Source organism: Pantoea allii (assembly GCF_046529425.1).
GTDB classification, from domain to species: Bacteria; Pseudomonadota; Gammaproteobacteria; order Enterobacterales; family Enterobacteriaceae; genus Pantoea; species Pantoea allii.
Genome location: NZ_CP125958.1, coordinates 3388604 through 3446002, shown reverse-complemented (window position 1 = coordinate 3446002; position 57399 = coordinate 3388604). Strand labels below are relative to the sequence as shown.

56 protein-coding genes, 1 tRNA gene and 4 pseudogenes (2 of these 61 only partly in view) are annotated in these 57399 nt (G+C 48.7%); 32 read left to right on the top strand and 29 right to left on the bottom strand.

Annotated features, from left to right (window positions below; genetic code table 11):
* From QNH99_RS16380 to tesA, 3 genes are all read right to left on the bottom strand, one after another.
* A protein-coding gene (locus tag QNH99_RS16380; protein WP_063878690.1) for a thioredoxin family protein crosses the window boundary here: on the bottom strand, positions 1 to 562 show its 5' portion. 296 nt of this gene lie to the left of the window's left edge; 562 of the gene's 858 nt are visible here — the first part of the coding sequence; its start codon is at positions 560 to 562; its stop codon lies off the left edge, out of view.
* 79 nt (positions 563 to 641) lie between these two features.
* Complete coding sequence (locus QNH99_RS16375) at positions 642 to 1415, bottom strand: SDR family oxidoreductase (RefSeq protein ID WP_063878691.1); 774 nt, start codon at positions 1413 to 1415, stop codon at positions 642 to 644.
* Positions 1416 to 1435: 20 nt separating this feature from the next.
* On the bottom strand, positions 1436 to 2059 hold the full coding sequence (tesA, locus tag QNH99_RS16370; RefSeq protein ID WP_172823889.1) for a multifunctional acyl-CoA thioesterase I/protease I/lysophospholipase L1: 624 nt from the start codon (positions 2057 to 2059) through the stop codon (positions 1436 to 1438).
* Between tesA and ybbA the strand changes: the two genes are divergently transcribed.
* Together ybbA and ybbP are read left to right on the top strand one after the other, a co-directional pair.
* Entirely contained in the window at positions 2027 to 2713 is a 687-nt protein-coding gene (gene ybbA / locus QNH99_RS16365; protein WP_063878692.1) for a putative ABC transporter ATP-binding protein YbbA, read from the top strand. The two genes, tesA and ybbA, sit on opposite strands and share 33 nt — an antisense overlap.
* Positions 2710 to 5127: a putative ABC transporter permease subunit YbbP gene (ybbP, locus tag QNH99_RS16360; RefSeq protein WP_410516929.1), complete on the top strand. Its 2418-nt coding sequence runs from the start codon at positions 2710 to 2712 to the stop codon at positions 5125 to 5127. Before ybbA ends, ybbP begins: the two co-directional genes overlap by 4 nt.
* A gap of 42 nt (positions 5128 to 5169) precedes the next feature.
* On the opposite strand, the gene purK is transcribed toward ybbP, so the two are convergent.
* The 4 genes from purK to ppiB all read right to left on the bottom strand — a co-directional run bounded on the left by purK (position 5170) and on the right by ppiB (position 8276).
* Positions 5170 to 6234: a 5-(carboxyamino)imidazole ribonucleotide synthase gene (purK, locus tag QNH99_RS16355; RefSeq protein ID WP_109717125.1), complete on the bottom strand. Its 1065-nt coding sequence runs from the start codon at positions 6232 to 6234 to the stop codon at positions 5170 to 5172.
* Positions 6231 to 6740, bottom strand: coding sequence for a 5-(carboxyamino)imidazole ribonucleotide mutase (gene purE, locus QNH99_RS16350; protein WP_063878695.1), 510 nt, complete (start codon positions 6738 to 6740; stop codon positions 6231 to 6233). The genes purK and purE overlap by 4 nt, the downstream gene beginning before the upstream one ends.
* Positions 6741 to 7065: 325 nt before the next feature.
* A complete protein-coding gene (gene lpxH / locus QNH99_RS16345; RefSeq protein WP_410516928.1) occupies positions 7066 to 7782 on the bottom strand; it encodes a UDP-2,3-diacylglucosamine diphosphatase in 717 nt (238 codons plus the stop codon).
* Positions 7782 to 8276 (bottom strand): peptidylprolyl isomerase B, encoded by a 495-nt coding sequence (gene ppiB, locus QNH99_RS16340; protein ID WP_063878698.1) that lies wholly within the window; start codon positions 8274 to 8276, stop codon positions 7782 to 7784. Before ppiB ends, lpxH begins: the two co-directional genes overlap by 1 nt.
* Positions 8277 to 8490: 214 nt before the next feature.
* Between ppiB and cysS the strand changes: the two genes are divergently transcribed.
* On the top strand, positions 8491 to 9876 hold the full coding sequence (cysS, locus tag QNH99_RS16335) for a cysteine--tRNA ligase (protein WP_096011971.1): 1386 nt from the start codon (positions 8491 to 8493) through the stop codon (positions 9874 to 9876).
* Positions 9877 to 9918: 42 nt separating this feature from the next.
* Positions 9919 to 11025 carry an AAA family ATPase gene (locus QNH99_RS16330; RefSeq protein WP_410517678.1) on the top strand — a complete coding sequence of 369 codons (1107 nt, stop codon included), beginning with the start codon at positions 9919 to 9921 and terminating at the stop codon, positions 11023 to 11025.
* Positions 11026 to 11051: 26 nt separating this feature from the next.
* Here the strand turns inward: QNH99_RS16330 and ybcJ are convergent, their stop codons facing one another.
* Both ybcJ and folD read right to left on the bottom strand, forming a co-directional pair.
* The gene (gene ybcJ / locus QNH99_RS16325) at positions 11052 to 11264 is read right to left on the bottom strand and encodes a ribosome-associated protein YbcJ (protein WP_063878701.1); all 213 of its coding nucleotides are present in this window, start codon (positions 11262 to 11264) and stop codon (positions 11052 to 11054) included.
* Positions 11264 to 12130: a bifunctional methylenetetrahydrofolate dehydrogenase/methenyltetrahydrofolate cyclohydrolase FolD gene (folD, locus tag QNH99_RS16320; protein WP_283354941.1), complete on the bottom strand. Its 867-nt coding sequence runs from the start codon at positions 12128 to 12130 to the stop codon at positions 11264 to 11266. Before folD ends, ybcJ begins: the two co-directional genes overlap by 1 nt.
* A gap of 174 nt (positions 12131 to 12304) precedes the next feature.
* Here folD and QNH99_RS16315 point away from each other — a divergent pair, with 174 nt between their 5' ends.
* The 5 genes and pseudogenes from QNH99_RS16315 (at position 12305) to QNH99_RS16295 (ending at position 14799) form a co-directional block, all read left to right on the top strand.
* Positions 12305 to 12808 carry a DUF1198 family protein gene (locus QNH99_RS16315; RefSeq protein ID WP_218995610.1) on the top strand — a complete coding sequence of 168 codons (504 nt, stop codon included), beginning with the start codon at positions 12305 to 12307 and terminating at the stop codon, positions 12806 to 12808.
* A gap of 94 nt (positions 12809 to 12902) precedes the next feature.
* Positions 12903 to 12979 (top strand) — tRNA-Arg (locus QNH99_RS16310).
* Positions 12980 to 13072: 93 nt separating this feature from the next.
* Positions 13073 to 13366, top strand: a pseudogene (locus QNH99_RS16305) (tyrosine-type recombinase/integrase); the annotation flags it as partial.
* Between the two features lie 577 nt (positions 13367 to 13943).
* The gene (locus QNH99_RS16300) at positions 13944 to 14255 is read left to right on the top strand and encodes a hypothetical protein (RefSeq protein ID WP_283355008.1); all 312 of its coding nucleotides are present in this window, start codon (positions 13944 to 13946) and stop codon (positions 14253 to 14255) included.
* A gap of 58 nt (positions 14256 to 14313) precedes the next feature.
* Positions 14314 to 14799, top strand: coding sequence for a DUF943 family protein (locus tag QNH99_RS16295; RefSeq protein ID WP_410516451.1), 486 nt, complete (start codon positions 14314 to 14316; stop codon positions 14797 to 14799).
* Between the two features lie 159 nt (positions 14800 to 14958).
* Here QNH99_RS16295 and QNH99_RS16290 read toward each other — a convergent pair.
* Positions 14959 to 15207 (bottom strand): annotated as a pseudogene (locus QNH99_RS16290) (transposase); the annotation flags it as partial.
* 84 nt (positions 15208 to 15291) lie between these two features.
* A pseudogene (locus QNH99_RS16285) lies at positions 15292 to 15657 on the bottom strand (tyrosine-type recombinase/integrase); the annotation flags it as partial.
* Positions 15658 to 15749: 92 nt separating this feature from the next.
* Between QNH99_RS16285 and QNH99_RS16280 the strand changes: the two are divergent.
* A complete protein-coding gene (locus tag QNH99_RS16280) occupies positions 15750 to 15857 on the top strand; it encodes an integrase core domain-containing protein (RefSeq protein ID WP_410515608.1) in 108 nt (35 codons plus the stop codon).
* Between the two features lie 126 nt (positions 15858 to 15983).
* Here the strand turns inward: QNH99_RS16280 and QNH99_RS16275 are convergent, their stop codons facing one another.
* From QNH99_RS16275 to QNH99_RS16260, 4 genes are all read right to left on the bottom strand, one after another.
* Positions 15984 to 16412, bottom strand: a complete 429-nt coding sequence (locus QNH99_RS16275; protein ID WP_283355009.1) for a DUF3828 domain-containing protein — start codon at positions 16410 to 16412, stop codon at positions 15984 to 15986.
* Positions 16413 to 16414: 2 nt separating this feature from the next.
* Positions 16415 to 16771, bottom strand: a complete 357-nt coding sequence (locus QNH99_RS16270; RefSeq protein ID WP_283356276.1) for a CHAP domain-containing protein — start codon at positions 16769 to 16771, stop codon at positions 16415 to 16417.
* A gap of 863 nt (positions 16772 to 17634) precedes the next feature.
* Positions 17635 to 18087 (bottom strand): DUF943 family protein, encoded by a 453-nt coding sequence (locus QNH99_RS16265; RefSeq protein ID WP_283355010.1) that lies wholly within the window; start codon positions 18085 to 18087, stop codon positions 17635 to 17637.
* A 715-nt stretch (positions 18088 to 18802) separates the two neighbouring features.
* Entirely contained in the window at positions 18803 to 19351 is a 549-nt protein-coding gene (locus tag QNH99_RS16260; protein ID WP_410516927.1) for a hypothetical protein, read from the bottom strand.
* Positions 19352 to 20087: 736 nt separating this feature from the next.
* Between QNH99_RS16260 and QNH99_RS16255 the strand changes: the two genes are divergently transcribed.
* Entirely contained in the window at positions 20088 to 21668 is a 1581-nt protein-coding gene (locus QNH99_RS16255; protein ID WP_410516926.1) for an ArnT family glycosyltransferase, read from the top strand.
* A 78-nt stretch (positions 21669 to 21746) separates the two neighbouring features.
* Here the strand turns inward: QNH99_RS16255 and QNH99_RS16250 are convergent, their stop codons facing one another.
* The 8 genes and pseudogenes from QNH99_RS16250 to QNH99_RS16215 all read right to left on the bottom strand — a co-directional run bounded on the left by QNH99_RS16250 (position 21747) and on the right by QNH99_RS16215 (position 31360).
* The gene (locus QNH99_RS16250) at positions 21747 to 22190 is read right to left on the bottom strand and encodes an ECs1072 family phage-associated protein (RefSeq protein WP_063878706.1); all 444 of its coding nucleotides are present in this window, start codon (positions 22188 to 22190) and stop codon (positions 21747 to 21749) included.
* A 966-nt stretch (positions 22191 to 23156) separates the two neighbouring features.
* Entirely contained in the window at positions 23157 to 24308 is a 1152-nt protein-coding gene (locus tag QNH99_RS16245) for a glycosyltransferase family 9 protein (RefSeq protein ID WP_410516925.1), read from the bottom strand.
* Positions 24309 to 24898: 590 nt separating this feature from the next.
* A complete protein-coding gene (locus QNH99_RS16240; RefSeq protein ID WP_410516924.1) occupies positions 24899 to 25330 on the bottom strand; it encodes a hypothetical protein in 432 nt (143 codons plus the stop codon).
* A pseudogene (locus tag QNH99_RS16235) lies at positions 25299 to 25891 on the bottom strand (HNH/endonuclease VII fold putative polymorphic toxin); the annotation flags it as partial. The pseudogene QNH99_RS16235 and the gene QNH99_RS16240, both read right to left, overlap by 32 nt.
* A gap of 120 nt (positions 25892 to 26011) precedes the next feature.
* Complete coding sequence (locus QNH99_RS16230) at positions 26012 to 26401, bottom strand: Imm50 family immunity protein (RefSeq protein ID WP_410516923.1); 390 nt, start codon at positions 26399 to 26401, stop codon at positions 26012 to 26014.
* Positions 26402 to 26410: 9 nt separating this feature from the next.
* Positions 26411 to 30604: an RHS repeat-associated core domain-containing protein gene (locus tag QNH99_RS16225; RefSeq protein WP_410516922.1), complete on the bottom strand. Its 4194-nt coding sequence runs from the start codon at positions 30602 to 30604 to the stop codon at positions 26411 to 26413.
* Between the two features lie 17 nt (positions 30605 to 30621).
* Positions 30622 to 31059 (bottom strand): DcrB-related protein, encoded by a 438-nt coding sequence (locus tag QNH99_RS16220; RefSeq protein WP_063878709.1) that lies wholly within the window; start codon positions 31057 to 31059, stop codon positions 30622 to 30624.
* A gap of 154 nt (positions 31060 to 31213) precedes the next feature.
* Positions 31214 to 31360, bottom strand: coding sequence for a hypothetical protein (locus tag QNH99_RS16215; RefSeq protein WP_410516921.1), 147 nt, complete (start codon positions 31358 to 31360; stop codon positions 31214 to 31216).
* 507 nt (positions 31361 to 31867) lie between these two features.
* Here QNH99_RS16215 and QNH99_RS16210 point away from each other — a divergent pair.
* The 4 genes from QNH99_RS16210 to QNH99_RS16195 all read left to right on the top strand — a co-directional run bounded on the left by QNH99_RS16210 (position 31868) and on the right by QNH99_RS16195 (position 36208).
* The gene (locus QNH99_RS16210; protein WP_410516920.1) at positions 31868 to 33496 is read left to right on the top strand and encodes an ABC transporter substrate-binding protein; all 1629 of its coding nucleotides are present in this window, start codon (positions 31868 to 31870) and stop codon (positions 33494 to 33496) included.
* A gap of 353 nt (positions 33497 to 33849) precedes the next feature.
* Positions 33850 to 34836 (top strand): hypothetical protein, encoded by a 987-nt coding sequence (locus QNH99_RS16205; RefSeq protein WP_410516919.1) that lies wholly within the window; start codon positions 33850 to 33852, stop codon positions 34834 to 34836.
* A gap of 105 nt (positions 34837 to 34941) precedes the next feature.
* Positions 34942 to 35211, top strand: a complete 270-nt coding sequence (locus QNH99_RS16200) for a hypothetical protein (RefSeq protein ID WP_109717138.1) — start codon at positions 34942 to 34944, stop codon at positions 35209 to 35211.
* Between the two features lie 298 nt (positions 35212 to 35509).
* On the top strand, positions 35510 to 36208 hold the full coding sequence (locus QNH99_RS16195) for a DUF1868 domain-containing protein (RefSeq protein ID WP_109717139.1): 699 nt from the start codon (positions 35510 to 35512) through the stop codon (positions 36206 to 36208).
* Between the two features lie 158 nt (positions 36209 to 36366).
* Here the strand turns inward: QNH99_RS16195 and QNH99_RS16190 are convergent, their stop codons facing one another.
* The 4 genes from QNH99_RS16190 to QNH99_RS16175 form a co-directional block, all read right to left on the bottom strand.
* The gene (locus QNH99_RS16190) at positions 36367 to 36777 is read right to left on the bottom strand and encodes a hypothetical protein (RefSeq protein WP_063878714.1); all 411 of its coding nucleotides are present in this window, start codon (positions 36775 to 36777) and stop codon (positions 36367 to 36369) included.
* Positions 36778 to 37418: 641 nt separating this feature from the next.
* A complete protein-coding gene (locus QNH99_RS16185; protein ID WP_063881122.1) occupies positions 37419 to 39029 on the bottom strand; it encodes an FAD-NAD(P)-binding protein in 1611 nt (536 codons plus the stop codon).
* 267 nt (positions 39030 to 39296) lie between these two features.
* Positions 39297 to 39467, bottom strand: a complete 171-nt coding sequence (locus QNH99_RS16180) for a hypothetical protein (protein ID WP_164484306.1) — start codon at positions 39465 to 39467, stop codon at positions 39297 to 39299.
* A gap of 494 nt (positions 39468 to 39961) precedes the next feature.
* Positions 39962 to 40519, bottom strand: coding sequence for a GNAT family N-acetyltransferase (locus QNH99_RS16175; RefSeq protein ID WP_109717140.1), 558 nt, complete (start codon positions 40517 to 40519; stop codon positions 39962 to 39964).
* A 272-nt stretch (positions 40520 to 40791) separates the two neighbouring features.
* Here QNH99_RS16175 and QNH99_RS16170 point away from each other — a divergent pair, with 272 nt between their 5' ends.
* The 15 genes from QNH99_RS16170 (at position 40792) to QNH99_RS16100 (ending at position 54114) form a co-directional block, all read left to right on the top strand.
* Positions 40792 to 41481 carry a hypothetical protein gene (locus QNH99_RS16170; RefSeq protein WP_109717141.1) on the top strand — a complete coding sequence of 230 codons (690 nt, stop codon included), beginning with the start codon at positions 40792 to 40794 and terminating at the stop codon, positions 41479 to 41481.
* Positions 41482 to 41642: 161 nt separating this feature from the next.
* Positions 41643 to 43061 (top strand): sugar porter family MFS transporter, encoded by a 1419-nt coding sequence (locus tag QNH99_RS16165; protein ID WP_181377129.1) that lies wholly within the window; start codon positions 41643 to 41645, stop codon positions 43059 to 43061.
* Between the two features lie 731 nt (positions 43062 to 43792).
* On the top strand, positions 43793 to 44338 hold the full coding sequence (locus tag QNH99_RS16160) for a fimbrial protein (RefSeq protein WP_063878716.1): 546 nt from the start codon (positions 43793 to 43795) through the stop codon (positions 44336 to 44338).
* Positions 44339 to 44428: 90 nt separating this feature from the next.
* Positions 44429 to 44974, top strand: coding sequence for a fimbrial protein (locus tag QNH99_RS16155; protein ID WP_181377130.1), 546 nt, complete (start codon positions 44429 to 44431; stop codon positions 44972 to 44974).
* Between the two features lie 22 nt (positions 44975 to 44996).
* Positions 44997 to 47510, top strand: a complete 2514-nt coding sequence (locus QNH99_RS16150) for an outer membrane usher protein (protein ID WP_109717272.1) — start codon at positions 44997 to 44999, stop codon at positions 47508 to 47510.
* 91 nt (positions 47511 to 47601) lie between these two features.
* Positions 47602 to 48342, top strand: coding sequence for a fimbria/pilus periplasmic chaperone (locus tag QNH99_RS16145; RefSeq protein ID WP_109717273.1), 741 nt, complete (start codon positions 47602 to 47604; stop codon positions 48340 to 48342).
* Positions 48343 to 48467: 125 nt separating this feature from the next.
* Entirely contained in the window at positions 48468 to 48968 is a 501-nt protein-coding gene (locus tag QNH99_RS16140) for a fimbrial protein (protein ID WP_244915440.1), read from the top strand.
* Positions 48961 to 49530 (top strand): fimbrial protein, encoded by a 570-nt coding sequence (locus QNH99_RS16135; RefSeq protein WP_109717143.1) that lies wholly within the window; start codon positions 48961 to 48963, stop codon positions 49528 to 49530. The genes QNH99_RS16140 and QNH99_RS16135 overlap by 8 nt, the downstream gene beginning before the upstream one ends.
* Positions 49527 to 50156, top strand: coding sequence for a hypothetical protein (locus QNH99_RS16130; protein WP_244915441.1), 630 nt, complete (start codon positions 49527 to 49529; stop codon positions 50154 to 50156). Before QNH99_RS16135 ends, QNH99_RS16130 begins: the two co-directional genes overlap by 4 nt.
* A 14-nt stretch (positions 50157 to 50170) precedes the next feature.
* Complete coding sequence (locus QNH99_RS16125) at positions 50171 to 50752, top strand: hypothetical protein (RefSeq protein ID WP_063878719.1); 582 nt, start codon at positions 50171 to 50173, stop codon at positions 50750 to 50752.
* Positions 50745 to 51242, top strand: coding sequence for a hypothetical protein (locus tag QNH99_RS16120; protein ID WP_410516918.1), 498 nt, complete (start codon positions 50745 to 50747; stop codon positions 51240 to 51242). The genes QNH99_RS16125 and QNH99_RS16120 overlap by 8 nt, the downstream gene beginning before the upstream one ends.
* The gene (locus QNH99_RS16115; protein WP_410516917.1) at positions 51220 to 51729 is read left to right on the top strand and encodes a hypothetical protein; all 510 of its coding nucleotides are present in this window, start codon (positions 51220 to 51222) and stop codon (positions 51727 to 51729) included. The genes QNH99_RS16120 and QNH99_RS16115 overlap by 23 nt, the downstream gene beginning before the upstream one ends.
* Before the next feature lie 210 nt (positions 51730 to 51939).
* Positions 51940 to 52596: an EAL domain-containing protein gene (locus QNH99_RS16110; RefSeq protein ID WP_109717145.1), complete on the top strand. Its 657-nt coding sequence runs from the start codon at positions 51940 to 51942 to the stop codon at positions 52594 to 52596.
* 345 nt (positions 52597 to 52941) lie between these two features.
* Positions 52942 to 53274, top strand: coding sequence for a DUF6694 family lipoprotein (locus tag QNH99_RS16105; RefSeq protein ID WP_063878722.1), 333 nt, complete (start codon positions 52942 to 52944; stop codon positions 53272 to 53274).
* 192 nt (positions 53275 to 53466) lie between these two features.
* Entirely contained in the window at positions 53467 to 54114 is a 648-nt protein-coding gene (locus QNH99_RS16100; RefSeq protein ID WP_109717146.1) for a DUF2268 domain-containing putative Zn-dependent protease, read from the top strand.
* 73 nt (positions 54115 to 54187) lie between these two features.
* Here QNH99_RS16100 and QNH99_RS16095 read toward each other — a convergent pair whose 3' ends face one another.
* Positions 54188 to 54856, bottom strand: a complete 669-nt coding sequence (locus tag QNH99_RS16095) for a class I SAM-dependent methyltransferase (RefSeq protein ID WP_109717147.1) — start codon at positions 54854 to 54856, stop codon at positions 54188 to 54190.
* Between the two features lie 273 nt (positions 54857 to 55129).
* On the opposite strand from QNH99_RS16095, the gene QNH99_RS16090 reads away from it, so the two are divergent.
* Both QNH99_RS16090 and QNH99_RS16085 read left to right on the top strand, forming a co-directional pair.
* The gene (locus QNH99_RS16090) at positions 55130 to 56284 is read left to right on the top strand and encodes a glycoside hydrolase family 28 protein (RefSeq protein WP_244915442.1); all 1155 of its coding nucleotides are present in this window, start codon (positions 55130 to 55132) and stop codon (positions 56282 to 56284) included.
* A gap of 158 nt (positions 56285 to 56442) precedes the next feature.
* Entirely contained in the window at positions 56443 to 57168 is a 726-nt protein-coding gene (locus QNH99_RS16085) for a YoaK family protein (protein ID WP_410516916.1), read from the top strand.
* On the opposite strand, the gene QNH99_RS16080 is transcribed toward QNH99_RS16085, so the two are convergent.
* Positions 57165 to 57399, bottom strand: the 3' portion of a protein-coding gene (locus tag QNH99_RS16080; RefSeq protein ID WP_256853158.1) for a lipid kinase. 659 nt of this gene lie beyond the right edge of the window; the window shows 235 of its 894 coding nt (coding positions 660-894); its start codon lies beyond the right edge, outside the window; the stop codon is at positions 57165 to 57167. The genes QNH99_RS16085 and QNH99_RS16080 overlap by 4 nt on opposite strands.

The following is a 57399-nucleotide window of genomic DNA, read 5'->3' as shown; positions in this document are numbered from 1 at the left end:
TCAGGCTCTGATAACGGGTGTCCTGATCCTGCAACGGCACGGCGTTGAGTACCGTTTCAGCCTCATCACTGCGGTTAAGGGTAATCAGCACCTCTGCCAGCAGAAAACCGATTTCGCTGTCTTTGTTGCTAAGCTGCCAGGCCTCTTTTAGCAGAGGTAATGCGTCCAGCGGTTTGCCTTCCTGCATCAGCGCCATGGCCTGCTGGGCTTTTAACTCTTCTTCGCGCGGCAGCACTTTTTCCAGCAGTGCGCGCACGGCGTCTTCCGGCTGTGGTCCCTGGAAACCGTCAACAGGCTGGCCGTTCTGGAACAGGTAAACCGTGGGGATGGAGCGCAACCCAAATTGGGACGCCACCCTTTGTTCTTTGTCACAGTCCAGTTTGGCAAGGATAAACTGGCCCGCATATTCCTGAGCCAGCCGTTCCAGCACAGGCGTCAGTTCCTGGCAATGTTGGCTGCGATCCGACCAAAAGTAGAACAGCACCGGTATCTGCATTGACTGCTCAAGGGTCTGTTGCAGGTTGGATTCGTTAATGTCGATAATCGAAGCGTGTGGTGACATGACTAAGTCTCTTTGCAGAAAATGTTTAAAGAATATGGGGCCGACCGCCCCTGCTTCAAGTTGTATTCGCGCAATACCTTTACTGACTGCGAATTATGCGATCCAGTATCCAGCCTGGCAGCAGGCGTTTCAACAGGCCCATCGCGTGTGCGACCAGCGTCACCGGATAACGTAAACGTGGATGTTTGCTTTCGAGCGCATGGCGCAGCTTAGGTAAAATGGCTTCAGGCGGCAGCGTAAATCGCGCCGCCAGACCGGGATTCAGCACCGGATTATCCTGCTCGCCCTGCGTCACATTATCCGTGAAGCGGCTCTGGATTGGACCCGGTTCAATCAGGCTGACGCGCACGCCGCTGGTATGCAGTTCCATGCGTAATGCATCGCTCCAGGCTTCCAACGCGTATTTACTGGCAGCATAAACGCCACGCCCCGGCGTGGAAATCAAGCCCAGCACCGAACTGGTATTAATGATGCGGGCATTGCCAAACGCCTTCAAAGCAGGGAGCAGCCGCACAGTAAGCTGATGGGTGCCAAACACATTACTGGAAAACTGCTGTTCGAATTGCTGACGCGTAATGGTGTTTAACGGACCATAGGTACCAAAGCCGGCGTTGTTGAACAGGGCAAACAGCCGGTTATCGGTGAGCGCCAAAACCTCATCGGCGGCGCGGTCAACGCTGTCAGGATCGTCCAGATCCAACAGCAGCCCGGTAAAGCCCAGGCTTTGCATTCGCGCCACATCTTCAGCTTTACGGCAGGCCGCAATGACGTGATAACCGCGCGCCAGCAGATCATTAGCCGCCACCAGGCCAATGCCGCTCGAACAGCCCGTGATCAAAATGGTTTTTTGCATGTGTTACCTTTTTTGCACAACTACTGCTTAACTAATGGGGTCAGTTCTTTCGCCATCAGTCCGGCGATAAAGGGTTGGGCATCAGGATTGGGATGAATACCATCCTGCTGCATCCATTCGGGTTTTAAATAAACCTGCTCCATAAAAAAGGGCAGTAAAGGAATGTCATGCTGTTTCGCCAGTTGCGGATAAATCGCGCTGAACGCATCCGTATAGCGACGGCCATAGTTAGCCGGTAAACGGATCTGCATCAGAATCGGTTTAGCCCTGGCGGCTTTGACCTGCTCAATAACTGTACCTAATGTTTGTGCAATATCCTTCGGGGGAAAGCCACGTAAGCCGTCGTTACCGCCCAATTCGATTAACACCCACTGCGGTTGATGCTGTTTTAATAGGGCAGGTAAGCGCGCCAGTCCTTGTGCGGCGGTATCGCCGCTAATACTGGCATTAATCACTCTGGGCTGCTGCTGCCAGGTTTTATCGAGCAGGCTGGGCCAGGCTTTACTGGCCGACATCTGATAGCCTGCGCTCAGGCTGTCACCCAGTACCAGCAACGTATCGGCCGCAGCAAGACGGGACACCAACAGACAGCACAATAACAGGAAAGGATAATGCCAGCGGAAAACATTCTTGAAGTTCATCATCTTACTAAGTCCGTGGGTCAGGGAGAGCATCAGTTAACCATCCTTACCGGAGTTGAGTTAGTTGTCAAACCAGCTGAAACAATCGCCCTGATTGGCGAGTCGGGATCGGGTAAATCCACGCTGTTAGGTATTCTGGCCGGTCTGGATGACGGCAGCGACGGCGAGGTGCATCTGCTAGGCCAGCCGTTGCATAAAATGAATGAAGAGCAGCGGGCAGCCTTACGAGCGCAGCAGGTGGGATTTGTGTTCCAGTCTTTTATGCTGGTGCCGACGTTAAATGCGCTGGAAAACGTCCAGTTGCCTGCGCTGCTGCGCGGTGAGAGCGACCGCCAGAGCCGCGACCAGGCACGAGAGTTGCTCACACAGTTAGGCCTTGGCGAGCGTTTGCAGCATCTGCCTGCACAGTTATCTGGTGGCGAACAGCAACGCGTCGCACTTGCCCGGGCATTCAGTGGTCGTCCCGGACTGCTGTTTGCCGATGAACCCACGGGAAATCTGGATCGTAAAACCGGCGATCGTATTGTCGACCTGCTGTTTTCCCTGAACCGCGATTTTGCCACGACGTTAATTCTGGTTACCCATGACGAGCAGCTGGCGGCGCGCTGCAACCGGCGCTTGCGTCTGCGTGACGGTAAACTGTGGGAGGCGCAATGATCTGGCGCTGGTTCTGGCGTGAGTGGCGTTCGCCCTCATTGTTAATCGTCTGGCTGGCGCTAACGCTGGCAGTGGCTTGCGTGCTGGCGCTGGGATCGATCAGCGACCGCATGGAAAAGGGGCTGAGTCAGCAGAGCCGCGACTTTATGGCGGGCGATCGTACCCTGCGTACCAGCACGGCGGCCCCGCCTGACTGGCTGGCGAAAGCGCAGGAAACGAGATTATCGGTCAGCCGTCAGCTGAGTTTTATGACCATGACGTTTGCTGACCAGACGCCGCAGCTGGCGTCGGTGAAGGCCGTGGATAACCACTATCCGATGTTTGGTGAATTGCAAACCCGTCCGCCAGGCGTAAAGCCCCAGCCCGGCACTGCGCTGGCCGCCCCGCGCTTAATGGCGCTGCTCAATCTGAAAGTGGGCGATCAACTTGATGTCGGCGACACGACGCTGCGCATTGCCGGAGAGGTGATTCAGGAGCCGGATGGCGGTTTCAATCCGTTTGAGATGGCACCGCGTTTACTGATTAACCTGGCCGATGCCGATAAGACCGGGGCGATCCAGCCCGGCAGCCGCATTACCTGGCGCTATAAGTTTTCTGGCAACCCGCAGCAGCTGGAAAATTACGATCGCTGGATAACGCCACAAATTAAAACCGGCCAACGCTGGATCAGTATCGAGAATTCCGAAGATGCCTTGGGGCGTTCGATGCAGCGCGCGCAGCAGTTTTTACTGTTGTCGGCGTTGTTAACGCTGATGCTGGCGATTGCGGCTGTGGCGGTGGCGATGAGTCATTATTGCCGTAGCCGGTATGATCTGGTGGCGGTGCTGAAAACTCTGGGCGCCACGCGCGGCGTGTTGCAAAAGCTGATTATCGGTCAGTGGCTGGCGGTATTACTGCTGGCAGCCGTGGCGGGCGGCGCGGTGGGACTGGCGGTCGAAGCCCTGTTGATGGCGATGCTCAAACCCGTTCTGCCAGCATCCTTACCTGACGCCAGCCTGTGGCCGTGGGTGTGGGCCGTCGGATCGCTGTTTGTGATTTCCCTGCTGGTGGGATTACGTCCTTACCGCCTGTTGCTGGCGACTCAGCCTTTACGCGTATTACGGCGTGATGCCGTTGCCACCGTCTGGCCGCTGAAAATATATTTACCGGCGATGGGGGCCGTGGTGGTGGCGCTACTGGCTGCGCTGGTCGGCGGCAGTAAAATGCTGTGGGCGCTGCTGGCGGGGGTGGTGATACTGGCGGGCCTGCTGGCGCTGCTTGGCTGGGGCGCGTTACTGCTTCTGCGCCGTCTGACGGTGCGAAGTCTGGCGCTGCGGTTGGCAATTAATCGCCTGCTGCGACAGCCCGCCATGACGCTGAGCCAGTTGGCCGCGTTTTCCCTGTCGTTTATGCTGCTGGCGCTGTTGCTGGTGATGCGTGGCGATCTGCTGGATCGCTGGCAACAGCAGTTGCCCGCCGACAGCCCAAACTTTTTCCTGCTCAATATGACGGCCGATCAGGTGCCGCAGGTACGTGACTTCCTGCAGGCGCATCAGGTGAAACCGGAAACCTTTTATCCGATTGCCCGCATGCGCCTCAGCGAACTAAATGGCAAAGCGGCCGATCCTGAACGGGATAACGCGCTTAACCGCGAGCTGAACCTGACCTCGCTGGCGGCTATCCCACAGCATAATCCGCTGGTGGCGGGCAGCTGGCCGCCGAAAGCGGGCGAAGTATCGATGGAGGTCGACCTGGCGGAACGGCTCGGTGTAACGCTGGGGGACAGCTTAACCTTTGAGGGGGATACGCAACAGCTCAGTGCCAAAATCACCAGCCTGCGTAAAGTCGACTGGGAAAGTCTGCGGCCCAATTTCTTCTTTATCTTTCCGCCGGGCGCGCTCGACAGCCAGCCGTTGACCTGGCTCACCAGCTTCCGGTTGGATAACAACCCCAGGCTACTGGCGCAGCTCAACCGCGAGTTTCCGGCCCTGAGCCTGCTGGATATTGGCAGCATTATGCGTCAGATCGGCCAGGTGCTGACGCAGGTCAGTCAGGCGCTGGAAATTATGGTGGTGCTGGTGACCGCCTGCGGCATATTGCTGCTGATGGCTCAGATTCAGGTGGGCATGCGCCAGCGCCGTCAGGAACTGGTCGTGTACCGCACGCTGGGGGCCGGCAAGCGCCTGTTGCGCACGACATTGTGGTGGGAATTTGCGCTGATTGGCGTGGTCTCTGGCGTGGCAGCGGCGGTGGGTGCCGAAGCGGCGTTATGGGGATTACAGCGTAAAATCTTTGATTTCCCGTGGCAGCCCGACTGGACCTTGTGGCTGGCCTTGCCCTTGTGTGGCGCGTTGTTACTGTCGCTGTGCGGGGGCTGGCTGGGCGTACGTTTGCTGAAAGGCAACGCGTTGTTCAGGAAATTCGACGCCGCATAAAAACGCCGTGCGCACTCATGCGGCGCACGGCGATTATCGTCCTTACAGCCTGGCTGTGGCCCAGTGAAGACCGCTGGCGTATTCAGCAGGCAGCAGGGGCAGCAACGCATGCAGCGCGGCTTTCAGTCGGGAGTGATCGCTGTCGGTAAGGTTGAGATGACCTACCTTACGTCCTTCCCGCACCGCTTTGTCGTACCAGTGCAAATGCACAAGCGGCTGCTGTAGCCAGTCTGGATTGAGGGCAGTGCCAATCAGATTGACCATCACCGAGGGCGCAATCACCACCGGCTGGGGTAAGGCCAGATTCAGAATCGCACGCAGGTGCAGTTCAAACTGGCTGATTGATGCGCCATTCTGCGTCCAGTGTCCGCTGTTGTGCACTCTGGGAGCCAGTTCATTGATCAGCAACCCCTGCGGTGTGACAAAACATTCCATTGCCATCACGCCAACATAGTTCAGCTCGTGCAGGATAGCGCTCAGCATCGCTTCAGCCTGTTGCTGCTGTAGCGCATCCGCCTGCGGGAAGGCGACACTGGTGCGCAGAATGCCGTCTTCATGGAGATTATGTGTCAGGGGATAAAATACGGTGCTGCCATCGTGACCGCGCGCGCCGACCAGCGACACTTCACCTGAGAAGTTAATGCCCTGCTCGACGATGCACTCGCCGTAGCAGTCGTCGGGTAAGGTCGCTGTTTCGTTGGCGCGTAATCGCCACTGACCGCGGCCGTCATAGCCACCGGTGCGACGTTTAACAATCGCCAACTCACCCAGACGACTGAAAACGGCGGGCCATTCGCTCTTGTCTGCCAGCAGTTGCCAGGGCGCGGTGGCCAGATTGAGCTGGTCCAGCAGTTGTTTTTGCGTCAGGCGATCGGCCAGACGCGGGAAAATATCCCGGTTCACAAAGGCTGAATGAGACGCCAGTTCACGCGTCAGTGCCGTTTCCGGCCAGCGTTCGATCTCGGCGGTAATCACGCTTTCTGCTATAGGCAGGGCGGCGGGATCGGCATCCAGGCCCACCGGATGCACAGCAATGCCCATCGGCTCGCCCGCCTGGCGTAACATGCGGCCAAGCTGACCATTACCCAGTACACAAACCGGCTTCATGCTTCCTCCCGCGGGTCCGGGTTAGCCAGCACCTCATCGGTCTGCGCCTGACGCCAGTTGGCCAGACGTGACGCCAGTGCGTCGTCATGAATCGCCAGAATCTGCGCAGCCAGCAATGCCGCATTAGCGGCACCGGCTTTACCAATCGCCAGCGTACCCACCGGGATGCCGCGCGGCATTTGCACAATAGAGTAGAGGCTGTCGACGCCGCTCAGTGCCGCGCTCTGTACCGGCACGCCCAGCACCGGCAGCAGCGTTTTTGCCGCCAGCATGCCAGGCAGGTGCGCAGCGCCACCGGCACCGGCAATAATGACCTGAAAGCCGTTATCTGCGGCCGTTTCGGCAAAGCTAAACAGCTTGTCTGGGGTACGGTGCGCTGAAACCACTTCCACATGGAAGGGCACGTCCAGGCTGGAGAGGATTTCCGCAGCGAACTGCATGGTGGACCAGTCACTTTTAGAACCCATAACAACAGCGATGCGGGCCGGGGCGGCATTCGACGACATGCGGTCAACTCCTGTGAATGAAAACACACCTGACCAGGCGGACAGGTTTTGAAGGGCACAGAGAATAGCATGAGAAGCGCACAAGGAAAACGGTTGCGTCGGGCTGGTTAGCAGCAGACAGCATTCAATTTTGAGAATTCCTCAGGCAATGTTTAAGGGAATGATAAAGATGCAGCGCTGATTGAACGCGTTAAAAAACGAGGCCGTAATCCTAAACTCATCGGTGCCAAACAGGATGATCTGTAATGGCAGATCACCTGGACGTTGACGGACGCACATTGTGGTGACTAAGCCGGGCTAAAACCGCGCGTTCTGACCCTGGGGACTAAAAATCGAAATCGATTAATTGAATCCCGCTGGCATCCAGTTGAATCATTGATCCACGGCTGTGCCAGGCACCCAGTACGGCACGCTGCGCGCGTTCGCCATTTAGCGACAGATCGTGGATCGCCGGGCGGTGCGTATGACCATGAATCAGCAACGGCACCTGCTGACGCAACATGGCCTCCACGACGGCCTGCTGATTCACGTCCATAATCTTCAGCGACTTATGCTGATTGGCCTGTTTACTGTTGGCGCGCATGCGTTCTGCAATGCGTTTGCGAATAAACAGCGGCAGCGCCAGGAACAGGCGTTGAATCCAGGGATTGTGCACTTTGGCACGGAACTGCAGGTAACCAGCATCGTCGGTGCACAGCGTATCGCCGTGCATAATCAGCAGTCGATGGCCGTAAAGCGTCAGCACGCGCTCTTCAGGCAAGAGCGTCATGCTACTGGCGCGGGCAAAGCGTTGGCCGATCAAGAAGTCGCGGTTGCCGTGGATAAAATACAGTGGAACGGGCACGGCACGCAGGGCTTCAGCGACCTGTTGATGCAGCGGATTAGGATCGTCATCGCCGATCCAGGCTTCAAACAGATCGCCGAGAATATAGAGCGCGTCGCAGTGGGGAGCTTCGCGCTGTAAAAAATGCAGAAAACCGGCGGTGATCGCCGGTTCTTCCTGACACAGATGAAGATCTGCGATAAACAGCGTGCGCGGCATTACTCGCTGACGGTCACTTTCTGAATGATCACGTCATCTTTCGGTACGTCCTGGTGCATACCGCTGCGGCCGGTTGAAACGGCTTTGATTTTCTCAACCACATCCATACCTTCAACCACTTCTGCAAACACACAGTAACCCCAGCCCTGCAGGCTTTCGTCACGGAAGTTCAGGAAGTCGTTGTCAGCCACGTTAATGAAAAACTGTGCGGTCGCAGAGTGCGGTGCAGAGGTACGCGCCATCGCCAGCGTACCTTTGGTGTTTTTCAGGCCGTTGCTGGCTTCGTTACGGATCTCTTCTTTGGTGGCTTTCTGCTTCATGCCAGGCTCAAAACCGCCGCCCTGAATCATAAAGCCGTTAATCACACGGTGGAAAATGGTGTTGTCGTAGAAACCTTCACGGCAGTAATCCAGGAAGTTCTTTACGGTTGCGGGCGCTTTGTCATCGAAGGTCTTGATCACGATATCGCCATGGTTAGTCTGGAAAGTTACCATTTTTTTCGTCCTGTAAAGGTTGTCGTCAGTAGCATAGGGTGCGCTGTTAGGGTGCACACGCCTTTTTCTCGAACGTTCTTATATCATAATTTCCGATAATACGTCAGCCAGGCTGCGCAGTTGGCTTGCTTTGCATCGCGTGACAGATAAAAATACGGCACAATATCAGGATACTTAAAACGGTGCGTTACGCACGCTTACTACGGAAACCCCAATGCTGAAGATTTATAACACCCTGAGTCGACAAAAAGAGGAATTTACCCCTATTCATGCTGGCAAAATCGGCATGTATGTCTGCGGCATCACGGTGTATGACCTCTGTCACATTGGGCACGGGCGCACGTTTGTGGCTTTTGATGTGGTATCGCGCTATCTGCGTTACGTCGGTTATGACGTGAATTATGTGCGCAATATTACCGACATCGATGACAAAATTATCAAGCGCGCCAACGAGAACGGCGAGAGCATCGAAACCCTGACCAATCGTATGATCGCCGAAATGCACAGCGATTTTGATGCACTGGGCATCTTACCGCCGGATTTAGAACCGCGCGCCACGCGCCATATTCCTGAAATCGTCGAACTGGTGGAAAAGCTGATTGCCCGGGGTCATGCCTATGTTGCGGATAACGGCGACGTGATGTTCGATGTGCTGAGTGACGTGGACTACGGTGCGCTGTCGCGTCAGGATCTGGACCAGCTTCAGGCCGGTGCCCGCGTCGAAGTGGCGGATGTGAAGCGTAATCCCATGGATTTCGTCCTGTGGAAAATGTCTAAAGCGGACGAACCCTCATGGCCTTCGCCCTGGGGCCAGGGTCGTCCGGGCTGGCACATTGAGTGTTCCGCCATGAACTGCAAACAGCTTGGTGCGCATTTCGACATTCACGGCGGCGGCTCTGACCTGATGTTCCCGCATCACGAAAACGAAATCGCCCAGTCCACCTGCGCCCACGATGGCCCGTATGTGAATTACTGGATGCACTCCGGCATGGTGATGATTGACCGTGAAAAGATGTCGAAGTCGCTGAATAACTTCTTTACCGTGCGCGACGTGCTGCAGCATTACGATGCCGAAACGGTGCGCTACTTCCTGATGTCTGGTCACTATCGTAGCCAGCTCAACTATGGCGAAGACAACCTGAACCAGGCACGCGCGGCGCTGGAACGTCTTTATACCGCGCTACGTCATACCGATCGTAACGTGGTTGCCCACGGCGGCGAAGCCTTCGAGGCCCGTTTCCGCGAGGCGATGGACGATGATTTTAACACCCCGGAAGCCTATTCCGTGCTGTTCGACATGGCGCGTGAAGTGAACCGTCTGAAAAGCGAAGACATGACGGCAGCCAATGCGTTGGCCGCTAAGCTCCGTGAAATCGCCAACGTGCTGGGTATTCTGCAACAGGAGCCAGAAGTGTTTCTGCAAAGCAGCGCACAGGGCAATGATGATGAAGTGGCGGAAATCGAACACTGGGTGAAAGCCCGTGCTGATGCGCGCGCGGCTAAAGACTGGGCGCAGGCCGATGTGGCCCGCGACAAGCTGAACGCGCTTGGCGTGATTGTCGAAGATGGTCCCCAGGGCTCCAGCTGGCGACGCAAATAACAGGCAACACAGGAGAGGGCGAGCCATCGCCCTTTTTTGTCTATGACGATAAAACAGATTCACCTTCGTGGTTTTCGTTCGGTACGTGATCTGATTCTGCCGCTTCAGCAACTGAACGTGGTAAGTGGACCGAACGGCTGTGGCAAATCCAACCTGTATAAGGCGGTGCGTCTGCTGCACGAGGCCGCCAATGGTCGCCTGGCGTTAGCGCTGGCAGAAGAGGGCGGTATTCAAAAAGTCATGTGGGCAGGGGGATTACGCCGGGGCGATCGTCGTCATGATGCTAAACGCCTCATCCTGGATGTCGTAATGGAGGATATGGACTACCAGCTTGAAGTGGGTTTTCCTGAACCGTTATCGACCAGCCTGTTCAACCTCGATCCGCTGGTCAAAGAAGAACACATCTGGCTTAGTGGCCAGCAGCGACGTCCTTCTTCCTGCATTATGCAGCGCACGAATCAGACCGCCTTTTTACACAATGTAGAGGGGGAGCGCGTAAGCTATCCGGCGGTACTGCATCCCGAAGAGTCCCTGTTTGGTCAACTTGGTGAGCCACACCGTTATCCCGAACTTTCTCAGATGCGTGAACGTCTGCGCCAGTGGCGCTTCTATCATGAGTTTGCCGTCTGGCCCGGTTCGCCGATTCGTGCGCCGCAAATTGGCGTGCGCGCCCCCATTCTGGCGCACGATGGCGCTAACCTCGCGGCGGCATGGGCAACCATTGTCGAACGGGGTCATCACGAGTTGCTTTATAAGGTGATAGCTAAAGCCTTCCCTGATACCGAATTTCAGGTGGATGTCCAGAACGGTCGTTTCCAGATGCTGATGCGGCGACAGGGCATTTTGCGTCCGCTGGAAAGCGCCGAGTTCTCTGACGGGACGCTGCGTTTCCTGTGCCTTGTGGTCGCGCTGCTCAGCCCGCGCCCGCCAGCCTTTATGGCGCTCAACGAACCCGAGAACAGCCTGCATGAGGATCTGCTACCGGCCCTGGCGGCACTGATTGCCGAAGCCAGTCAGTTTAGTCAGTTGTGGATCACCAGCCATTCACCCAGGCTGGCCACGCTGATTGCGCAGCATGCAGAGGTGAATCACATTGAGCTGGAGCAGATGAATGGGGAAACACGGATAGTGGGAGAAGTACAGCTTTAAGGCGCCCCGAGCGGGGCACCTGACGATCAGGCAACGACGGTGATGCGCTGCCCGGCAAACTCAACTGTTTGCCCCTGATGAATTTTGCAGCGCTTACGGGTTTCGACTTCCCCATCGACCAGGACTTCACCTTCACCAATCACCACTTTGGCCTGTGCACCGCTTTCCACCCAGCCTTCGAGTTTCAGCAGATCGCAGAGATCAACGTGTGGGAACTTACCCAAAGAAAAAGTCGCCATTATGCCTGCTCTCCATCGTGAAACTCTTCACATGCCTGTAAGGTATTTTCGATTAAGGTTGCTACCGTCATCGGCCCCACGCCGCCAGGGACGGGAGTAATATAAGAAGCGCGCTCAGCGGCGGCGTCAAAATCCACATCACCGACGACTTTACCGTTTTCGAGACGGTTAATACCGACATCGATAACGATCGCACCCGGTTTGATCCAGTCGCCCGGAATAAAGTTGGGCTTACCCACTGCCACGATCAGCAGATCGGCATGCTCAACGTGATGGCGCAGATCGCGGGTAAAGCGATGCGTCACGGTTGTGGTGCAGCCCGCTAACAGCAGTTCCATGCTCATTGGACGACCCACGATGTTCGACGCACCGACGACCACGGCGTTCAGGCCGTACGCATCAATGTTGTAGCGTTCCAGCAGCGTAACGATGCCGCGCGGCGTGCACGGGCGCAGCTTGGGGGCGCGCTGACACAGGCGACCTACATTATAGGGATGGAAGCCGTCTACATCTTTATCGGGCGTGATGCGCTCCAGCACTTTGACGTTATCAATGCCTGCCGGGAGCGGCAGTTGCACCAGAATGCCGTCAATTTCTGTATCGTTGTTGAGTTTATCGATCAGCTGCAGCAACTCGGCTTCGCGGGTGGTGGCGGGCAGATCGTAAGAGCGGGAGATAAAGCCCACTTCTTCACAGGCGCGGCGTTTGCTGCCGACGTAGAGCTGCGATGCAGGGTTCTCACCCACCAGAACGACTGCCAGACCCGGTGCACGTTTTCCGGCGGCCAGGCGTTGCTTTACTTTTTCTGCAACCTCAAGCCGTACCTGCTGCGCAATCGTTTTACCGTCAATAATTTTTGCTGCCATCAGAGCGTAAATCCACTGTGTTGAGTTTAAGTCGGGGATGGCACCTATTTTGTCAGAAGCGCGTCCGGCTGTCAGGTAGAGATTCTTGTTGCAGGGTGGTTGACGATATTTAGCCGTGACGAAAGTGCGGGTTAACGCTTATGATGCCAGACAGGGAATTTACTGGATGACGTGATGATTTGGTTAATGATTGCCACCCTGGCTGTGGTGTTTGTTGTAGGATTTCAGTTGCTGACTGCGGGTTCTCGCCATGCTGCGCAGGCGCTCAGCAAGCGGCTGCAACTGCCGCCGGTACATATTGAATCAATGCTGTCGCAGATGGGTAAAGAGGCGGCGAAAGAGTTTACCGACTACATCGCCGGCGATAACGAAGCACATTTAAATAATGGCGCGGCGGTACTTTTGATCTGGCAGGTACTGATTGTGGATGGCAGCGACGAAAATATCCGGCGTTGGCACAGCGTGTTAACCGGCGCAGGTTTTTCTGCCACGCTCACTCGTCAGCAACTGTTACTGGCATTGGGTTTTCTGCGTCAGCTCGAACCCGACAGCCAGGAGCTGAACGCGCTGCGTGAGCAGTATAACGCGCGCGTCACGCAGCAGGGCATTGAGCTGGAAGGGGAAACTACCGAGGTGAGTAATCTGGTGTCGCTCAGTGCCTGGCGCGACCGCCATTAGTGGAAATTGGTTATTACCTGGGCACTTACCGCGCCACCGCGGCAAAAACGTTGACGTTACAGCGTTCAACCGTATAATTCGACGCAACCTCTCCGCGCCCTTAGCTCAGTTGGATAGAGCACCGGCCTTCTAAGCCGTAGGTCACAGGTTCGAATCCTGTAGGGCGCGCCACTTTCTCTTCTGTTTACATCCCTTTAAGTCTACTTTTCCCTTAAAAATCAGAATATAAATCTTTTAACTGGTCCATTTCGGTCCAGGGTCACCGCAAAAATTCTGGCTGTGAACAACAGCTTTGAGCTTATCGCTCTTGAGTGGCATGAGAACAAGAAGCCATCATGGTCTATAGGTTATGCCACAGATATTCTGGAATATCTGAAGAAGGGTATTTTTCCTCACATTGGTAAAAGACCTGTTGCAGACATTAATGCAAAAGAGATGCTTGATGTTTTTCGCAAGATGGAGAAACGGGGAGTTCTCGACAAGCTAAAGAAAACCCGTCAGGCATGTCGCCAGATTTTTACCTATGCAGTGATTTTTGGCAGGGCTGAGCATAATCCCGAATAAAAGTCTTATTAGTTTTTTTAAAACAGGTATCGCTAGTCAGCAGAAATTTCCGATACTCCTAAATCGCTTCATTCTTAGATACGACGAATCAGACTGGAATAAAGAAAAAATCGTAAAAAATGCCTGTCTGTTCTGTGTAGGATACTTTTTGAAGCATCAACAAGATTATCAGAATCCCTATCTGAAGGGGCCAGGCAATATAATTGCAGTTTTGAGTTCGGCTTTGCTCAGTCCAAACTTCTATACAATACCTTCAATCGTCAGTCTCGAACGAGAGCTGTATTTCTACAAGTTTATTATCGAATACATTATCTGGAATGAGTATGAAGTAGAAAGAATATTTGCTACTCAAAAACAGAGCTTTACGTCTTCACCAGAGCCCAAATCAGATGGTTTCAAAATGAAGAAAAGGGTTTAGGGTATACTTTTGATTCAATATGGCGATACAATATCTATGCCATATGATCTTTACACTTAACTTAGGGCGAGTGTTCTGCAAATGGATCATATGGCATCTCAGCTTTAATGTATGATATATTTCTTTTATCTAATGGCGTTTCAGGATGATGAAATGAGCGATTTCGAACAAAAGCTCCTTCAGAGTGGATTTTCAGCGAAGGATATCCGCAAGCTTAATGAAATTCTTATCCGAGATGAGAACAAATCAGATACACTTCAGTCACTGATTCAGGAGCTGAGCAAGCGCTTTTGGGCTGGTATAATTTCCATGCTCATTATTTTATCAGTTTTCATTTATGGTATAGCGAAAGGGCATAAAGAAAGCCTGATTTCTTATGCTATCGTCCTTATCATCGGTGCAATAATCGTTTACTTCTTCATACCAATGAATCTGGCCTGGAAAGCACACAGGTTTGTCAAATAAGAGTAAAACTTACCAACATGAAAGCCGCTTTGAGATTAGTGGTTGGAGAAACGAGTGAATACCAAAAAAAATTACAGTCTTTATTTTTGCGCTAACCATGCTTGCATTCTTTTATTTGTTTTTTTTCAACCCTCCTAAAGTCCTTGCCATTCACGGTTCTGGCTCTTACAAAGAATTGTTAGTGAAAAACATGCCTTACACTGATAGTGATAAAATTAAGTGGTGGGATAATAATAGAGATAAGTTCATATCTTACCCTGAAACTTATAATGTTTCACTTTGGAATTTTGATGGCGGTTATCAAACGCTTGCTCCTAAGAATTCTGGATTGTTTCCAGACCATGATAATGATTACTTGCTATGCTTTGACGATATGGAAAAAGGAGCAAACTGTATTGATAAGTCAAACTGGCTCATGGACATATCCAAAACAAAGGATGGCTACATTTATTATCGTCTTAATGGCGAATCTTACTATCGGAAACCTTCTGGTGAACTCATCAAAGGGGATAGATTTACGACAACCATAAAACCTATAAGCTAAACGGGGGATATACTAAGTAGCATGAATCCAATGCTTTATGGAGATTTGCAGATCTCAGCCTGAAAATTTAATTACTCTATTGATTAATGGTCTTGCCTATGCTTCATTATCCATGTTTACAGACTGTGGATAGTAATACAGCTTTGCGAAATTCGCCGCGGCTTTTTTTAATATGTCCCGTTCGTCGGTAACCCGCTTCAGCTCTTTCTGGAGACGGCGGATCTCGGCCTGAGCATCTGACTGTTCTTTATTAGTGGAAGAATCCGGATCGTATTTCTTTATCCAAGCGTAAAGGCTATGGGTGGTGATATCGAGACGTGTTGCAACGCTGGAAACAGAATAACCACGATCAACAACCTGTTTGACTGCTTCAATTTTAAACTCTTCACGATAACACTTACCGCTCATGGGCACCTCTCTTTAAGCCATCTTAAATGACTCTGAGGTGTCTGTTAAAATTGTGGCGATTAACAAATGGTTTTAGAAATTAATTCATGGCTTTTTAGAGAAGGTATAAGGCGTCAACGTTCTCAGCCTACAGGCTTCAAGATAGTCAGCCCACCATTGAAGCATAAGTTTCCGTTCCTCTAAATGCTGCGCTTTATGAATGTAAACTGCCCTAACGCTATTACGCTCTTGATGGCTCATTTGTCTCTCTACAGCGTCTCTTGACCAAAGCCCGGATTCAATCAATACACTGCAAGCCATAGTTCTGACACCATGCCCAAAAACTTCAGTTTGGGTATTGTATCCCATGATTCTAAGGGCTTTGTTGATAGTGTTTTCACTGATCGGTTTGTCGTCATAACTAAATCCGATGTACATGAGGTCTTTGCAACCGCTGATTGCATGCAGCTCCAAAGACCGTTTTACTGACCGTAAGAACATCACAGTATTTAAGATGTCCATGGCGAGGCCGGACTCTCTGATTTCGCTGACTATGGCTGAGTGTGCAGAAATGCGCGCAGAGGCTGGAATTTTCCGAACCAGTCAAACCGACTAAGAACGCATTTATTGAACGTTTTAACCAGATATACCGCACTGATATACAGAGATAAATTTTGCAGACCACAAAAGATAAACTATGAAAAATTATAAAATATTAGGAAAGAGCGTTAATGAAAAAATTAATAAAGTTCAGAAGAATGAAAAAATATTATCTTCTTCTGAACTTATTTTATCGGCTATTTTATCAATGTAACAGAACTGATTTTCCAGGTTCCTGCTTTATTCTTCATGCAATCAGCAACAACATGTTCTTTTTTAGCACCAAAGCTAATATAGACATTTGTGCAGACAGGATCGAAATCAGAAGAAATAACGCTCACCTGATTCCAGTCGTTTTCATAGTCCTGAGCCTTGATAAACATGTCTGCATCAGGAACATCTACATCATTGCTATCCCCGCTGTATAGCTTCTTCAAAGCACTAATCGTGTCACTTGTCACATACTTTGAAAGGGCTGAGTAATCAGTCAGAGGAGATTTATCCTGCATGAGCTGACCAACATACCATTTGTTGAAATTCAGCGCGGCTGTTTCCGCACCTTTAACAGCAGAATCGGCAAATGATAAAGGAGTAAACAGCATCAATGCTAAAAGTATTTTTTTCATTTTCAATTGTGCCTGTAGATAACAAAACTTGGGTGCTCAGTTCGGTAACTGGGCCCAGGATACATAGTGCGCTGAACAAAATCACTTATCCATTGATGACCATCATAAATGCAGGCATGACCATATGGATGACCATGTATGGGTTGAATAATGGCAACATCTCCTTCAATGGGCGTTCCATGAACTTGATGAAAGCCAGCCAAGACTAAATTCCTGCCCATGTCTTTTGCATAAGGTGTTCTGGCCAGATTGGCTCCCCCATGTTGCACAGCACTGGTAACATAGTGAGCACATTTTCCGAGACTTCTGCTTACTGCATGCTGACGAGCGTAGACGGCGGCACGATGAGCATCCCACATCATAAACTCCTTGTCACAACCCAATCGAGAGGTGAAATTTTGACCTTTTTTTTAATAAATATCAACATCCGCATAGGGTGATGGCGGTGATTAGCAAGGCCTCAACAACATTTTTATGGCAGAAAGGAAATAATAGCAGTAAAATTACAGGTTAAGTACTCATATATAAACCTTATATATTATAATTAATAATAAACCAGCATATGACTGATATCATAAACTGAAAGATTTTTCAGATATACTATATTCTGTCATTTAATTGATGCTCAAACTTCTCATCTTTAATCTGTTCACCTGAAAGTATCCGATGGTAAGATTCATTCCCGAACCGATAATAAATATATTCATTCTTTCGTTGATGATGTCCATAATCCAGTTAGACTTTTCTATACCGTATTCTTGATCTTTTATATCATAAAAGAACAGTAAGAAAACGATATTATGCTCTGGAAATAAACCTGATTTCTGGGGGGCTTACCATCAAAATCCCATACGAAAACATTTTATTTTGATACGGTGATATGATTTTATTATTATCTTTATCTCATCACTTTTTTCAAATTATAGTGAAAGGGAGAGTTTTAGCTGACAATGTTATGTTATGTTATGGTCGGAGCCGTGAATGGTAATAATCGATAGGGAATTAAAAACATCAAATAAATGAACGCTAGTATTATCAGGGCTAAGAGGGGAATTGTAATTTTTCTGGTTGCCATGCATTCCTCCAGCTTTCATTATATATTATTATTAAAATAAACTAACTTCCAATTCCATGAGGTAAGTGCTGAATCAGCTTTTACTGTATCTTAAACTTAAACAGGTATAGCAGTATGCCAAGAAAGATACTGCTCCTTATCAAACTTTTACTTTTTTTTAAGGCTCAGTTCACCATCTGGTGTAAGAATATATGTTTTTTTGTTTATATTTATATAGCTTTTACTATCAAGGCTTCCTCTTACAACAATTGCTATGCTGTTATACACACATTTCTTGTGCTTGCTATTAGTACCATCAAAGCAGGTATAATCATCAATTGAGCCATCTCTGGTTCCTTTGGGTAATTTTTCATAACCACCGAAATTCATGACGACAACTGTGAAGTTATCTGGGGTATTGATAATATGATATTTCTTCTGAAGTAACTCTTTGTTTTTTAACCACCAATTTAGTTTTCCTCCAGTAGTCATTGGTAAGTGTTCTACAAAAACCGCACCATTATCAACTCTGACTATTTTGGTTGGTCTTACAGCTATCCATATGCAATATGCTGCTAATAAAAAAACTAAAAATGCACCAGTCCTTTTATATTTAAACATTGTTTTCTCCTGTCAATGCTATAGTAGCTTCGAAATTTGTGGAAAATGGCTTGTAAACAAAATGCTTAGCCCTATGGAGAACCAACCATGTTTAATTTTTATTGATTCCTTTCATTCATTCAAGATAAATCCCTTTCAGTTAAATGACTATGTATCATACATTTCCTGTTTGTTACGTAGGTTAAGAATTTTCTTAACATTTTCTAAGCTAAGAGCCATTAAACACTCAGAGATGAACCGCAGTCATGGGAGTAGTCACTTTGTTAAAGGGGGATATCTGTGAGCAGATCACAAATTGAAATGAAAAAAATTACATAGAGAACAGAAGACTAGCCATAAGGTTTGAATTCTGTAGGGGCCACTTTCTCTTCTTTTTACATCCCTTAAAGTCTACTTTTCCCTTAAAAATCAGAACATAAATCTTTTAACTGGTCAATGTTGGCCCAGGGACGCCTGTTGGGTTCTTATCCAATATGGGGGGAAGTCAGTGGTACGGTATGCATCAACTCAGCATTGCTGTATGACAAAAATATTGAGGATGTGTGTAATATTTCTTAGGTGGAAAAAATACCAGAACCTGCTTTTTTAAATGCACAGAAATAAAACCAGTGTTTTCCTCATGCGCGTTGTCTACAATAAAAAATAGTAAAAGCTGGTCTGTGGAAAGACCAGCTTTTATTCAATAATTTTCCTGAGAACCGGGAAAAGATAAACTTTAATCTTTGATAAAACTGTTTGCAGAAAATACTGGAGCGCTTTCTTTTACCATCTTCTCTGCTTCAGTATTAATACGATGTTCAAATACTTCTTTCTCGATAATGAAATCTTTTTCCTCAATAACCAGTTTGTAATTAGGTATGTGTTCAGATATGTACTGAATATAAGTTGTTACGTGCAGCTTAAAAGGTAAGTTAGAGGATAGTTTATCCACTTTTATTGCTTTATCACCGGATAAACCTTGTTGCTCGTTAGCCCGATTTGCTATTTTTGTTAACGCATTATGAATATCGCCTGAGAAATTGTTTGGATCTAAATTAGTCAGGTTTATTTCTTTTGGTGCGTTATCCGATGCAGCCGCTAAGGTAATATCCATCCCACGTTTTTCACTATAAATTTCACCGAGGTTCACACTCCCTGACGTAGTCTTAATGACGTTTTTTTCTTGAAGGATGAGTCCTTTGTTAACCATCGCTGCACAGAAAATGGCACCGCCCAGAATAAGAGATGATACGAGCAATGGGACGCCATACTGTTTTGCATTCATAAAGTTAAGTCCTTTTGGTTGATGATTTTTTATCGGGTTATTATACATCAAATTGATAAGTGCTAACCATGGAAAAGGATGGTTTATTTAGCTTTATTAATGCTTTTGCAAGCGCGTAAAAAGTGAATGTTGTTTCTGATAACGGCCTTATTGAGGCTGAGCCAGTGCGAAAGGTCCCTCTGGCTTATGATGTTTTTATGAACGAAACCGTTTGGCAGAAACATTATTTATGCGTTATTTTCACTGAACATTAAATATTCTTTAAACAAACAGCCCCTAATGGCTTTTGTCTGAAATCTCAGCTTAAAGCACAGTATGTTTATTCCTCGTTTATTCCGCTTTCTTTACCTTATTCATTACCAGTAAGCGCATACGCCTCCCTTTTTGTAATGAGTTCATCCAGTTTTAAGTGAAATTGAGAGAAACATTGCATGAACAATGAGGCATATGTCTGAGACGAACTGGGTGAAGGTCTCATCTGTACAGCTTACGCACGAACATTATGACTGAATCAGCATGGACAGGGTGAAGTTTAAATCAGTCCATTAACGTAAAAACCGGTAGGGCAGGCTAGTAAAGCGTGAATACAAGACATTGCCAGAGGGGCTTTCCTGTTACACGGGCTGCAGGCCCGGAAAGCTTTTTACCTCAAACATTTGCCAGTAAAAGTGCGACTTACATATACCCGACCCGGCCTTTTTTACCTGCATCTCAGCAAATCTCACTCCTGTTGTGCATGGTTGTCTTCACCTGCTGGCTACTACCGGGGCTTGTGGGTCATGAGCCGTGGAAGCCGGATGAGGCTTATACCTTTGGGCTAATCCGTCATATTGCCCAAACCGGTGACTGGGTAGTACCTACGCTGGCGGGCGAACCCTTTATGGAAAAGCCGCCGCTCTATTTCATTGTGGCCTCGTTCTTCCTCCGGCTGTTTAGTCCACTACTGGGCGAACCGGATGCAGCACGTCTGACAACGGGCCTGTTTATCTTAATCACCTGTTACGCCATCGCGCTGACGTCCCGGGAGCTCTTTGGCAGGGGAGCGGGCCGCTGGGCGGTGCTTATTCTGTTTGCCTGTGTCGGTTTTCCTGTCCGGGCTCATCAGATGATTACGGACACTGCTTTGCTGGCAGGCGGTGCAATTGGCATTTACGGTTTCGTTTTGGGAATTCGCCGCCACATGTTGGGTGGAACGATACTGGGCGTTGGCGCAGCCATCATGTTCCTGTCTAAAGGGCTTCTCGGCCCCGGCATTCTTGGGCTGACAGCGCTGGCGCTACCTTTGCTGAATGCAGAATGTCGTAGCAGACGCTATGCCATATTTTGTGCCATCGCGGTGCTGGTCTTCTGCCCGCTGGTTGCGCCGTGGTTATATGCGCTCTGGATGCGTTCAGAAAAACTGTTTTCAACCTGGCTGCTGGTGAATAACGTTGGCCGTTTCGATGGCACCGCTAAACTTGGCCCCAAAGCGAAACACTTTTTTTACTTCAAACTGCTTCCCTGGTACGCCTTTCCTGCATTGCCGATGGCTTCATGGTGGCTCTGGCGCACATGGAAAACCGGCATTAGTGCCCCTGCGAAGGTGCCGGTAACGTTTTTTTCTGCCGGTTTCGTTACGTTGTCAGTCGCTTCCGATGCGCGTGAGCTTTACGCCATGCCGCTGCTTCTGCCGCTGGTCATACTGGCCGTTGGAGCCTGCCAGCAGAAAAGCACCTGGACAGAAAAGTTACGGCCCTGGGCACTTGGACTATTCTGCCTGCTCCCTGTGGTCATGTGGGGGGCAGGGATCATCCTGATGACTGGCTGGCCTGCACCGTTGTGGAACAAATGGGTCTTGCACGGCGCACCTGGCTTCACGCCGCAGCTCTCTCCGGTGATGCTTATCGTGGCATTACTGGCAACGCTGATGCTCAGTGGGCTGGTGTTGCTTAACCGCACCTGTCGGCAATGTCCCTTAGCTGTTTTTACCAGCTGCATCACGCTGTGCTGGGTTTTAGCCATGACATTGGGCATGCCGTACCTGGATTATACTAAGCGCTATTCTGATGTGTTTATCCCGTTGCGGACCTGGTTACCGAAGGACGAGTGTGTGGCAAGCAAGCACCTTGGCGAGCCGCAGCGAGCTTTACTGGAATATTATGACGGGCTGATAACCTTACGAGAAGGGAAGCACAGAGGTGCTTATCGTTGTCACTGGCTGCTGGTGCAGCATGATAAAAAGCATCCTGAAGAGTATGTCGACGGAACATTGGTCTGGCAGGGAGAAAGGCCTGCGGATAATGAAGAGAACTACCAGTTTTACCGACTGAACAGGTAAACCGAAATATTACGGACTTAACGCGCCTGCATTCATCCTGCAGGCGCTGTTAATATTCCACACTGGCGCTATCGTCATTCAGGGGAGTGAAAGATGAACTTCATTTTCCTTTGGCGCCCAGTCTCTGTCCGAGAATTCATCAACAGAATGGGAAACATTGCGCAGCCCCTGGGTGCCAAGGAAGTTTTTGACGCCTTCCTGAAGGTTACCGTCTCGGAAAAGTTCGGCAATAACAAATAGCGCATCGGAAAGTGACAGCGTTCTGATTTGAGCAGGTAGCCAGTTTGTACGCGTAAAGATCAGGTGATAAAGCGCCTCCTCTCCTGATAAAGGAAAATAGCGCGTACCAAATTGTTTGCGGTGTTTGTCCAGAATGATTTCAAGAATGAATATTTGAGCCGTACGTTGTCTGATCTGATTAACAAAAACATTTTCGGAATTGCCCATATCCAGCGTCGTGGCATCGTTGTTCTGCTTGACGCGCGTCTCAATAGCATTCCAGAGATTGTCATACTGATTCATAGCTTACCTTGTCCGAAAGTGTCGTTATCATAACAACGTTAGCAGAAGGAACTCGTGCGGCAAAGGTTGCAAGCATAATCAGGCGCTTTTGGCCGTAAAAAACAGTATTGGGTTTTACCGCCTCAGTGCCGCTGCGTAGTGCCCTGCAAAGTCGGGCTGTGCAGTATGACGTTTTTATGAAGCGGAGAAAGCAAATAGCAGAGCTTACGTTTGATGCAGTGAAAACAAAAATGGCCACAAAGGGCCATGTCGAGGAATTCAGACGCGATTAATGCAACACACCGGCAGTGGTTAAACAAAGTGTGCAAAACGCAACGCTGAATGCAGAGAAACCCACCAGACCAAGAACGACGAAACCGAAATTTCTCATATCGACCTCCACCGTGTCCAGGTGACACAGCCAAATCATAGGGCTGGCGGGTAAAAAAGTACATACTGTTAATAAAGACATAGAAAATACTGCTGTGACATTCATTAAATGGCTACATTTTTTTGCGTACTTAGGCGCGATATAAATGTTGGCGGTGCTTTTAAAATCTTTTTTTATTGATCATCTCATCAGTAAAAGGAACAGATCATGCTTTTATATTGTGACCAGGATTGACTGACGGTAACCACAGCGAGTCTTTTCGCACGGCATTCACGTTGTTTAACGTGCGTCGCCCTGGCACTGTCTCGTTAATGTGATTGCCGTAACGCGCTTACCATACCGATGATGAACAGAATACATCAGGATGAAGTGCAGTTTATGAGCATAAAATCACGCAATATCATAATAAGGTAGATTATGAATTATTGTTGATCTGACAGGAATGGTTGTAAATAACCATTGCCTGTCAGACTCTGTGGGCTGAGTTCATGATACCTCATACATGCAATAGTGGTTGGTGTGCATGATGGGATAAGACTATGTTCTAGTTGATTATTAACGTAAGGTTTGTTAGGCGCAGGTTTGTATTTTTTCCCTTAGCACGGTATTAAGCCTCTTTTCTTTATTTCATCGATAATAAGATTCGGTACTATATCAACATCAGATAACTTTCTATTGTTAATAATAATTTGACTTGCGTTTTTATATCCAGGGCCCCATAATTCATTATTGTCGCCTACATTTTTGTAAACAGAAATAAGTGGTTTTTTCCATGCTGCTGAAATGTGCACAATTGCAGTATCTGGAGATATTATCATATCTGCCTCGCGAATTAATGCCATGACGTGATGCAGAGATGAAAATGGGTTAATAACGACATTTTCAGGGAGGGGGATGTTGAGTTCATTCTTGTGGTCTAGAATAATTATTTTAATGTCGTTTGACATTTTTTTAAGCATGTCTAATGTTTTAGCTAGTTGGTCTTGTGATAAATTTCTTTCCGGACTTCCAGTGAAAGCATTGATGATTATTTTTGAATCCCCTTCAGAGGTGTTAAAATAATTATTAATTTCACTAAGAATAAAATCTGGAATGTGTAAATCATATGCGCGGCTATCTATAAAACCCAATTTCATTTTATCTGCAACCATAGAAATAGCTTTCGTCACATGCTCTTTATCATTTTTGAATGAGATTGACTTACTGTAATGATTGATGCAATTCCATTTATTAAATCCAAGAATGTTTTTTGGCTTTATGTCATGAAAAAGCTTCATACGATGAACTGGGGTTTCAAACAAACAAAGATCAACCACTAAATCATAATTCTTTTTCTTCATTAACTGGATGGTGGAATCTGGAACAGTATGATTAAAATCTTTCAGGAACACTGCATTACTACAATCATTTGCCTCATAAACATCCTTAACATATGGATTGTACTTAACAGCTAAACTGCTTTTTTTTGTTAATAATAAATCCACAGTATAACCTGCTTCATAAAGGCATTTTATCAATGGAGTTGTTACTACAACGTCTCCAACTGTTCCTTCATTACGCAAAAGAAGTACGGTTTTGACTAACGTAACATCGAATAATTCTTTTTTGTATTTATCCCATATAAGCTTAGCAATATAGACTTTTGTGTCAATTTTTAATTGTTTTATATAGTAATTTTTCCGTCTGTTCCATTGTCTTAATTTTTTAAAACGGCCATTTTTAATGGTAATTTCTAAATTTTTACTCATAGTAGCCTCTATTCTTTCTATGAAGAGATTTAAAGTTTATACTTTTTTAATGAGGCGATATATTAGCGGAAAACGAAAGCAAGATCAAAAAGAACACTAAGTTATCAATGCTCAACCTCTGCGGATCTGCGCAATCCAAAGGGTTCTGCGCATACCGATACAGGTTGACATCTATATGGGATTTTTTCCATATTTCAATTGATTTCCGACTAAAAAACAGCAAGTAAATTTTTTTTTACGAGATTATCAAGGTTTACTCTATGTGCTTAACTACTTAAGTCTTATAAATAATCGGCTTCTCTATCATAGTCTAATTTTCCGAAAGTTCCTGCATTTAAACTAAAAATTTCATCATTGTTTTTATAGATGAAATATCCAGCGTCTCTATTCCTCTCAATTTAATATAATTCAGAGGGGTTGGCTTATTCAGGTAAAGTTTTTCATATGCATTAAATAGTTGTCATACATGCATTTTTATTTTATTTGGCTCTTAAGCTATCACTGGTGCTTAATGATAGGGCCATAGTGTTGATTCATTGTTATTTCAGCCTTCCTTTTAGCTTTCCTAAGGCGTCCTTGCGGCTGACCCCTTATAAGATGTCTTCTTGTTCTAAGTATGTAGTACAATTTTGAAAAGTTAAAATATCGACGGAAAAGAATAGTTCATGATGAAGGCCAGTTTGCTGTAAGTCATATACGCTACCATTTTTATTTATTGATAAATGAGCGTATTCTATTTTACTCCATTTTTTTATGTTAACAATATCACCCTTTCCACCTAAAGCATGTATGACAATTACATTGTAATCAACACCCCACTTTCCCCATTTGGCTATTTCAAATGCCGGTTTCTGTTTGGTATGAATGTTTACTGCAAGGCGGCCTCCTAACTCGAGTGATAGTTTTCCAATAAGAACATTACTTTCAATTCCATCAGGGAATATTTTTTTTAAAAAATTATTGTAACTAATTAAATCTATTAGGTTCATGTTAATTACTCCACGGGAAATTATAGTGGCCATGCGTTCCAGGAAAGTTTCCGGCATCTGGCCTTTCAATGGTTCGGGTATTAAAGTGAGGTTCTGCACCATGTCCAGGAGTGGCTTTTTGGTGGCCTAAACTGTGCTCCTGTATCAACACAGTTTTATTGTCTTTGTTTTCAAAATGATATTCTCGCGTTCTTATCGGCAGATTATCTTTGCCGATTACTACATTGCCGTTACCATCCCTTAATTCAGGCCGCAGAATTTTAGTTGGTTGCTGATTATTTGGTATTCCAGCATCCCTTTTAGCTTGCCTAAACGCATCTCTGCGACTGATACCTTCATAAGATGTCTTTTTGTTTGGTTTACTGCAATTAATCAATACCAGCGGATATCGTCCCGCTAATGGGTTACCTCAAGCAGCGCTCCATTGAGATCGATATTGAACCACAACACATCGCCCCGGCCGCCGTCTGCCATATGATCAATGCGCGCCAGCGGGCTCCGGGCCTCGTTGGGATCGTACACATAGGTCTGGCACTGGCCGTTATCCTGCTGCTCCTGTAACAGACGATAGCCCTGCCAGAGGAAACGGATTTCTTTAATATTTTTGTTATTAGTTTAGTTCAGCAATGGTGTGTCAATTTTGACCGATGATTGTCTTTTAATAACGAAATGTTCGCTTGAAAAAGGAAGCCAGCAGCCTTGCTGGCTTCCTTTTTAGTCCCATCGTTCATCTATATATGGTGTGATACTTTCAATTGTTAAGAACTTTGATTTGCAATAAAAATCGAGCTCGTTATTTTTTATTTTTATTTCTGAATAATTTTCAAAGGACTTTATTTCCGGGGAGCAAAAGAAGCCGATTCTAGAACCAGTGGCATTTAAATGGATAACATCTCCAAAGTTAATCACCAGACTAAGTGCATTGAATCCATCCTTCTTCCATTTTTCAGGATGTTTTTTCGGTATTTCCTTACAAAAGAAATGAATTTTTAAGTCTGAAAAGCGCTCCAATGAAAAACTTGAAATTTCTATATTTTGAATTTTTAATTCATTATCAAACATAAATTGAATTTTTTCTTTACCTATCGCATTTTTAAACCACATAGAAATACCTTATGGGAAATTATAGTGACCATGAGTACCAGGAACTGAACCGGTATTCAAGTTGTCAAGAGGCCTAAGATTAAAATGAGGTTCAGCTCCATGACCAGAAGTAGCCTTGGTATGTCCTAAACTATGTTCTTGCAGAAAGACGGACTGACCTCTTTTGTCAACAAATTCGTATTGCCTTGTTTTTATTGGCTGCCCAGTACTATCTAATAATTTTTTACCACTCCCATCTAGTAGGTCGGGTCTTGTGATAGAGTTAGGATGTTGATTCATTGGTATTCCAGCATCCCTTTTAGCTTGCCTAAACGCATCTCTGCGACTGATACCTTCATAAGATGTCTTTTTGTTTGGAGCACCGCAATTGCTCAACCCCAGCGGATCCACCCAGCTCAGCGGGTTCGGCGCATACTGATACAGGTTCCAGCCGCCTTCCAGCCCTATCGGGTCCTGAACCGTGAACCGTCCCACCTGCGGGTCGTAATAGCGAAACAGATTGTAGTGTAGACCGGTTTCGCTGTCCGCATACTGGCCCGCATAGCGCAGCGGCTGATGGGGCAGGGCAGACTGTTTCGTCAGCCGGGTAAAGCCCTCTGTCTGTTGGCGCACTTCACCAAAGCTGCCGTACTGGCCGCTCCAGCGGATGTCGCCGCGTTCATCGGTTACCTCCAGCGGTGCCCCGTTGAGATCGGTATTGAACCACAACATATCGCCCCGGCCGCCGTCTGCCATATGATCGATGCGCGCCAGCGGGCTCCAGGCCTCGTTGGGATCGTACACATAGGTCTGGCACTGGCCGTTATCCTGCTGCTCCTGCAACAGACGATAGCCCTGCCAGAGGAAACGGGTTTCTTTGCGATCGTGCCGGCTTCTGACTACTTTGCGGGTGCGTCTGCCCAGCGCATCGTAATGATAGTGTGCGGTAAATTCGCCGTCCGGACCATTGCCTTTGGCGGTGATGAGCCGGTTTTCGGCATCATAGGTAAAATGCTGCTCATGCAGGCCGCTACGGCGACGGACCAGGTTGCCCCAGCCGTCATATTTCATAAACAGATTATGCCAATGATGCAGCCGGTTGTCGGTAACCGGCAACGCGTGCAGTGCATCGTCGTTTGCCGCCAGGTTGTCCGCGTTATCGTAAGCAAAATGCGACGTGCTGTGGCCCTGTCTGGCTTCATAGTGCTTCAGCAGGCGGCCTTCATCATCGTAACCATAGATAATGTCGCCGCGCAGCGTATCACTGACAGACTCCAGTTCACTGCGTGCCGAATAGCGGAAAGCGCGTTCCAGAATGGCTTTTTCCGGCAGCACCACCTGGCTATGCAATTCACTGCGCTGCATCGTGCGCCTGCCAAGACTGTCGTACTGGCGCGCCTGCTCCCTTGCGCCCTGACTGCGGCGAATTTCCCGGTGCAGACGGTCGCGGGTAAATTCACTGACCAGTTGCTGATTAAAGCGGATGGCGCTGACATGGCCAGAGCCATAGTGCAGCCAGGCAAGCTGCTGTTCCCCCGGCAGGGTCAGATGAGTGAGGTTGCCGAGGGCATCCCATTCGTAATCCAGTTTTCCGTTTATACCGGACTCGGATAATAACTGGCCTGCTGCGTCATAGGTGAAGGCGATTTCATCCTCTTCGATACCGAGTGCGATCCCCTCTGCGGTCGGGGTACGAACCAGGCCGGCGAGCTGTCCGCTCCGGTGGCGGCGATAGTGGTATTCGGCATGCTGCGTCGTGCGTCCGGTCATCAGGCCGCTGTCGTCGTAGCGAAAGTGCTGCCAGCGACGGGCTGCGCCACCATCGAGAGCGGGCTTGCCGTTTTCCTGTAAACCGCTGAGAAAACCCTGCACGTTCCATTCCAGATTACGCGAGGTTTTATCGGGTCGGATTTCACTCAATGGACGACCGAGCGGATCGCAGGTAAATCGGTATTCACCGCCGTTGCCGTTTTCCAGACGGAGCACATTGCCACGTGCATCATAATGCCAGCGACGTGTGCGACCAATCCGGTCTGTCAGGCTCACCGGTAAACCCAGCGCGTTATAGGTCCAGCGCACCTCGGCTTCCAGCGGATCGCGCCACGCGCTGAGCTGCCCCTGGTGATTCCAGTGCAGGGTTTCACGGCTGCCGTCCGGATGAATGATGGCGCACAGTTGGCCGCTGTCATTCCATTCGCGCGCTGTAACATGGCCTTCAGCATCTACGCTGCGGATAAGCTGACCAAATCGGTCATAGCTGAACGTCGTTACGCTGCCGGAGCAGTCGGTACGCCGTGTCAGCAGCCCTTGCCGGTTCCATTCCAGCTTTACCACGCCGCCCGTTGCATCGATGATGCTGTCTGGCAGCACTTCTGTGTCATCAGGATAGTGATAGGTGGTGATGTTATTGAGCGCATCAGTTTCACTGAGCAGGCGAACGTTAAGATCGTAAGCCGCCTGGGTAGCAGTAAGATCGGGATAATCGGTACGGAGGATACGATCGGTCATGCGGAACCAGTGCCGGGTGGTTCGTCGTCCAACCGGGTCGATCTCCTGCGTCATGCGACCATAGCGGTCCCAGTTGCTGCAGCGCATAGCCCCGCCGGGCAGAATGACATCGCACAGCTCGCCCGCGCGATAAACCAGCATTGTCTGGCGACCATCGAAATCGGTAAAGCGGGCGACGTTATCGTCATCGTCGATCAACCAGTGCGCCTCAACGCCGTCATCACGCCGCGCGCGTCGGGTGCCATTATCAAAATCGTACTCAAAATCCATCTGCTCGCCGCCGCTGTGACGGAAGGCCACCACACGGGGCAAACCATCAATTGTCTGCCAGCGATACTCACTCAGCAGGCCGTTTGTATCCTCATGAGCGACCATCAGGCCGTCGCGCCACTGGAAGCGTCGACGCACGCTACCGCCCCGGCCCGTTACCGTAACGAGCTGGCCCATATCGTCATAAGCGTAACTGACCAGACAAATTTCGTCATCCAGCCAGGCTCCGCTAAGCCTGTTATCGGCATAGCGACATACCACGCGCTGACTGGCGCTGTCTGTCAGCGCGTTCAACGTATGATCGGGGTTCCAGTCAAAGGTTATCTGGTTGCCGCTGGGGTCGGTGAGGCAAAGGGGAAGAGAGGGGCCTTCGTCGGGCAATGGCATAAAATGCCAGCGCTCGCCGCTGATGTCATACAGCGACCAGCTGTCGTCACGGTGATGTTCCAGCCAGCGTTTTTCCGCTTCGCAGTAAGTCCGCTGTCCCTTTGGTACCCGAGGGAAAGAGACGTAATCGCCGGAGGGCGCGCGCCAGACCAGCCCGTCCTGATAGTGCTCCAGCCGGGTTTCCCAGAACAGGTTCCAGCCACGGCCCAATATGCTGTCGCCGGGATTACCGCTGCGCCAGTAACGCTGCCAGCTAACGGGCAGCCGGGAAGGGAGCACAAAATCCAGCTCATCGTCGCCGCTGAGAAATTTCTGGCCGCTGACAATATCCACCGGGCGGGCAACAATACCTGCGGCCGCCACACCGGTCATCAAGGCACCAGCACGGCAGGCCACTCGGGCGATTTTGTTGATGCCGGGAATCTTGCTCAGTAATTTACCCAGCGCCCCGACCTTGCCTGCTGCACCGCCCACGCCACCGGCCAGGCCGGCAAACAGCAGAGTGAGGTCCGATGCTTTATAGGCCCATTCAGGCACTTCGGGCTTGATGGGGAGCGTTTGCTCAGGTTCGCCGCCGATGTAGACGTTGTCAGAGCCCGTCATCACTTTTGCATCGCAGGTGGTGCGATCGTCGATACGTGCTGCAGGCAGGCCGTTGATATAAACCCGGGAGGAACCTTCCGCCATCTGCTGCGGACCATCGTCCGAGCAGGCCACTATGCTGTTGGTGGCCATGGCGGCAGGTTTACTGTTAACAAACACGTTGGGTGAGCCGGTAGTAATCGTGCCTTTTTTGGTCATGCTGGCCGCGCCGGCATCCGCTATCCCATCCCGGGCGGCGGTAGCCAGTTCTCCGGTGAGATAACCCACGCCGATGCTGAGCCCAACCAACAATACGCCAACACCGAGACAGGATGCGCCTATGCCGGCGACCATCAATGCACCCGCCGCAATACCGCCTGCCGCAGCGATCAATCCACCGACGAGGGTACCCGCAATCATGCCTGCCAGCGCATGAGAGTGACCGATATCATCGCCGAGGCGTGCAGCTTCAAACAAGATGATTGCCCTTGTCGTTAAGCGTTAAAGCGAAAACTTTTAAGCAGCGTTTGAAACTGTGCCTGATCTGCGTCACTGATGGCGGACATGGAGGTCATGGTAAAGACCAGCACTTTGTGATTATCCGGCGTGAAGACCGACTGCTGTTGCCAGGTGCGTTTGCCGTCACGCAAAAAATTAGCGTGCACGCATTCGCCTTTAAGCAGATCGTCACCCAGTACGGCAGGGCCGCGTTCAGTCTGTTTCCATCCCTTAATGTGTTTTTGCATCAGCGTTAACTGACGATCGATGTACGCAGGCAGCGCTTCACCGTCGGCGAGCGTATCGCGTGAGAGAGTAAAAGCGGGGGCGTTGGCAGCAGAAGCGGTGAAAGCATTAACCGTGCGGTCCTGATAATCCTCAGGCAGTGTGATTTGACCTTCCGTAAACAGACAAGCGATGTTTGAGCCTGACATCGTACACATTCCTTATCCTTAAGATGTGCTCAAGTTTGTCATGAAAAGCGGGGAATCTCCAGCAAAGGCAAGGGCGGGAAGAGGGCCTGGCTGGAATGTCAGAATAATCCTTATCGGCAAAGGGATAATGGCCTCATGGCGAGGCCATTATGGGTTACCTGTGCGGACCGCCGCCAGGACCGCCACCGCCACTTGGTCCCATCTGTCCCGGGCCGCCGCCGGGTCCCCAGTATGGCCAGATGCAGCCCGACAGGGCAGAAACACTTGCTAACGCGATAACGAACAGAATCACTTTTTTCATACGGGCTCCTGATTGATGTGAATGACTCTATCAGGCCCTGCCTGTACAAGTATGTGGCGGATGAAAAAGGCTCGGCAGGATAACGTAAAAGTTTCGTTAACCTACGTGTGCGGGGCGCAGACCGACAGCCAACTTGTTTTATCTGCCTGTGTTGCGGGCTTTATCTCATGAAGGTCAGGGCAAGCTGTTAGCGGTGTTGCCCATCATCTTATAACCAGACCACGGCGTGTATTACCGCAGGCCGCCCTTATTTGTCCCGGTGCACATATTTGTCCCAGTGCACAAAACAGATGCACCCGTGAGGCGGAGTAACGCAATCCAGGGTTCACCGCGGCGTCACATTTGAGCGGTGACGTGCTTCTTTGCATCAGAAGTGTGCACCGCTACGCGGTTTTAGTCGCGAACCGACCGCAGACTGGCATGGCACAAACCCTCGCCCCTGGCCCACAAATTGCAATGGTCGTGGTACGAAGTCACATTATCACTTAGCAAAAAGGAATCAGACGAATGTCCGTGAGCCGTTTATATGTTGCCCGCCTGTGTTTACCTGCAATTTTTACGAGTTTGTCGTTCTCTTCGGTGGCCTTTGGGGCAAATTTACCCAATGGCGTGGCGCTGGCCCCTGTGCAGGAGATCGTGCGGGGCAACGGTGATGAGCCTTCAACTCTGGATGTCGATAAAGCCGAAACCAATGATGCCTTTGCTGTGATTAACGATCTGTTTGAAGGGTTGGTGCGGACAGACCCTGAGGGCAAAATCATGCCAGGACTGGCGAGTTCGTGGGAAACGACCGACAACAAAGTCTGGACCTTTCATCTTCGCCCTGATCTGACATGGTCAGACGGATCGCCTCTCACCGCCGAAGATGTCGTCTTCAGCTGGCGTCGTCTGACCGATCCAAAAACCGCCTCGCCTTATGCGTCTTTTGCTAACTATGCGCACATCCTTAATGCCGATGCGGTAACGGGCGGTAAAAGCCCGTCTGACAGCCTGGGCGTAAAAGCGTTAGACGCTCACACCGTGCAGGTCACCCTGGATCAACCGGTATCCTATTTTCTGCAGTTTGTTGCGCATCCTTCCCTGTTCCCGGTCAGCGAAAACAATATTAAAAAGTTTGGCGATGCCTGGATCAGACCGGGCAACATGGTCAGCAGCGGGGCGTATAAACTGGATCAGTGGGTGGTAAATGAAAAAATTACGCTGACCCGTAACGATCGTTACTGGGATAACGCCCATACCGTAATTAACCGGGTGACGTTTTTACCCATTCACGACGTTTCAGCCGAGCTTAACCGCTACCTGGCTGGCGGTATTACGATTACGGAGAATATTCCCGCCATTGATTTTGCGCGGATGAAAAAAGAGCGGCCCAAAGAGGTTCACAGCACGGCTGTTTATAGCGTGTTCTACTTTCAAATTAATACGCATAAACCGCCCTTTACCGATGCTCGCGTGCGTCAGGCGCTGGATTTGGCACTGGATAAAGGCATCATCGCCGATAAAGTCATTGGCATGGGACAGAAAGCGGCTTATACCGTTCTCCCTCTGTCCATGGGGGAGGTCACGCTGTCGCCGCCTGAGTGGGCCGGCTGGACGCAGGCGCAGCGGGTAAAAAAAGCGCAGACGCTGCTCAGTGAAGCCGGTTTCTCCGCCAGTCATCCTCTGAGTTTTACTCTGCTCTACAACACCAATCAGGATAACCAACGTATCGCTATTGCCGCGGCCTCGATGTGGGGGAAAACATTAGGTGCAAAGGTCACTCTGCAAAACCAGGAATGGAAAACCATGTTAGATACCATGCATCAGCGACAATATGATCTGGTGCGTTACACCTGGATTGGTGACTACAGTGAGCCCTCTACCTTTTTAAATACCTTCCGCAGTGGCGACAGCCAAAATAGCTCAGGCTATGCCAGCACAGGGTTTGATGCGGCCGTAAAAGCCGCGGGGATGGATACCGATCCCCATGCTGTAACCCAGGACTACCAGAAAGCCAGCGACATTATCGCGAAAGATACGCCGGTCATACCGGTTTTCTATGGTGCGCTCAACAAGTTGGTCAATCCAAAGGTCGGCGGTTATGCACCCTCACACCTGGGGTTCTACTACACCAAGGACCTTTATCTTGTTAAGTAAGGCTGGTCGCTCCTCGCCCTTATCCGGACGGCGCTTTTAACTCATCAGGGGCCAGATTCTGGCCCTTGATCGCCTGGTGCAATCTCCGGCCTTTCCTGCCAGCGCCGTAAAACGCCCTTCCACCACGCAGTCAACGCACATTTTCGCCCAGCTAAATCCCACCGGTTGAAACTCGCTTGCAAAAGGTAACGACTGGAAATGTTCTTCTGTTTTAAAACTGCATGCGGAAATGGGATGTTATGCGCTGAGGTAAATCAATGACCCGATCCACCTTGAATAAACTGCACGCATAAAACATCTGTGACCGGGTGCCTTGCCCAGTAATATCCCCACGCACTTATTGAAGGTAAAAAATGGAAAAACCATTTTTTAAGAAGCAGATAGTTGACTCTTCCAGCGCTGAGTGCGGTGAAACGCTGTCCCCGTGGGTGCTTTTACTCCGGCGAAACTGGGTGTCTTTTGTACTGGGAAGTATGACCGTGATCTGCTTCGTGCAAAGCCACCCGCTGCACGCGCGGCTGGCGGCGGCAACGCATGCCACGCTGCCACGACCACCTACTTCCAGCGCAGCGTCAGATGCCACGCTGAGCCAGAGCCAGGCTGCGCTCACCACAGCTTCACTTGAGCTTGCCTCTGCCCAGGCTAAACTGGCGGCGGAAAAGATTCGGCTGGTCAGTGCGCAGCTAAAGCTTGAACAGAGCAGCCTGCTTCAGGACATCGATCATACCCAACAACTCGCGTTTCAGCAGGTCAGCGACAGCCGTTTCCAGCAAGCCATGCTGAATGGTCAACTTGCGCAGCTGGCAGAGCAAATTAAAATTGAATCGGCGCAAATCGGTATGGCTCAAAAGCTGGTCAACAAATGGCGGCCGTTGTTAGCAAAGGGGTACATCTCCACGCTTCAGTTTGAGCAGGAGCAATCGACCGTATGGGGTTATGAGAGCCAGTACCGTGCGCTGTTACAGCAGCAGTATGGTGCCCGCCAGCAGTTAAGCGTATTGAACGATCAACAGCTTCAAATACCCCTGGCGACCGCCGTTAAGCTCAACGTTATGCGCCGCCAGCTGGCGCAGGTGGATGAGAGCCTTTCACAAAATGAAAGCACCCTGCAGCAGGCGCTTTATACGCCTTCTGAGGATTCGGTAAAATCCATTCCCGCGAAAGCGGGCGCGGGTGAATCCGCCAATCCGCAAAACACTATCACTGGATTAACATCCGGTAAGCCCGTCGCTGTAACGCCCAGAGATAATCATGCCGAACCGCATTTTCAAAGAGTAAATGCCCAGGCCGGTAATACCTTCAGCAGTGGGCATCATTCGGTCTCAGCGCATAATGTGTAATCCGGTTCAGGCTGGTGGCTGACGCACAGGGGAAGAATATGTATTTACACCATCAGCCCGGCAGGATAGCCTCATTTCTCACCTCCCTTTCAGGCGAATCGTAAAATGCCCGATTACTGTTTCTATCAAAAAGGTCAGCACACCGTTGTTCTGGAAAGAAATGATGCGGACGGCGCTTATCTGCTGGAAGAAAAGGGCTATGAAAAACAATTTGAAGAGGTGAGTGCGATTAACAGCAATCAGGCGCTTAACCGCTTTGCTGATATTCGCCGGAGTAATCGCCATGACCATTACGACTTCTTCTCGGGCGCTATCGCTATGCCACTGATGGGCGTGCTAACCGCAATTGCTGTTTTTCTGTTACGGAAAAAATAGTCAGGACGTCGATAGCGCTGGGCGGTGATGGCATGACATCCCGTTTTGTTTTTTGCCTGCTCTGGGTTAACCCCCGCTCGCTGTCCTGAACCCGTGCGTTTAAAACCACGCCTTGCTTACCCCCTCCTGTTCCACCGGCACTGCTGTCTGATAACGGTCATGATCGCGCGGTATCCTGAAGATGGGGAGCCATAAAGAGCGTTGTGGCCTCACGTCATAACATCGCCTGTGGCCATGCCAGTCCAGACATTAAAACGCCACAGATAAGCGTTCACGATCATGCGCGGGAGCCTAAATCATGTCAGAAGTGCTGGAGCAGGAAGGGTGGAAAGAGAATGCCATCGGTGAAAAGTTTAACGCTAACGGTGAGGTACTGCCTTTCAGAGGAAACACGCTGATTTGTCATCTGGCCCAGGACAGTGAGATGGTTGGTGTAACTGGCGAAATGGTGGACGCGATGAAAGCCGCAGGATTGGGTCGCTGTTATGCGTTTCTGCCGCCGTCGAGCTATCACATGACGGTGTTTAATGGTGCCAACGATCGGGCACGGTATCATCCGGCCTGGCCACAAGATCTCAATCTTGATGTTTCGATGGATGAGTGCGATCGGCTGTTTGCCGCAAAACTGGCAGATTTCAGGCTAACATCTTCTTTACCTTTGCAGATGCGCATTGGCGGAATTGGGTTAAAGCAAGGTGTTTCCCTGTCGCTGGCGCCGTTGGACCCGGCGGAAAATAGCAAAATACGTTCACTCCGGGACGCGCTCAGCAGCACACTACACTGCAGACGAAGCAATCACCATGTCTACGAGTTTCATATTAGCGTGTCCTACCTCATCCACAAACCGGTCGATGAGGAGCTCTGCCTGCTGCAGATGTTAAGAGCAACGTATCTGGAAAAACTGATGCGGGTTTCCCCGGTTATTAAGCTGGGCGCGCCTGAGTTTTGTACGTTCCGGGATATGTTGGGTTACAGGCCGTTGGTGAGGCTGGAATAATCAAGAGTTCTCTTAGCTGCTAAGAGGCTAACATTGCGGCACAGCACTGATTAAATCCGCGTGAAAATTATATAAAATGATTTTTTTATAGATTATTTAAAAGGCTTAAGTTTAAAAAAATCCGCGAGTCGCCTCAATAAGACAGCTCGCGGAATATATTAATTTGAAACTTTATCTGCTTGTATGGTTGCACTACCTGTATTGTCAACGCAGTTATCGTCTGTCACAAACGCCATAAAGGTTGCGGTAGTAGGCACGTTGACGGTGATGGGCGCGCTACCAACGGTGGTGCCCCAGCGAGCATTACCTAAACCGCCTTGTAAATAGACGGAGCTGATTTGGCAGCCATCGCTTAATGAACCATTTGCACAACTCATGTTATTTGAGAGCAAGGACATAGTATAGGTACCCGGTTGCAACTGAAACTGTAATGCGGTACCTGATTGCACCCTGACGTTACTTAATGGCGGGTAGATGCAGTGATCTTTTGCATTAATTGTAAATGATGCAGCCTGGCTGCCAAAAGAAAATAGGGATAATAGTAATAAGGCATTAATTTTGGTTTTCATACAAAATATCCTTGTTTCAATGTCAGGTGAAGTTTTATGAAGCCAACTCGGTTTTCAATTTTCTGATAATGATCTTCGTAAATAATGTGGATGATTTTTTCTGTTAAGCCTCTCTGGTTTAGTGAGGAGTAAGAGTGACTCTAACTGTTTCCGTTCGAGAGCGTGAATGAGCAATGCTTACGTACGTACCACCAGGCTTAACGGTCAATTGATCTGAGGGAATCGAGAGAAATGCGTGAGCATAAGGTAAAGAGAAGGGTAAAAGCTGGGGCTGCTAATAAGGCTTAAGCTCAACACAGGGAAGGTGGCCCGTCTCACTACATTTTATTCGCCATGAGGCGAATGCCGGGGCCGGCTATTCAGTATATAAGCTATGAATTCCGTCACGGTGATGACAGCCTCCAGGAGCATTGTTTTACTATTTGTTGTATCAGACCGATTCACACATCAGACCTGATAGCGTGCGGCTAAACATACGCGTTAAAGGGCCAGGCGCAGCTAAGTTGAATTCTCGTTAGCGGGCATATCTTTTCATAGCGATATGCCCGTATCCGAAAGCTTATGTAAAAGCAGTACAAGGCATGAAGCGGTCAACCAGAAATTGCACGGCAAAATGACTGTCTGTATCGCAAACACTGTGCTCAAAGTTCAACATACGCCAGCCGTTTCCGCGAGCGCGAGGGCGTTTCAACGATTGCACTGGCAATGGCCGCCCCGATATCGGCACAGACCGTCAGCCCCTGCACAAAGGGCTGGTCATGCATCAAATAGGGCAATGCGGCAAAGGCGATACGTCCCCGGGCGGAAGCGGGAGACAGCAAGGTATAATCATCACCCACATCAGGAATCTCATCGCCGCAGCGCTGGATCTGCTGTTTCAGTGTGGCAAATGGCAGATCTTTAGTTTTGAGCGCCTTCTGTCCTCGCGCATCAATAAACACGTCAAACGTGAGCTGTTGCTCCCCGGTAACAATGCGCGTTTTCGTCTGCTGCCTTTGCAGTTCATACTCCTCGCCGAGTGCAAGGATGCTGATAATGCCGGCTTCGCGTAGTGCCAGCAACCGACGGATCGACTGTGAAGGAATCGCCGCGTAGTTATCGATAAACACTTTGGCGAGGCCGCCTGAAAAGCGTTTACTGTCACTTTCGTTAAGAAAGGGAACGATTTCCTCAACCACTTCGTGCAACCGCAGAATGGTATAGCGCCACGGCACGGTTCGCCTGTCGCGTTTATTGCGTTCAACTTCATTCAGATTGGTGCTGGCCCAGTGGAAAGGGTCCTGCTTCTGTCGGTTGGCAAACCAGGCTTCCGGAAAACGGTCGACATCAAGCGTTTTCAACGCAATCGCTTCACTCCACGCAGGTGCCGCCTCTTCAAGCTCTTTCACCATCAGCGCAAACACCCGATCGAGCAATCCCTCTGCGCCCGCAGCAATCGCGTCGTCGATGGCGCTCTCTGTTACCACGTTCAGCGGCTCATAGGGAATCGGGCAATAGAAGTCGGCCTCCGGCAGAATGCCCGAGCGAGACATCAGGACGATCTTCAGCGCCTCATGGCCTTTATCCAGCGTAAAGGTGATCTCTTCATCATCGGCTTCCACAAACTCACCATGCTGGATCGCCACGGCCATGGCGGCATCAATGCCGCTCAGCGAGGTGCCCATAATGCCGACATCACAGGCCGGTATTCTGGCCTCCATCAGACCAGACCAGGGGCTGGGGAAATAGGTGCGGGTAGACGCACTGTCGTCCGGCCAGACGTGACCTGTTGCGATCACCACCTGATCAAAAGTTTCAGGTGAGTCTTCGCCCTGCGTCCAGAGTTTTACCCCTGCATCGGTCGCCTCAAGATCGGTGACCTGACAACGCTCATGGATTTTTACCTCAAAGCCTTGCTCTGTGGCGCGGGAAACCAGTGTCAGAAACTGGTCGCGGAAATACTCGCCAAGCAGGATACGCGGCAGAAACTGGCGAATATGCAGAGCGCCGGGATCGACATTATATCGCCTGAGATGGCTGTCACTCTGGGCGCGCAGCCAGTCGATATAGGTCATAAACACCGGGGGAATTTCGATACTGGCGATGTTTGCCAGCATCATCCGGGAGTTCTCTTCATCGCTGTAAGGCATGCCGACGCCGGCCTCGTCGCCTTGTTCATAAACGGAAATGGCAAGCGGCACGTTATGGCCCAGAAGTGAATAAAACGTGTAAATGCCGGTTGGCCCGGCACCGATTATCGCGATCTTTTTCATCGATGTTCGCACCTTGTTATTGTTATGGGGTTCGGCCGCAGGCTGTGTTTTGCGCATGCTGCAGGAAAGGCGACGCATTCATGCACGTTTTTCTCCTCGCCGGTATCAACAAGTTTACTCGACTATTCCAGAACTGCGCGGGCTAAGGATAGGTGTGAAAACTAAGCGCAGCGGCTGCCAGGCATCGAGCGTGGCAAGTTGGACGAAGAGAAAAGGTAAGCTGAAATTAAAGTGGGAAAGAAAAAACCGGCTCAGGGCCGGATTTTCTTAAGACTGTGGTTGGCCTACCGGCCCTTTGCCTAATGGCCCGCCGGGAACGGATTGTCCGCTTGGCGCGTGAGGACGACCATCATTACCTATGGCACCGCTTTCCTGCTGGCAACCTGACATGACGAGCAGGCTGGAGATGATGAATAAACCGGCAAATACGCTTTTCATGGCTTTCCTCTTGAGCATTAAAGGGAGAATAAAATGACCTCTTAAGCCTGGTTTGTATTTCCGCGAAGTCAATGCGGCGATGGCTGTCTGTGTTGAAGACGGCAAACGCAGGCCGCATCGCGAATCCCGCATTACAGCGTTCGAGGATGTCGGCAGCAGAATCCGGGCTCAGGCAAAGGAAGGACGGGAAAATCAGCCTGATTTCGCGCGCCGCTTAGTTCAAGCGTTGAATCTGCTCAGCCTCACCCGAATAGCGGGTCAGATTGCCTTAGCACGACGATGATCCGGTATGAAAAATGGCATTGCGGGGAGGATACAGAAAATATGCGCCATAGCGTGCAGCAGAAGGGTTATGTAAGGATCAGTTAAGACGCGACCAGGCTGTCCGCCAGCGCGTTAAGGTTAACCAGACGGCACCGCGTTGTCCGTTTTAAGCCAGGAGAAAGAATGCCTGATGACTCATCGGCTATTTGATGTGGCTGAACTGACTATGCTCAGTTAATAGGGTTCAGACCATTATTTTCAAGCCATTCAGGGCGAAGAATACCCATCGCCACGCGATCGGAGCGCTTATTATCACGATAAACGGCCTGCCTGATCACGCCTTCTTTAACAAACCCATTCCTTTCATAAAGACTCAGCGCATGAGCATTACAGGAAATGACTTCCAGACTCAGACGATGCAAATTGAGTTCCATAAAGGCATAACGCATGATTAATTTCAGGCCTTCATCAGCAAAACCCTGTCCGCGATCTTTTGCCTGTCCAATCCCCATTGCCAGGCTTGCCTGCTGATTATTCCATTCAATACTGTGCAATGTGACAAATCCAATCAGGCGGTCATCGGCCTTTGTTCTGATATGAAAATAAAAATCGTTGTCAGCGGGAAGCATGATTTTGGCCAGTTTCTCTGCAGAAAGCGGAAAAGCAGGCTCTGTATCTACGTTGCGAAGATAGACATCGTCCTGATACCACAATGCCATGGTGTCGATATCTTCCGCTCTGGGTGCGCAAATTCGAATACGCGCTGCCGAAAAAAGCCTGTTTTCCATCGGGTAGTCGCCGCTTATTTCAGGATGTCAGCACTATATCATTGGGCGATCGTTTAAAAATAAACGTCTCGGCTTTAAGAAGGACATTAATCCTGCCTGTCGGCAGCCGGGAAATGCCGGGTATTATATAACCTGCGGGAGCCATAATGTCATGGACTAAGCAAACGCACGTTATTGCAAAAAGCGTGTAAAATTCAGCGGGAGTATTAAGGCTGTCATCAATGAGGGGATAACATGATGCCGCCTCACTTCACGCTTATCAGGAGAATGTATTGGAACTGCGTCATCATCTTGAAAGCATTTACGCGGCACGATCCCGCCAAACGCTGACCCAATGGCAGGGCGCGAATGCGTCTTCAGCGTGTACGGCAACGAAATCTTTTTACCCGGAACATTTATACGCACTGACCAGCGGCATCCGGCCTTCACTGAATCCGGCAATAATCGCATTACTCCACGAGCTGGGCGCACTGACTGCAGGAGATTCCAGGGCGGATATCATGCATCCAGATAATTTCCATGTGACCTTTCTTCCCGTCACGCCTGCACAGTATCAGCGCCGTGAAACGATGCCTTCTACGCTAAGCCTGGAAAAAGCCTTCAATCAAAGCGTTAAGCATCGCCACCTGCAGGTCGATATGCTGCGGCTGGTGGCGCTTCCTGACCAGTTATTGCTGGCGGGCGTACCCGATGAGCTCGCCGTGACAGAAAGGGCGCTGTTTTGGGAGACATTGATGTCGGGAGAATGGCGTGAACCGCTACAAGAAAGGCATGCGGGAAAAAGCAGCCCGCCGGCGTTCTGGCACACCACCTTGCTGCGTTATCAGGCCGCGACCTTACCAGCCAGCCTGCGCGCGTTTTTTATTGCCAACCAGCATCAGTGTTACGGTTCGGTGCAGGGCACAATCAGACTGGCCGCAACGACCTATAACTGGTCAGATGTAAATTTTTTAACTGATTGAAATAAAATGCAAAAAACACAGGTCGCGTCTTAGCGCGATCTCCGTCACACTTATATTCGCCTCAGTAGGATAGTCCATATCCTGGACGAATTTCCCCTCATCCTTCTTTGCCACCGCTTTATATCCTGTATGGACATTGCATGCTGTATAAGCGGAGCTTAATGATGTCTCATGTAAATACTTTGAATATTAATAGCCAACACCAGCAAAAAGTTCGGCGTATGAACCTGTTTATCTCCATATCGGCGGCGCTGGCCGGATTGCTTTTTGGCCTTGATATCGGCGTTATCTCGGGCGCACTGCCCTTTATCACTCAGCACTTCCGTTTAAGCAGTCATGAGCAGGAATGGGTGGTGAGCAGCATGATGCTGGGGGCGGCTATTGGTGCTATCTGCAACGGTTGGGTGTCACACAGCCTGGGCAGAAAATACAGTCTGATGGCCGGGGCCGTGCTGTTTATTCTGGGATCGCTGGGCTCTGCCTTTGCCACCAGTGTGGAAGCGCTGCTGGGCTTTCGGGTATTACTGGGGGTTGCGGTGGGTGTGGCGTCTTATACCGCACCGTTATATCTGTCCGAGATGGCCACGGAGAACGTGCGGGGAAAAATGATCAGCCTTTATCAGCTAATGATTACCTTTGGCATTGTGCTGGCTTTCCTGTCCGATACCGCGTTCAGCTACAGTGGCAACTGGCGCGCCATGCTGGGCGTGCTGGCCTTACCGGCGGTTATCCTGTTCATTATGGTTATCTTCCTGCCTAACAGTCCGCGCTGGCTGGCGGCAAAAGGCCTGCATGTGGAGGCAGAGGAAGTGCTGCGGATGCTGCGGGATACCTCAGAAAAGGCCCGCCAGGAGCTGAATGACATACGTGAAAGCCTGCGCATGAAACAGGGCGGCTTTGCATTATTCAAACGTAATCCCAACGTCAGACGGGCGGTATTCCTGGGGATGTTGTTACAGGGCATGCAGCAGTTTACCGGCATGAACATCATCATGTATTACGCGCCGCAGATTTTTAAAATGGCGGGCTTTAAAAGTACCCAGGAGCAAATGATTGCCACGGTCGTGGTCGGCCTGACGTTTATGTTTGCCACTTTTATTGCCGTGTTTACGGTGGACAGAGCAGGCAGAAAACCCGTCCTGAAAATCGGCTTTTCCGTCATGGCGTTTGCCACCCTGGTACTGGGTTATTGCCTGATGAAAGCGGGGCAGGGTGAGATCAGCAGCGGGTTATCCTGGGTTTCCGTTGGTATGACCATGCTGTGTATTGGCGGATATGCCATGAGCGCAGCGCCTGTCGTCTGGATTCTGTGTTCTGAAATTCAGCCGCTCAAATGCCGTGACTTTGGTATCACCTGCTCGACCACCACGAACTGGGTAGCGAATATGATTATCGGCGCGACCTTTCTGTCGCTGTTGGGCAGTATCGGCGCGGCGGGCACCTTCTGGTTATATACCGGGTTTAACCTGCTGTTTATTGTTATCACCGTTTACCTGGTGCCGGAAACTAAGAATGTTACCCTGGAGCGGATTGAGAGGAATTTGATGGCGGGTGAGAAGCTGCGGGATTTGGGACGCTAGCACCCACTATTGAGGTATCCACATCTGTCTGTTTCTTAACAGCTCGGCTCAGGTCACTACGGCTGAGCTGTTAGCTGTTCCTGCCAAAGCGTTATTGTTCATATTCTCCACAGGCAGCGGTCAGACACCGCGTTATTGAGGCATGTGCTATTTCTTTCATGCTTCCCCTTTCGTTCACCTGACATAAAAAGAAGGGGATTCTTTACAGCATGTCCTGAACCTGAGCATGAAAATTTTCTGAATGCTATCCAGGCTGGGAGCAAATACTTTTCCTTTCAAAGCGCTGCAACGGTGCGCGTACTCCTTTATGGTCCAGGCTGGCTTTAACCGGGAAAACATCCTAATAACAATGTTGCCATCTATTAATTAAGATGTTCTATTTATGTTAATTTAATTACCTTGAATGGCTTAAGTTAAAATGACTGGTTTTTCTGTCTAATAGCTTGGTTGTTGTTTGTCTTTTGAGTTATTTGCGATATTTTACTCTTTTTTAAGTGCTTTTGGTGGTGCTATTGATCTGTTGTTGTTGTATCCAAAATAAAACAATAAATGAATATCTCGTTATTCAGTGTTTCCTTCGGTTAGGTGACAATTTCATTGAGCACAGGATTAATATTCTCTGCGTTCAGAAGCACATTGTTCTCTTCTGCAACCACGCTTCTTTATTAAGCGTATGAGCGGCGAATGCGTTTGACGCATTATAAAAAATCTAAGTTTAAGGGATTGTTGTAATGAAATTGAATAAAGCGGTTAAATCAATCGGTCTGTGTGCAGTGATGGTTGCATTTGGCGCTAGTGCTGCCGATCAAGGTAATGGTGAAATTAATTTCAAAGGTTCAATTATTGATGCGCCTTGTTCAATTGCGGCTGAATCTGCAAACCAGACTATTGATTTAGGTGAAGTAACAAATGCTGCATTGAAAAACGGTGGAAAATCTGCACCAAAAGCATTCAATATTAAACTTGAACAATGCGACACGGCAACCTCAAGCAGCGTAACGGCAACCTTCACGGGGGCAGCATCTGCAGGTAATAAAGATCTGCTGGGTATTACCGGTACCGCAAGTGGCGCATCAATCGCTATTACTAACGGTGCAGGTCAAATCATCAAACTGGGTGAAGCATCACCTGCTCAGAATATTCAGGACGGCGTGAATTCACTGGCGTTCTCAGCTTACCTGCAGGGTGATGTTGCTTCTGGTACTGAAGGTAAAGCAGCGACCATCGTTCCCGGTGACTTCACTTCTGTAGCGAACTTTACTCTGGCTTATAAATAAGGCAGTAAGCGAGCGTTAATATTTTCATTAACATTCGTCTGCATGAGCAGAGTGATCTGCTCATGCTGTTCCTTGAAGGGATTACTTTCTATGAAGATAAAGTCGCAGACTTATTTTTGGATGCTGCCTTTCATACTGACATTCTGTGCACCTGAATATGGCATATGTTTTACACAGGATCACGGACATGGCGTTGTCGGTATGCAAGGCAGTATCCTCGATGCACCTTGCGCTATAGCCGTTAATGACAGAGAGCAGCTCGTCGATATTCCTGCATTAACGACAGGCGAGCTGATCCACGATGGTGCTGGTTTTGTCAGGAATTTTTCAATTCACCTTATTAATTGTTCTGTTTCAAATGCCAGTACGCCAGGAGGAGACAAAAGTCATTTTATAGTGACATTTGACGGATTACCTGACGGAAAGTTATTTGGCGTTAATGGTGTTACTGGGATAGGAATTGAAATTCAGGATATGGCAGGCAATTTTGCTGTTCCCGGTGAACCCATGCCGGCAGGCCAGCTAACCAAAGGGCGGCAAACACTCAATTATCAAATGAGGTTAGTTGGCGATGCGCACCCTATGCATTCTGGGAAATTTCATGCTGTAGTGCGTTTCAAAGTTGATTATTACTGAGTTTTTTTCGACGATTAATATCATGAGAAAACAAAATTATAAAAATAGCACGCTCAGGCTATCTCTTTGTCCTGTCGCCCTGGCCGTTTTAGCTGTCCTTTTTTCACCTGGTTATGTGATGGCAGAAAATGATGATGTTGAATTTAATATCGATGTGCTGGATGTTAAGGAACGTGGTGAGGTAGATATTAATCGGTTTTCTCGTGCAGGTTATTTAATGCCAGGTGATTATCTGTTTAATGTGGTTGCCAATAGATCAGAGTTTCCTGAAGAAAAAATCAATTATATTGCTCCTGAAAATAAACCTGATGATTCACTGGCTTGTTTATCACCTGATTTAGTCAGTCGGTTTGGCTTTAAAGAGAATGAATTAAAAAAAGCACACTGGTGGCACAATGAACAATGCCTCGATGTCAGCTCGTTTCCAGGAATGACTGTCAGGCCAGATCTGGGTACCGGAGTATTAAAAATAAGTATCCCTCAGGCGTTGTTGGAATATACATCTGAAAGCTGGGATCCCCCTTCACGCTGGGATGATGGCGTACCCGGTTTTATTCTTGACTACTATTTAAACGCCAGACATACCCAGTCAAGAACCAGTTCCGATGCGCAGTCTTTGAGTGGAAATGGAGTGACGGGATTAAACGTGGGCCCCTGGCGCTTACGTGCAAACTGGCAGGGCGATTATGATCGTCAATCTGGTGTAACTGGCACCACAAAGAAAAATTTCAAGTGGGACCGGTTTTATCTCTTTCGCGCCATAAAGTCGCTTAAATCTGAACTGATGGTAGGCGAAGCCTATTTACCCTCAACGTTATTTGACGCGTTTCGTTTTACCGGTGCCAGCTTAACATCTGATGATGCGCAACTTGCACCCAACCTAAGGGGTTATGCCCCTGAAGTGGTCGGTGTTGCTAAAACCAATGCCAAAGTAACCGTGAGTCAACAGGGCAGCGTCATTTATGAAACAACGGTAGCATCCGGACCTTTCCGTATTCAGGATCTGAACAATGCGGTAATGGGAAAGCTGGATGTCACTATTCAGGAGCAGGACGGCACTAAACGTACGTTTCAGGTTGATACAGCAACCATACCTTACCTGACGCGGCCCGGCAGCGTCCGCTATAAGCTGGCATTGGGTAAGCCTTCAGATTACGACCACCATACACAAGATATTAATTTTATAACGGGTGAAGTGTCATGGGGGATTTCAAACGGGTGGTCTGTTTATGGTGGTGGGCTTTTTGCCGATGACTATCTGAGCATTGCGGCGGGTATGGGACGAGATTTGCTCGCTTTTGGCGCAATCTCGCTGGATGTTACCTCAGCCAAAGCAACATTAAGTGAAAGCGTTACCCGAAAAGGTAATTCATACCGTGTGAGTTACTCCAAACGCTTTGATGATTACGACAGCCAAATTACGTTTGCAGGTTATCGCTTTTCTGACCGTAACTATATGACGATGTCACAGTTTTTAAGTGCTAAAACGTCAACTTATAGCAATCCTGGGAACGGAAAAGAGTTATATACCATCACGGTGGCAAAGCAACTCAGAAAGCTCAATACAGGGATATATCTGAGCTATAACCACCAGACTTATTGGGAGCGGGCGGCGACGAATACGTGGAATCTTTCGCTTTCGAGCAGTTTCGATATGGGGCGGTTTAAAAATGCCAGCGTGAGCCTTACCGGATATCGCACGCAATACGATCACACGAAAGATGACGGTGTTTACCTGAGTTTGTCACTGCCTTTCGGCGAAGGAACACTCTCTTATAGCGGTCAAACCTCCGGTGGAACGCAAAGCCAGAGCGTGGGCTGGCGTGACAACATTGGTGAGAATGGTAACTACGATATCGATGTCGGTACCTCTTCAGATGGCGAACATTCGATTAATGGCTATTACGATTACAATGGCAGTCTGGCTGACATGACGGTTTCTGCCGGATTTGAAAATAACGGATATCGCTCTTTAGGGCTCTCTTTAGAAGGCGGAATGACAGCAACCTCACAGGGGGCTGCGCTGCACCGTTCATCTGGAGCGGATGGTACCCGACTAATGGTAGACACGGCGGGAGTTAGCGGTGTCGCCGTATCGGATGGCGGAAGCGATATTAAAACTAACTATTTTGGTAAGGCAGTCGTGACTGACGTAAATAGTTATTACCGCAGTAACGTCAATATTGATTTGGATGAATTGCCTGATGATGTCGAAGCAACGCGTTCTGTTGTCGAAGATACGCTGACTAAAGGCGCTATTGGATATCGTAAATTTGGTATTTTAGCCGGACAAAAAGGCATGGCGATCGTTAAGCTTCAACAAGGTTCAGTGCCGCCTTTTGGTGCGATGGTGAGGAATGCAGATAAAATACAGACGGGTATTATTGCTGAAGATGGAAAAGTCTGGCTATCGGGCATGAAACCGGGTGAAAAAATGAATGTAAGCTGGGGAGGAAAAGAACAATGTTCTTTTACTTTGCCTGAAAGCTTACATGAGGATAGAGGTAGCCTGTTACTTCCCTGCGTTGAAAATTAATTAATAACAGAAAAAACGAAAAGCTATGACCGGTTTTTCTTTTTATCTTTTGCAACACCACTTTCATTATATTACAAGATTAGAGGTTGATATGTTTACGATAAATAGAGCTTTTTTTCTGAGTTTGATGACATTAATGATGGCTGCGACTGTTCCTGCTGCGAATGCAGCGGTTGGTCTGGACCGGACGCGTCTGATTATCAATGGCGACCAAAAATCTGAAACATTAACCGTCACCAATCATAATAAAGAGGCGCCTTATCTTGCCCAGTCATGGGTTGAAGATGCATCCGGTAAAAAATTCGAAAATGAATTTATTGCATTACCGCCATTACAACGTATAGAGCCTAATTCCAAAGGACAAATAAAAGTACAAGTGATGGGGAAGGATTCACATGCCCAGGACAGAGAGTCCCTGTATTATTTTAATGTTCGGGAAATTCCACCCAAAAGTAAAAAACCAAATACGCTACAAATTGCATTACAAACCCGTATAAAGATGTTTTATCGCCCCGCAGGGCTTAAGTTAGCCAGCGGGGATGTTCCCCAGACGGCATTGACATTAACCCGTGAGGGGGATCGTTACCGTATTACTAACCCAACGGGTTACTATGTCACCATCGTGAATATGAGTTCTACGACTCAGGGGAACAGTAACGAGTTTAAGTCAGTAATGGTCGCCCCAAAAAGCAGTGAGTTGGCTGAGGTGAGCGCGGCAAGTCTGGGAACGAAACCGGTACTGACTTACATTAATGACTGGGGCGGTCGTCCAAAACTCATATTTAGCTGCTCGGGTAATGCATGCAAGGTTACCGATAAAAAAGCAGGGTGAATATTTTGTTCATCGTTCTCCTGAAGCATCTAAACAATAAAGTAGTATCGTGCTACTACACAATGTGCCTCATGGCTGTTTCGTGTTTAGTCAGCGCTGCACCTGCAGTGCAGGATACCTGGCAAATGGACGGAGAACATGGCCAGATCGTTGTGAATGGTTTGCTTAGCGAAGGTGCGTGCCGTCTGGATCTTAATTCAGCCTTACAACAAATCGACTTGGGTATACTCAATCCTGCCGACCTTATCGAGCCAGGAAGTGAAACGATACCCGTCCGGTTTAGCATTCGGCTTACTGATTGTTACCGATCGTATAAAGATCAGTCTGTAATGCCGGGAAGAAACAATCTGTTTTCCTATATCGAACCGTTGGCCACTGTCTCATTCTCAGGATTAGCCGATGACGACTATCCCTCTTTATTGAAGGTACAGGGCGTAAAGGGCATCGCATTAAAGGTGAGTGATAAAGATATGAAGATGGTCCCGCTTAATCAACAGGGAAGAAAGTACTTTATATCCCATAAGACTGAGCGTTTTGACTACTTTGTCTCAGCTGTAAAAACAAAGCCTCACCTCGTGTTCGGTGAATTTTGGGCAGTGGCCAGCTTTAAGGTCGATTATGAATAACAGTTTATCATGTCTTAATTCAATTTTTTTAATGTTACTTTTTTATGTTTTATTTTTAATTTTATCGTTAGGGCCAGCCAAAGCAAGCGATGGGTTTGCCGACGTTGATAATATTAATGTGTCAGGGAAACTGATTGCTTCTACCTGTGACGTGATCAATGCTGATGAAAATCACGTTGTCGATTTCTCAAACGTTAATGTAAGTGATATTTATGCCAACTCACACGGTTTAGCAAAAGAATTTGTTATTATTGCCAAAAACTGTCAACCGGAAAATGATTTGACTATAAATTTCAGTGGTAGAGAAAATGAAGCACTTCCCGGTTTACTTAATATATCTGGTGATGCGCAGGGTATCGGTATTGGTCTGAAGTCAGGTGGTATCAATGGTGTGCCGGTTTCAGTAAATAGTCACTCAAACTTACCCAGTGCTGTACGCGGAGAGGACATTGTCTTTATATTGGGTGCCTATATTAAAGGTGAGCCACAGGCAGTTAAAGACAAAAACATTGTACTCGGGAATTTTTCAGCAACAGCAAACTTTATATTGAGGTATGAATGATGTCAGTAACCTCTTTTAGAAAGGCAGGCTTGATTATTCTAATACTAATTTTTGGCTCTCCGCTTTGTTCTTTTTTCTCCTTTGCCGGAGAAACCTTCAGAGCTAATATCAATTTTGATGGGAATATTATTGCCGATCCCGGAATGTGTTATTTTGATGTCGAAGGGTTGAATCCCGGGCCTGGTAGCTTACTGGAAGGCTTTGTCGAAGATGATAATATATACAACTATAATTTTGGTGAAGTCGTTTTTCGTTCATATAATGGGCGTTATGTACTGGATAAAAAATACCGTAAAAACTTCAATGTCGATTTCAACTGTACCGGGGAACTTGCACTTGAAAGCCATATGTTAGTGCGGATTTATCCAGTCTACGGTACCGTTGAGGGACAAAAAAATAGCGTGATTAGAATGTTGTCTTTACCTTTTCTAAAGCATATTGAATCAGTGGGCTTGCAGCTATTGGTTAATGGAAACCCGGTGACAACACAGCGGTCCCACTGGTTGCGTGTAGGAAAAAAAACAGGTATGTCTTTTCAATTAATTCAGCTTGATCCTTTAGGCTCAGACTTAAAAGATGACGCTATTTTATTTTCAGTTATCAATGTCATTGTACAACCTAATTAGCGGTTAAAAATAAAATGAAAAAGAAGAGGCGTGTTTTTTTAATTGCTATATTGATGATGCTTCAGTTTTCCAGCAACAGTTTCGCTTTTTCAAACTCAATGAGCGATGGCATTAATGATGGTTGCCAGAATCAGGTAGATAGTGATGGTATTGTAACGGGGTCATGTGGTTTTTCCGCTTTTGTTGTGATGAAGACGAAACTTGAAACCGCACCATGGTGCATTATCAATAATAATGAATCCATGAATGTTGTGTTTGATGCTGTTGATCCCTACAAAATTTCATCTGGGCTATATAAAAAAACACTGGAATACGACTTTATCTGCTCAGATGCGACTCCGGGTTATAACGTTTTTTTTAAATTAGAAGGCATTAATGCCGCAGGGTTTGAGGATGAGCAAACAATTCAGACCAGCGTTAATGGGTTAGGCATGCAAATTCTGATGGACGGTATACCAATGAAGGTTCATGAGAAAAAACTAATTAATATGGTTTCACCGCCTCTACTTGAAGTGCTTTTAGTCAGACAACCGACTAAAACCCTGGAAGGCGATGAGTTTTCTGGAACGGCCAGTATGACGGTGGTTTATGATTAAGCGCTATAATTTGGGATTTATTCTGACAGTAATGCTATTTTTGTTACTGGGCATATCTACTTGTTCTCAGGCAAAAGTCAAAGGTATTCCCTTACCTAAAAGCTGTACCAAAGGCTCAGTACACATGACTGACGGGTTACTGGGTTTTGGTGACTGCCATCCAACCAGCGAAGGGCTTGAGTCAGGCTTTTTGATTGGTGATGGATGGTCTATGCCTACAGGCACTAGCCACGTGACTGAATTAGATGGTTATAAAGTCTATCCGCAATATAGTGGGAATTATAATGCAGTGATGTTTTTTTGTCAGAGTACAACGGCAGTAAAATGCACTATTTCAACGGCAAATTATCAAATACATACTCGTACAGTTAATCAACTTAATACAACTAAAACTATATCGAAAACTAAACCTAATTTTGGTGGGGCGGCCAATGCATTAGAGAATCAGCCTTCAGCATCATTTTGCGTTGCAATATACAAATGGCACTGACGATGCATATTATGTTGATCCCAAGGAGCCCTATTCTTGTAGTGATGGTGTTCCACTGCCTGTTGAAGCAGCGACGTGTTATATTAATCGGGGGAAAGATATTCAGGTCCATTTTGGGGATATTAAAAGAACGGATCTGACTGACAGCCCTGAAGCGCCAGCGGCTATTTATAAAGAAATTAACATTCCGATTACGTGTACGCGTGATGCAGGAATATCATTAAAAATGGCTATTCTTTTTACGTCTTTAGTTGGACAGTATCATACCATTTCGACGACAGCTACGGGTGTGAATATCATTCCTTTTTATGACGGGCATTTTTCTCAGGATAGTGATAATAATCAAGGTGAAAGCACCGTTTATCAATACGGTATTCACGAAAAAAACGTTCGATTTTATCTTTTCCGTGACCCGGATGTAAAAGTAAAAGATATTCCTTTAGGTCCATTTAGCGCGAGTTCTGTAATGATTCTGACAGAAGACTGATTAGCTCCCCAGTGAGGATAACGTTAATCAATTATGTGAAGTGATGTGCTTTATAAAAACCGCTTATCCAACTGTTTATTTGTGGATTTTCTTAGCAATATATAAAAGGTAAATAATTGACAAGGAATTGATAACATTTTCGTTGAGAAAATGATTCAGAAGAAGTGGTTAGCTTAATGAAATTTATCTAAATGATTTTATAGGTTTATTATGTTTAGTGCTATTGACGGAATCAGGTTACAACCTCTTGTTGCGCTTAAAACAGGAGAGGTTATTGCGCATGAGATACTGTCAAGTATCAGGAATCACAATGCCGAAAAGTGGTTTTCTGAACTGTCTCCTGAAAAGATATTTTCTTTGTTCTTATGGCAGGTAGAGTTCGCACTCAATGTCCCGGGTAATTACTGGCTTAATCTACCGGTTGACGTTTTTAGTGATATGGACAAGGTAAATAAAATACTAACGATAGAACATGACGAACGTATTGTTCTGGAAATTCAGGACCCTGAAAGATTACTCAACTATCCTTACTGGAAGCTCATTTCTTTTGAAGAGGGCATCTTTTTACTTAGACGTGCTGGGTGGAATATATGGCTTGATGACATTACGTCAAAGCTTATAGCATTAGTTAAAAAAATTTCAGTGAATGTCAACGGCATAAAAATTGATCGCAAGGAGATAAAAAAACCTTTTAGCATTGACAGGCTTATTCTACAAGCATCTACTCTTTCCCCTTACATTCTTGTTGAAGGCATAGAAACAGAAGCAGAAAAGAAAAAAATCATGCTCACCGATGCACGATATGGGCAAGGCTTTTTGTGGCCTGAAGAAAAAGTATATATGCGCGTGCCCAATAAATTCTATTAAAACCTGAAACAGAAACAGACAACAATCACCTCACCATTTTTTCTGTTGCGCATAAATATGAAACCCAAAGCACACAGACAAATGCATAACCTGTATGAAGATGTGCTCTTTACTATGCAGATCGTCTACGGCCATTAAGCGCTCGTCTGAGAGAGTGTTGCGCCTGTTTTGTTCGCAAACCACATCACCATTAACGGTAGTCTGGGTAATTAAACATCAGCAGACAGGACAGTCGACCTGGTTCGTTTGTTTTTTAAGCAACTCTGTCGTTGTCAGTGAAAAATTCTTTTAAAAAAACACATAAAAACTTACGATACATAAGAATTTTTTTAGGATAAAGACGATATGAAAAAGGCAATCGCAGTCATTTTATTAGCATTCGCCCTCACTGGATGTGGAGAGCCTAAGATCGATGGTTCTTCAGAAGAGGCTTTTAAGACATCGCTTCAAAAAGTTCGAGACTCACTCGCGGAAGATAAACGCGCCGCGTTTAACGATGCGATTCAGGTTGTCGCCTTCAGCCAGGTCAGCATGAAAGAGCTGATGCAGGCGGGCAGCGGTGACGAAGGCGGACGTGCCCTGATTGATAAAAAGATTAAAGGCGCGCTGGCTGGCAAGACCGGTGAAGAAGTCATTGAGTATGCAGATAAGATCAAAAAAGACCGCACGGCCAACTAAGCTGAGCGCGTTTTTATCTCAGACCAGCCCGTTGCGTGAGGTCTGATTTAACGGTTGCTGCATGAAAGAGGCCTGTTTTGCAGGCCTCTTTTTTATGCCACTAATCTATGTCAGGCATAATGAAACAGTGGGGTTTGTTCTTTACTGGCGCAGTGCCACAGGTACGCGAGTCACGCTGCAGGGAGGATTTTAATGGTGACGTTGCACTGGTTGAATGCATCGGGAAGCCTTGCTTCCTGTCGCGAAGGGATAGAAGCGAATATCGATCTTGCGATATCACGCATAGCTACCCAGCTTACGCTGCCCGATATCGACGTTTTGGTGCAAAGAACGACGTTCGAGGTAATTAAGGAAATGGGCTTTTCAGGCAGAGCCTGGGGACCGCATCTGATGTCATTCTATCTTGATACTGACAGCCCAAATTTGCAGAGCAGCCTGGCGCGTTATGACCTGGCTCGGCAGTTCGCGCATGAGACGCACCATTGCCTGCGTATGGCGGGCACGGGATATGGTTTTAGTCTGGGTGAAGCGCTGGTTAGCGAGGGGCTTGCCGGGCACTTTGCCAGCATGACTTTTGGATCGCCGCCAGAAATATGGGAGTGCGCCGTTGGCAAGGAAAGATTAAAAAATCTGCCGCTCTCTGATGAGCTTCTCAGGTCACAGTCATACAACCATGCTGAATGGTTTTTCGGGCAGGGCGATCACCCCCAATGGCTGGGATACAGTCTGGGCTGGCACCTGGTTGATGCGTGGTTACAAGCCGGTAGCCGAAGTCTGGATGAAAGGATTAATGTTGAGGCCGACGATGTATTGGCGTTTTTACCAACAGTAATCGATTAGCCGCTTTGCATAAAAACGATAAATATTCCCGTATGGATAAATAACGCAAACCTTCTTCTACTGGTTACCGTCATTACGATGTCTTGCGGCAAACAAGCGTTGCGTGATCCCACCACGTATTCTGATTAACTGAGAAACAGCTAACGTTAAAACCAGCGGCTGCTATTTCCGCGGTCAACGCTTCCAGCGGTTTCAAGGTGCGCCAGGGCGTGCCGTCTTTCAGTAACAGATGCTGGACGCGGTCATAACAGATATGATCACCCAGGTGTTTGGGCAAACCACACATGCTGCTGATAATTAAAGTCCCATCACGGGTTAATATACGGCGCACGGCTTTAAGGCAATCACTACGCTGTGTTCCCGTCAGGCAATGAAAGCAGCTGCCATCAAATATCACATCAAACTGAGCATCTTGATACCGGGAAAGATCACATACATCGCCCCGGTCAAAATGACCGACCAGACCCGCTTGACTGAAACGTTCTCGGGCCCACCGGATGGCGACGTCTGAGATATCGACCCCGTAAATGACAAACGATCTGCTGGCAAAATAGTGGGAGGCCATGGCGCCATTACCACAGCCAAGCTCAAGAACGGTTCCACTGTCGGGAAGGCATGGCGTTTCTTCAAGCTGATGAAGCACCTCGTTTAGCTGCTGCCGAGCCCGCGTGAAGCCACTTCCTGTCCAGGCTTCATAGCCTCCATTTTTGAGGTGCTGATAGATATCGTCATAGCTTTCCACACTAACGCAACGCCTCCTGTCATTATCTTATGGCTGTTTTGACTCAGCCTGCCTGGGCGAATGAATTTAACATTTTGACCACTTCTCAAGCGCCTGACGCTAAAGTGCTTTACCCAGGTGAATCGCCCTGAGTACTGTTACTGCCTGTCTGTTCACTCACTCGCTATTATGATTCTGCTCACTGCTGCTTACTGGATAAGACGTATTCGGCCGCTCGTCGGCATTTTATTACTGATAAGTGCGGCCAGCCAGGCACAGTCAGGAGACCGGCGCGTGGTGACTCAGCCGCGCCTGCCGCCCGTCTGCCAGCGGCTAAGTGCTGGCTCTGATGTCAATGTGGCACAGGTGATTCAGCAGGCGCTGGATACCTGCCCAAAAGGTAACATGGTGATGTTACAGCCTTCCAGCCAGGCCAGTGTGTTCTTTAGTGGACCGTTGCAGGTGCCCTCGGGCGTGAGTCTGGCGATAGGTAAAGGCGCGGTGCTAAAAGCGATTGCCGATCCACATTTATACGATAACGGGCACCAAACCTGTGGCGCACTGGATCGTCAGGGGAATGGATGCATGCCCTTTATTACCCTGAAGCATGCCAGAGACAGCGGTATTTACGGCCAGGGTATCATTGACGGTCAGGGCGGCACCCTGATGACGGGGCAATCTCAGACCTGGTGGCAGCTGGCAGCCAGCGCCAAAAACAGTGAAGATAAACAAAATGCGCCTCGCCTGATTCAAATCGATGACAGCAGCGATATCACGCTTTATCAAATCACCTTGAAGAATGCGCCTAACTTTCACGTGGTTATCAATAACAGTCAGGGCGTTACTTTGTGGGGCATTACGATCGCTACGCCTGCCACGGCGCGCAATACCGATGGCGTAGATCCCATGGGGTCGACGGATGTTTCCCTGATTAACAGCGATATCAGCACGGGCGACGACAACGTGGCGATTAAGGCAGGCAACGCTCCGGCTGCGCATATTTCGGTACTGAACAACCATTTCGGTGCCGGGCACGGCATGTCAATTGGCAGCGAGATCAACCGTGGCGTCAGTGAAGTGCGGGTGGATGGACTGACGCTAACCGGCACAACCAATGGTCTGCGGATTAAAAGCGATCGCTCACGCGGCGGACGAGTAAGTGCCGTTCATTATCAAAACGTCTGCATGGATAACGTTGAAAACCCGATAGTCATGGATACGCATTACGATCCCCATGTTAGTGGTTCACTTATACCAAGCTATCAGGACATCACGTTTGAGCATATTCGTGCGGGTAACGGAAAAATCACCTTGCTGGGCTACAGTGACGCCTTGCCGCTGGTCATTGCGTTAAAAGATGTCTTGATTGGCGCACGCGCCCAAGTGGAGCAGCAACATGCCGTTATCCACGGCGTATTTACGCGCACCAGCCAGAGCGGGTGCCCGTAAAACAAGGCAGGCTGGCAGTGGTGATGACATAGTCGCCCTTAGCTCTCGCTCACCTCACCCAAACCGCCTAAAAAAATTGTCCTGCCGTTTCTTCCCGACCACCGGCGACTGGCGTAAAATCGGCGAACCAAAGTGGATTGTCTTGCAGAGTGGGCATTATGCTAATCAGCACGGAAACCGAACGGACGTATATCGCTGACAGCCGTCTCGCCTGCACCCTTGCCGCCGTGGCGGGCGCGTTAAACACCGCAGCATTTGAAATTGTGGGATTCTTTTCCGCCAATATGACCGGCAATGTCTCTTCGCTGTCCGATTTTCTGGCGAAGGCAAACCTCCACAGCGGCCTCTTTTTCCTGTTTATCCTTTGTATGTTCATTGTGGGGGCGCTCGTTTCCACAATGATTATCAATGCCGGGCGCAGACGCAAAATTCGCACGATTTACGCGGTGAATATCCTGATTGAGGGCATTGCGTTGGTGGCGCTGGGCGTGATTGAAGCCCGCTTCCCCATTGCCGCATCAGGCGTCCTGCTTATCCTGAGCCTGAGTTTTTTGATGGGGCTTCAAAATGCGGTCGTCACGCGCATCTCCAATGCGCGCGTCAGAACTACGCACGTGTCCGGCACCTCCACAGATATCGGTATCGAACTCGCCATGCTGTTCGATGTGCTACGGCGCAAAGAATCCCCCAAAGATGCGCCGCTCTATCTGGAGCGCCTGCGGCTGCATACCTACACTATTCTTGCTTTTCTGGCGGGCGGCGTGGCGGGCATCTGGCTCTGGCATGCGCTGAACTACTATTTTCTGGTGCTGATCGGTCTGGGGCTGATGAGCCTGGCGCTGTCCGCCATGCTCAAGCCTCAGCCTGCTGATGTGGCCCGTTAAGGATGCCGGTGTTCGGGAGCCAGCACCTTAAGCGCATTATTGATAAGGCGAAAGTGGGCAGGCGTTTGCCCAATAATCTCGCCATCGGCATTAATAGAGTGCGGACGGCGTGTATGCAGCGTTAGTGCGGTGGTGCTAAAGGCGCGAACGTTACGCCAGCGGCCATGTGTCCCGCGACGCAGAGCGGGGAACAGCGCCAGCAAATGCCAGCTTCTTTTCAGTTCAAGGCTG

Excerpts from the sequence above, each read along its gene's own strand:
- QNH99_RS16375 (WP_063878691.1), bottom strand. The coding sequence starts at position 1,415 with ATGCAAAAAACCATTTTGATCACGGGCTGTTCGAGCGGCATTGGCCTG.
- ybbA (WP_063878692.1), top strand. The coding sequence starts at position 2,027 with ATGCCAGCGGAAAACATTCTTGAAGTTCATCATCTTACTAAGTCCGTG.
- tesA (WP_172823889.1), bottom strand. The coding sequence starts at position 2,059 with ATGATGAACTTCAAGAATGTTTTCCGCTGGCATTATCCTTTCCTGTTA.
- ybbP (WP_410516929.1), top strand. The coding sequence starts at position 2,710 with ATGATCTGGCGCTGGTTCTGGCGTGAGTGGCGTTCGCCCTCATTGTTA.
- purK (WP_109717125.1), bottom strand. The coding sequence starts at position 6,234 with ATGAAGCCGGTTTGTGTACTGGGTAATGGTCAGCTTGGCCGCATGTTA.
- purE (WP_063878695.1), bottom strand. The coding sequence starts at position 6,740 with ATGTCGTCGAATGCCGCCCCGGCCCGCATCGCTGTTGTTATGGGTTCT.
- lpxH (WP_410516928.1), bottom strand. The coding sequence starts at position 7,782 with ATGCCGCGCACGCTGTTTATCGCAGATCTTCATCTGTGTCAGGAAGAA.
- ppiB (WP_063878698.1), bottom strand. The coding sequence starts at position 8,276 with ATGGTAACTTTCCAGACTAACCATGGCGATATCGTGATCAAGACCTTC.
- cysS (WP_096011971.1), top strand. The coding sequence starts at position 8,491 with ATGCTGAAGATTTATAACACCCTGAGTCGACAAAAAGAGGAATTTACC.
- QNH99_RS16330 (WP_410517678.1), top strand. The coding sequence starts at position 9,919 with ATGACGATAAAACAGATTCACCTTCGTGGTTTTCGTTCGGTACGTGAT.
- ybcJ (WP_063878701.1), bottom strand. The coding sequence starts at position 11,264 with ATGGCGACTTTTTCTTTGGGTAAGTTCCCACACGTTGATCTCTGCGAT.
- folD (WP_283354941.1), bottom strand. The coding sequence starts at position 12,130 with ATGGCAGCAAAAATTATTGACGGTAAAACGATTGCGCAGCAGGTACGG.
- QNH99_RS16315 (WP_218995610.1), top strand. The coding sequence starts at position 12,305 with ATGATTTGGTTAATGATTGCCACCCTGGCTGTGGTGTTTGTTGTAGGA.
- QNH99_RS16300 (WP_283355008.1), top strand. The coding sequence starts at position 13,944 with ATGAGCGATTTCGAACAAAAGCTCCTTCAGAGTGGATTTTCAGCGAAG.
- QNH99_RS16275 (WP_283355009.1), bottom strand. The coding sequence starts at position 16,412 with ATGAAAAAAATACTTTTAGCATTGATGCTGTTTACTCCTTTATCATTT.
- QNH99_RS16270 (WP_283356276.1), bottom strand. The coding sequence starts at position 16,771 with ATGTGGGATGCTCATCGTGCCGCCGTCTACGCTCGTCAGCATGCAGTA.
- QNH99_RS16265 (WP_283355010.1), bottom strand. The coding sequence starts at position 18,087 with ATGTTTAAATATAAAAGGACTGGTGCATTTTTAGTTTTTTTATTAGCA.
- QNH99_RS16260 (WP_410516927.1), bottom strand. The coding sequence starts at position 19,351 with ATGAATGCAAAACAGTATGGCGTCCCATTGCTCGTATCATCTCTTATT.
- QNH99_RS16255 (WP_410516926.1), top strand. The coding sequence starts at position 20,088 with ATGGTTGTCTTCACCTGCTGGCTACTACCGGGGCTTGTGGGTCATGAG.
- QNH99_RS16250 (WP_063878706.1), bottom strand. The coding sequence starts at position 22,190 with ATGAATCAGTATGACAATCTCTGGAATGCTATTGAGACGCGCGTCAAG.
- QNH99_RS16245 (WP_410516925.1), bottom strand. The coding sequence starts at position 24,308 with ATGAGTAAAAATTTAGAAATTACCATTAAAAATGGCCGTTTTAAAAAA.
- QNH99_RS16240 (WP_410516924.1), bottom strand. The coding sequence starts at position 25,330 with ATGGCCACTATAATTTCCCGTGGAGTAATTAACATGAACCTAATAGAT.
- QNH99_RS16230 (WP_410516923.1), bottom strand. The coding sequence starts at position 26,401 with ATGTGGTTTAAAAATGCGATAGGTAAAGAAAAAATTCAATTTATGTTT.
- QNH99_RS16220 (WP_063878709.1), bottom strand. The coding sequence starts at position 31,059 with ATGTCAGGCTCAAACATCGCTTGTCTGTTTACGGAAGGTCAAATCACA.
- QNH99_RS16215 (WP_410516921.1), bottom strand. The coding sequence starts at position 31,360 with ATGAAAAAAGTGATTCTGTTCGTTATCGCGTTAGCAAGTGTTTCTGCC.
- QNH99_RS16210 (WP_410516920.1), top strand. The coding sequence starts at position 31,868 with ATGTCCGTGAGCCGTTTATATGTTGCCCGCCTGTGTTTACCTGCAATT.
- QNH99_RS16205 (WP_410516919.1), top strand. The coding sequence starts at position 33,850 with ATGGAAAAACCATTTTTTAAGAAGCAGATAGTTGACTCTTCCAGCGCT.
- QNH99_RS16200 (WP_109717138.1), top strand. The coding sequence starts at position 34,942 with ATGCCCGATTACTGTTTCTATCAAAAAGGTCAGCACACCGTTGTTCTG.
- QNH99_RS16195 (WP_109717139.1), top strand. The coding sequence starts at position 35,510 with ATGTCAGAAGTGCTGGAGCAGGAAGGGTGGAAAGAGAATGCCATCGGT.
- QNH99_RS16190 (WP_063878714.1), bottom strand. The coding sequence starts at position 36,777 with ATGAAAACCAAAATTAATGCCTTATTACTATTATCCCTATTTTCTTTT.
- QNH99_RS16185 (WP_063881122.1), bottom strand. The coding sequence starts at position 39,029 with ATGAAAAAGATCGCGATAATCGGTGCCGGGCCAACCGGCATTTACACG.
- QNH99_RS16180 (WP_164484306.1), bottom strand. The coding sequence starts at position 39,467 with ATGAAAAGCGTATTTGCCGGTTTATTCATCATCTCCAGCCTGCTCGTC.
- QNH99_RS16175 (WP_109717140.1), bottom strand. The coding sequence starts at position 40,519 with ATGGAAAACAGGCTTTTTTCGGCAGCGCGTATTCGAATTTGCGCACCC.
- QNH99_RS16165 (WP_181377129.1), top strand. The coding sequence starts at position 41,643 with ATGATGTCTCATGTAAATACTTTGAATATTAATAGCCAACACCAGCAA.
- QNH99_RS16160 (WP_063878716.1), top strand. The coding sequence starts at position 43,793 with ATGAAATTGAATAAAGCGGTTAAATCAATCGGTCTGTGTGCAGTGATG.
- QNH99_RS16155 (WP_181377130.1), top strand. The coding sequence starts at position 44,429 with ATGAAGATAAAGTCGCAGACTTATTTTTGGATGCTGCCTTTCATACTG.
- QNH99_RS16150 (WP_109717272.1), top strand. The coding sequence starts at position 44,997 with ATGAGAAAACAAAATTATAAAAATAGCACGCTCAGGCTATCTCTTTGT.
- QNH99_RS16145 (WP_109717273.1), top strand. The coding sequence starts at position 47,602 with ATGTTTACGATAAATAGAGCTTTTTTTCTGAGTTTGATGACATTAATG.
- QNH99_RS16140 (WP_244915440.1), top strand. The coding sequence starts at position 48,468 with ATGGACGGAGAACATGGCCAGATCGTTGTGAATGGTTTGCTTAGCGAA.
- QNH99_RS16135 (WP_109717143.1), top strand. The coding sequence starts at position 48,961 with ATGAATAACAGTTTATCATGTCTTAATTCAATTTTTTTAATGTTACTT.
- QNH99_RS16130 (WP_244915441.1), top strand. The coding sequence starts at position 49,527 with ATGATGTCAGTAACCTCTTTTAGAAAGGCAGGCTTGATTATTCTAATA.
- QNH99_RS16125 (WP_063878719.1), top strand. The coding sequence starts at position 50,171 with ATGAAAAAGAAGAGGCGTGTTTTTTTAATTGCTATATTGATGATGCTT.
- QNH99_RS16120 (WP_410516918.1), top strand. The coding sequence starts at position 50,745 with ATGATTAAGCGCTATAATTTGGGATTTATTCTGACAGTAATGCTATTT.
- QNH99_RS16110 (WP_109717145.1), top strand. The coding sequence starts at position 51,940 with ATGTTTAGTGCTATTGACGGAATCAGGTTACAACCTCTTGTTGCGCTT.
- QNH99_RS16105 (WP_063878722.1), top strand. The coding sequence starts at position 52,942 with ATGAAAAAGGCAATCGCAGTCATTTTATTAGCATTCGCCCTCACTGGA.
- QNH99_RS16100 (WP_109717146.1), top strand. The coding sequence starts at position 53,467 with ATGGTGACGTTGCACTGGTTGAATGCATCGGGAAGCCTTGCTTCCTGT.
- QNH99_RS16085 (WP_410516916.1), top strand. The coding sequence starts at position 56,443 with ATGCTAATCAGCACGGAAACCGAACGGACGTATATCGCTGACAGCCGT.